Here is a 47,619-nt window from a genome sequence, read left to right as displayed (position 1 = left end):
TTAGGCAGGTAGATTTCCCCAATTTTAAAAAACTCAATCAACCCTTTCAACCCTGCATAATGAGTCCACTTATCAGTTGTAATCAGTATTTTGTCTATCTTTGTGATTCCCTGTGATAACAAGAAGGGCTGGTAAACCCACTTTCCCACACCCGCGTCAGCGCCTCCGCAATCAACAAATATCTTTTTATTGTCAGGTGTTTTAACAAAAACCGAATCACCAAGGCCCACGTCAAGGAAAGTAACTGTAAGTTTACCGTTTGACTGCAATATCTTGTAGGAAAAAAACACAAAAATCAGCAAAAAGGCTAAACCAAATAATTTATATAGGTTTCTTTTAAACTTGAAGACTGCTATTAAAATAATGTAGTAGCTAATTATGAATACTAATGAAGGGGCGCCTGTATATACATTCGCAAAAGGGCATTTTGCAAAAAATGCAGTCATACTTAAAAGAACATTTGCGGACAAATGGCAGGCCCAAGTTGTTACTGGAAGCGCAAAAGGAAAAAACATATACGCAAAAAACTGGATAAAACACAACCAAAGGATTATACCAACGTACGGCACTACTACTAAATTAGATAACAGCCCGATCCCAGAAACTTTATAAAAATATTTGGCTAAAAGGGGAGCAGTTGCAAGTTGTGCGGAAAGCGTTACAAAAAACAGAAGTAAAATATATCTTAGTATCTTCGGTAGAGAGAATTTAAAGCTATCTGCAAGTTTAGGCGCGATATACACCAACCCCAGGCAGGCCGCAAACGATAATTGCATACTGGCTCCAAAAAGCGCCTGAGGGTCAAAAATAAGAATAATCAGCGCAGATAATGCAAATGCGTGATACAGAGCCCTTTCGCGCGACAATAGGTAGCACAAAATAATTGCAAGCGCGAGAACCGTAGCCCTGACTACCGGCGGATTTGCCCCCGTAGCAAAACAATAAACAACAATCGGGACAATCAAAAATACATTTCTCAGTTTGTTTGAAATAGGCAGTAACTTGAAAGCAAAAAAGAAAACAGCCACTACATAAACAACATTCATCCCTGAAACAACCAGGACATGCATAAGGCCGGAATCAATAAACTCGGCGCTTACTTCAGGAGGAATTTCACTCTTTTCTCCCACAAACATTGCTTCCAGCACGCCCCCTTCGGGAGTCTCTGCCGGCAGATTTTTTCTTATAGAATCAATCATCTTTGCGCGGATAGAGTCAATCATCCTGTAGAATAACGGTGTTTTTCCCTTTTTAATTATTTCGTATTTATTGACAGAGATTATCCCGGAATATCCTTTTCTCATCAAGTAATTGCCATAGTCAAACTGGCCCGGGTTTCTTGGTTGCGGTAAAGGCAGTATTTTGCCTGTAATTTTTAAAACATCAAACTGTGAAACACTATTTTTTGTATTGTAACACCTGGCGAGTAAAATTGTCTTTCGGCCTGAAATCAGAGTACTGACAGGAAATTCGATTCTGTTTGTTTTTACTTCCAGAGGGGCTTCCACTTTAACAACGAGTTCAGCTTCCTGGTTAATGCGCTGCGAAATGCTATTAACCTTGCTTAAAAAATACCCGCGCTGGTCAAGCACAATAAGGGCAACTATATAGGCCAGCACAAGCCATATAAATCCTTCATTATAAAATCTTCTGCCAATTTTATGCATTATCTTTTAGCGGGTTTCCCAGGAATTTTCACCAAGCACAGATTTAAGTTCGGCAAATAGTTTATCGGTAAGATTTACACAAAGAGGGGTTTCTATTATTACTTCTTTGTGAGCGTGTGAAATTATTTTAAAAAATACCTTAGTGTGGCCTTTGGATTTTTCCAGGAATGATTTTAGCTGGCCGACAAATGCATCATCTACTCCGGCGGCGGTAAATTTAAGGTAAATTTCCTTTATCTCTTCAGTCACTTTTACTTCGTATTTTTCCAATGAAACTATATCATCAGCAAGCAGGGTAGGCTTTTCATCGCGGGTGCTTATTTTTCCTTTAACTACCACCAGCGCTTGATTTAAAATATATTTGTTTAGCGAAACATGACTTTTTGGGAATACCAGCACTTCCACTTCTCCATCGAAATTTTCCAGGCTGAAACGCGCCATCTGTTCGCCTGTCTTCTTGACAGCTAGGCGCTTAATGCTCGTTATCATCCCTGCAAGCCTAATAGGCACATTATTATCCTGGGGCAGGGCGTTAATTTTATGTGTTGATGCTGTCTCAATGAGATGTTTATACTGCCCGAGCGGGTGCCCGGAGAAATAGAAACCAAGAACTTCCCTTTCAAAACCCAAGACTACATGGTCTGCCCAGGGAGAAAGCTCCTTATTGCTGTCTTGTTTAATCTCAAAAAGCACTTCCTGGCCTTGAGCTAATTTGTTTTTTTCATTTGTTAAAAGCTCCAGCTGGTCCATTGCTTTTGAACGCACATAAGAAGGCAGAGAAACCTTTTCTTTTAAGCCTGTAAAATCAAAAGCGCCCGCTTTTATGAGAGATTCAATAACCTTTTTGCTCACCTGGCGCGTGCCCATTCTCAAACAAAAATCCTGCAACGACTTGAAGGGCCCGTTCTTGCGCCTATCTTCAATAATTTCTTTTGCCGCCGCTTCTCCGACATTTTTTATTGCCAGCAGTCCAAAACGGATTTTATTGCCCTCAATTCCAAATATAGTGCCGGATTTCTGCACGTCCGGTGTAAGAACCTCGATACCTGACGCCTTCGCTTCCTGCACGTACATCACCAGGCGGGTTCCTTCCTCTTTTGCAAGAGATCCCCTGCCGATTTCGCTTGTAAGCAGTGCGCAGGTATATTCGATAGTATAATTTGCTTTTAAATAAGCGGTCCTATAGGCAAGCATACCGTAAGCAGCCGCGTGAGATTTATTGAACCCATAACCCCCGAAGTGGACTATCAAATCAAAAATCTTTTTTGCTATTTTTTTATCTACATTGTTCTTCTTTGCTCCTTCTAAAAATTCATGTTCCTGTTTGTCCATCTCATCCTGGATTTTCTTACCCATGGCTTTGCGCAACACATCCGCCTGGCCTGCGCTGAAACCCGCAAGTTTCTGGGCAATTTGCATAACCTGTTCCTGGTAAACAATAACACCATAAGTGTCTTTTAATATGGATTCCAGAATGGGATGGTCATACTTAATTTTTGTTTTTTGATGTTTTCTGGAAACAAAATCATCTATCATTCCGGAACCCATGGGGCCCGGGCGGTATAAGGCAACAAGCGCAATAATATCTTCAAAAGTAGTAGGTTTGAGTTTTCTTAAAAGGTCTTTCATGCCGGGAGATTCCAGCTGAAATACGCCGGAAGTATCGGCGGCCTGAAGTAGTTTAAAAGTTTTTTCGTCGTCAAGCTTAATAGTTTTTCTGTCAAAGTTCTTGTTTTTATATTCATGAATCAGTTTTTCCGCTTCATCCAGCACAGTCAGGGTGCGCAGGCCCAAAAAGTCCATTTTCAGCAGGCCTAGTTTTATTAAGGCATCATCGTTATATTGGGTGGTTATTACTTCCTGCTCGCCAATTAATTTACGCGTTGCTTTGGTGAGCGGGGCAAATTTTGTTATTTCATCTTTGGCTATCACTATACCTGCGGCGTGCACGCCCTTATGGCGTTTAACGCCTTCAAGTTTCATAGAGATATCTATAACGCGCTTTATTCTTTCGTCAGTTTTATAAATATCTTTTATTTCTTTTACATTGTTTATTGCCTGATAAAGAGTGGTGCCCGGCGGGATAAGTTTTGCAATTCTGTCGCCGTCAGTGGGCGCAAAACCCATAACTCGGGCAACATCGCGCACAACAAGCCGCGCCTGCATGGTACCGAAAGTAATAATCTGCGCAACGTTTCTTTCGCCGTACTTATTTCTTACATATTCGATGACCCTGTCCCGGCCCTGGTCTGCAAAATCGATATCCAGATCCGGCATGGTTTTTCTGTCCGGGTTAAGAAATCTCTCAAAAAGCAGGCCGTATTTAAGCGGGCAGATATCGGTAATTTCAAGTGAATAAGATACAATTGAACCGGCGCCGGAACCTCTTCCCGGGCCAACGGGTATTTTGCAATCTTTGGCGTATTGAACGAAATCATTTACAATCAGAAAGTATTGGGCAAAACCCATTTTATTTATTACGGAAAGTTCAAAATCCAGGCGGCCCTGTATCTCCGGAGTGATTTTTTCATAACGTTTCTTCAGGCCTGCTTCACAAAGTTTTTTTAAATAAGATTCAGGAGTTTCCCCTCCCGGAACCTCAAAATGAGGAAGATAGGTCTGGTTAAAATTTAACGTAAGGCTGCATTTTTCGGCAACTCTGAGCGTATTTTTAGTTGCGTCGGGAATATGGCTGAACAACTTTATCATTTCTTCCGGTGTTTTATAATAAAATTGGTCGGTAGAAAAACGCAGGCGGTTGGGGTCGTCAATTTTCTTGCCTGTATCTATGCATAAAAGGACTTCGTGAGCGAAAGCGTCTTCCTTGCGCAGGTAATGGCAGTCGTTAGTGGCAACGACCGGTGTATTTGTTCTCTTTGCTATTTCAAGCAATTTTGGAATAAGCGCCTGCTGCTCAGGCATTCCATTATCCATAAGCTCTATGTAAAAATTATCTGCACCAAAAATATTTTGATAATCGCCAACCACTTTTAGCGCCTGTTCATTTTTATTTATTTGCAGAGCTTGCCCCAATTCTCCCTGCATGCAGGCAGACAACGCAATAAGCCCCTGGCTGTATTTAGTTAGAACTTCCCTGTCAACCCGGGGTTTGTAATAAAAACCTTCCAGATAACCCAGGGTTACTATATGCATAAGGTTTTCATAACCTTTCAGGTCTTTAGCCAGCAATACAAGATGATAAGTTCTCCCGCTGCCTGCCTGGTTTGGTTTATCAACCTGCTTAATAAACCTTGATTTGTCAGTTACGTAAACTTCACACCCGATTATAGGCTTAATTCCTGCATTTATACAAGTAGAATAGAATTCGATAGCTCCGGACATGGTGCCATGGTCAGTGATAGCCAATGCAGGCATTTTATAATTGGCAATAAACTTTATCATTTCGGAAGGGCCGCCCTTGTCATCAACTATGCGGCAGGCGCCGTCGAGAAGCGAATATTCAGTATGATTGTGAAGATGTACAAATTCCGCGTGAGACATTGAACCTCGGGGGCCGTCTATTTTTTAATGATTCAGAAATGCCAGTATTACTGTGCCAAAATAAAACCCTACAAAAACCCAACCCTGCCACCTGGCAAGTTTCCCTCTTGCGAGGCTGATAGTAGCAAAAACTGTCAAGATAGTCATATAAATAAATGAAGGAGTAATTATCCCATGAACAATTCCTGAACCTTTATATAATGCCACCAATCCTATTGTCCCCAAAAGCAAGCTGTTATGATTAACCTTAGAACCAATAAAATTGCTTATTGATATTTCAGCGAGCTCTCCGTTTCTAAGCACCGTTATGTATGCCGTTATTTTTTCCGGCATTTCAGAGGCAATTGGCCCGAGCAAAATTGCGATAATAACCGGGCTTATCCCCACAACATGCGCAAACTCAATCATGGAATCTACAAATGGCTCGGAACAAAGGAAAATAATTATACCCCCGACAAGCAAGAATATAATACTCTTCAAAAGATTAACATTTTCATACTCGCCTTCGGCTTTTTTCTGTGCTTCTTTATAAAATTTTATGGCGATAGTGGCAATGTGATACATATAGATAAAAAATAAACCTACGAGTATGATACTGTCTTTTAAATCATAGCTATTGCCCCCTTCAATCGCAAGAGCAAAAGCAATAACGGCTGTAATTAAAAGGTATAGAGCGTCAACTTTGGTATTTTCGGAAAGATGAATTATTTTGACCGGCTTTTTGCTAAGCTTTGATGTAGCAAGGAGAATTACCATGCCATAACCCAATGTAACAAGCAGAGAGCAGGCTCCGACAGCTGAGCCAATAGCCATTGCATATTGGCCTTTTAACGAAGCCCAAATAACAAAGAGGTATTCCGGCAAAGTAGTAATCAGAGCGAGAACTATGCTTCCGGTGAAATTTACACCGAATTTCTCAGCAAACATCTCGGCGCCATAGCTTAAAAGCGCTGCTGCAGCGGTAATCAGCAAAAGCAAACCAATAAAAGTCAGTATTATAACCATACTCCCCTCATATTCCCAAATCGGTCGGCGCCCTTCCGATCAAGCGCAGCAATTCAAGAGTTTCTTCAACCTGTTTTGCTGCCTCCTTGTTTGTGCCGGCACGATCCGGGTAAATTTCATAATATTTTCTGTATTTTTGCGGAGTCAGGTTTATCATCAATGAATTTCCGCCGGACATCAATCCCAATTTTGCTCCATTTTCTTTATCCAGCGTTTCCATTGCCGTGGTAACCAGTATTTTTGCTTCAGGATTCAGTATTCTTGCGCGGGCAATTGCTGTTAAGACAATATCCATTGTAGGCAATTTAGCATCTGCAAGCGGCGTCTGGGGATGCGGTATAAATGGTCCGAACGAAAACATATCAGTACCAGGAGAGTTAGTAAGTTCTATATCATTTATCAAATCTGCTTCTTCCTGTCCCGGAAGGCCGACAAGAAAACCCGTAAAAATCAGGTATCCCATATCCCTCAAGTTCTTTATCAACTCAATTCTTTTATCATAATCACTTTCAGGTTTTAGTTTTTTGAATAACTCCGGATTACTTGTTTCAAACCTTAAAAGAACTCCCCTGGCGCCTTCTTTGTAAAGCTTTTGATAGGTTTCCCGGATTCGTTCACCAAGGCTTAAAATTAAAAGAATGGGCGATTTTGACATTATCCGTTTTACGATTTCAACAAGTTTTTCGTCCGTATATAAATCATCCTCGCCTGACTGTAAAACAAGCGCTTTAAAACCAAGTTTATTGATTGCATTTTCAGCAGTTTCTACTATTTCATCAACGCTCATCCTGTAACGTTCAATTTTTGCATTGTCTTTTCTCAACCCGCAGTAAGCGCAGTTATTTTTGCAGTAATTTGAGAATTCTATTATTCCGTGAACACAGCATGCGTTGCCCAGGTGTTTATGGCGCACTGCATTGGCTTTATCAAACAAGCTTTTTGTATTTTTTGCCAGTTTTGCATCTATTTCCTGTAATTCAAAGAAAAGTTCCTTCCAGGATTCCAATACCGGCAGGGCTTCCCTTTCGGACATGCGCTGTATTACAAAACCGCCCTGGGCATAGATATATTCGCCCAGTTTGAGGTCATAGAACTCATTTCTGGCTTTTCTTTTTTCGCCGAAATATTCCACAGTGACTGTTTTATCGTTTATTTCTACTACTTTTCCGGGAATTGCATAACACATTGTTTCACACCTGTTTAAAAATAAAGGTCGCGCTCGCCTTTTAGTATTTTTTCCAGCTTCTCTTTTACTTCATCACGCATACCTCTATTTTCTATTTTTTCCAAGTAATGTTTTATAACCTTATTGCCTAATTTATAAGTCCCGTTAGTTTTGGCGAAGTCTTCAAGATACTCGGCGAATGTAAGCAAACCGTTGGGGCGGCAGAATTTATGTATTTCGCCCGGTTTGGATAACTCCATAAAATGTTCGCCGGTCCTGCCCAGGCGGTAACAGGCCGTGCAAAAACTGGGCAATAATTTATCTTTCAAAATATTTTTTATAACTTCTTTTAAAGGGCGTTCATCAGAAATCTCAAACTGGCCGTTAAGTTTTCCTTTCCCATAACCGCCTACAACAGTAACTGACGCGGCGGAAGCCTGAGAAATGCCTATCTGGAAAGCTTTCTTCCTGATTTGCGCGCTTTCCCGGGTGCTGATTATCATTCCTGTATAAGGGACAGCTAATCTTAGGATTGCAATTAGTTTCAAGAAATCATTATCAGATACTTTATATTCCGGCTTATAGGTTACACCCGGCGCCGGCCTGAACCTGGGCACAGAAATTGTGTGCGGGCCTACTCCATATTGTTTATCAAGGTACTTTGAGTGAGAAATTAATCCTAAAACTTCAAAACGCCAGTCATATAAACCAAATAGAACACCCAGCCCTACGTCGTCAATTCCGGCCTTGAACGCTCTTGTATGCGCGGTTACCTGCCTGTCATAATCAGCTTTCGGGCCCTGGTGAAGCTTATTAAATGTTTCGCGGCGGTAGGTTTCCTGAAAAAGCTGATAGGTGCCTATTTTTGCTTCCTTTAATCTGCGGTAATTTTCTACGGTTGTTGCCGCAATGTTCACATTTATCCGGCGGATATTTCCTTTGGGCGTTTTTACTGAATATATTTTTTCAATGGCTTTAACTACGTAATCAATCGTGTTGTTATCCGGATCTTCGCCCAGCTCAAGCAGAACCCTTTTATGCCCGGTATTTATTAAGTGTTTTACCTGCTCGCCAATTTCATCGAATGATAATCTTTTACGCTTAAATTCCTTATTTTCTTTATGGAAATTGCAGTATTGGCAGTCATTAACGCAATAATCTGAAATATAAAGAGGCGCAAAGAAAACCAGCCTTTCCCCGTAAATTTCATTTTTAATATTGGAAGCAACTTTGAATAACTCTTTAATTAGCCTTCGGTCTTTAAGATTAACAAGATAGCCGGCATCATCAAGCGTTAATCCGTTTTTCTGAGAAGCTTTTTTGAGGATTTTGCGTATCTTGCTCGAAGATGGTTTTTGGGTTTTATTTAATATCCCATTAATCAACGATTCATCGATTATCTTTTGACTCATTTTTCACCTGAAATGCTGTCTATGTAAACATCTTTACCGAATAAAATATCTATATTTTTGCTCTTGCATTGAGGGCACCCTTGCAACCCGATGTTATGGGTTGTTATTTCCCCGCCGCACCGGCTGCATTTTGCGGATAAGTTTTCAACGATAATCTCTAATTCAGCGTTTTCGGCTATCGTTCCCGGGAAAATATGGTCAATAAAGCTGTGCCTTAATAAATCTTCCAGGATACCGCTGGCTTCGCCGTTTTTAATAACAATTTTCGTTATTTTTTTAAGCGAGTTCCTGGCGGCTTCAGCTTTTATTTTTTCAAAAAGATCTCTTGCTATACCGGTTTCATGCATTGGATTTTTACTCTGACTTTCTATAGGATGGTTTGGACGACTTACTCGGCTACTTTTTCTTTGACTTTTTCAACCTTTTTAAATCTTTAATATCTTTATTTCGTCCAAAATATTCCTTCAATCTGATCAAATCCTTTTTCGAAACAAAACATACCTGTGTCCCCTTAAAAGTTCCGATTTCTTTATGAGAATAGGCCTCTTCAAAAGACAGCCCTTTTTGAGTATTAAAAATATCTATCCTATTCGGCTCCTGACCGATAAAAAATATCTCTTTATCTCCTAATAATGTTTCCCTGCCAATTTCAATCCCGCAGAATTCCTTTATTGCTTTTACGCATTTTTCAGCGTTAGCTTCTGTTTTCCTAATCCAAAAATCAATATCCTGGGTTTCTCTGGGTATTTTTGTGTGAAATATAGTGGAATAGGCACCGATAACAAGGTAATCAACCTTGTTTTTATTAAGAAGCTCTATAAATTCTCTATAATCGTTCTCAACCTGCTTTTCTTGTACCATACGAAGACCTGTTTATCTCTTCAGAATCCTTAGATTCAAAAAAATTCTTTCTCCTCTTTCTTATCTTTGCTAATATAACTAGAGCAGTTTCAAAATCTTTCGCTATATTTAAAGATTCAACTTCTTCGTGCGTGCCTGTCCCAAAAAACATTTTCTGCCCATTTTTATTGATTGTTTTTATTTTCATGTTTACTGCATCCGTAAAGAAATAATTAGTACTAGAGGCACGAAACATCCCGTAGCTACAGGTGAATTGAGTAATATTTTACAAAATATAAAGCGGGTTTTCAATGAAACGTATTACAAAATTGTTACCATGGGCAAATTCCTGGTTATTTTCTGAAGGGTTACTTTATGCCGTATTCATCGAAAAGATGAACGGCACGGCGGCATTTGGGGCAGGATAACTTGAATAAATCGGCACGGGAAGTGCCCTTAATATCCGGGTTTGGGATATTGTTTTGGCTGACGCCTAATTGCTGCTGAAGGTTTGTTAATAAAACATAGTTGCCATAAGCCATAGGCCCGAGTTTTTTGGCAGTCCAAAGCAGCTGGTCAACCGGAGCGATTATTTCACCGCATTTCTGGCATATAAGCAGTTCTTTTTCAACTTCTGAAAAGAGCGTTTTCCTGTCAAAAACCGAAAGGTCATATTCCGTATTTGAAAGTTTCACCCCTTCCTGGGTAGTGCAAAGCCTTTCGCATTGCGCGCAAAAAATACAGAGGTCATAATGCCAGATAACTTTGCGTTTATTGTTTTCATTTAGCACTTCAATAGCGTTTGCCGGGCACACTTCCGCGCAGGCGCCGCAACCGATACAGCCTTTTTCGTTTGGGATAGGTTTTCCCCTGAAGCGTTTTTCGGGAGTATGGGGTTCGTAAGGAAACCGATTGGTATAGGGACCCTTAAAAACCGCCTTAATTGCTTCCCCTAATTCTCTTAATTTTGGGTATTTCATTTTGTTTTATCTTCTTCGTATTTATCGCAAACAGTTTTTTCCCATTGTTTTACCCCGGAAAGATGTGCTGCGCGGGAAATTGCATGAGCTGAAACCGGTGCAGTTAAAAGTAAAAACACAGCGCAAAATAACGCTTTTATTCCTACATCGTTGAATCCGTGTATTACAAAAACACCAACCATAATGCCGCAAGTGCCGAACGTCACGCATTTTATTGATGCATGAAGCCTGTTATAAAGGTCCGGCAGTCGCACCAGCCCCAGGCAGCCGATAAAATCAAACAATATTCCTATTCCTATAAACACATAACCTATTATTTCAATCATCGAAGCTTTTCCCCTCTAAGAATTTTGCTAAAGCTATAGTGGCAATGAAAGACTGAAGAGCCCAGGCGATAGCTATTTCAATAAAAAATGTCCTTTTTGTGAATACGGTCATAATTCCGCAAAAACCGATCACCAGAACACCCAAAATATCTATTGCAACAACACGGTCCGCCGGAGTAGGGCCTTTATAAATTCTCCAGAGACACATAAAACATGAAGGCAACAACAGATTGATAGCCCGCAAGAACCCTGATAATTCCATGGTGAAATTAAAATATATATAAGCACCCAAAACTAGTAAACCTATAAACCATTTAAAAAATCTCATTACTTCCTTCTTTACACCCAATGCTATTCGAATATTTTTTCTAATATTGGTTCGTACTTTCCTATTATAATTTTAGTAGCTTCTTCTATATCCTGAGTAACCACGTTCATCCAATGCACATAAAGAAATCCATTTTCGCTGTCCACATCAATTGTGAACGTTCCTGGTGTTAGTGTTATTGTGTTTGCCAGGTATGTAAGCGCCGCATCGCTTTTGAGTTTGGTTCTAATTTTTACTATCCCGGGATTTATCGGTAAATTCGGATGAAGAATCCTGTATGCGCCGTCGATATTGCCTTTTATCATCTCCCAGAAAAAAATTAAAAGGTAGTAAACTGCCCAAATATACCTTCTGGGTTGTTTCAATTTCCAGGGATTGCGAATAAACAAATCGCCCACAGCCCAGGCAATGAATAAACTAACCAACAAACCTACAAGAACAAATTGCCAATTAAGCGACCAGGTTAGCGCCAGCCACCACGCAAATGCAAGAATGAATGAAAGTATTCTGCTTTTCATATTTTTATCCCGTTAAGCAAGACACTAACCGCCGGGTCAAACACAAATGACCTTATAGCAGGCACGAGCAATAAACCAAAACCAATACACATTAAAGACAGTATGATCATTGACAAGCACATTAACCAGGGAACTTCTTTCAATTCTTTCCACTGTTCTTTTAGCTCGCCAAAAAAAGCGTATTTTTGCACTTTTAAAAAACTTGACAAGGTCAGCAGGCTTACAACAACCGCAATGAACCCCAGCCAGAATTTTCCCGCCTGAATACAGGCGAAAATTATTATAAATTTTGACCAAAATCCGTTGAAGGGAGGAATCCCCGCGATTGACATAGAGGCTATTAAACTCGTACTGCCCGTTATAGGCATCTTGCCGGAAAGCCCGCCCAATTGTTTCAAATCACGCGTGCCTGTTGAATATTCTACTGCGCCTGCATTTAAAAACAGCAGGCTTTTAAAAACACTATGATTTACCAGGTGAAACAAACCGCCCAGAATACCAAGCGGTGTCCCTAACCCTATACCTAATAATATATAGCCTATCTGGCTTATGGAATGATATGCCAGCAGCCGTTTGAAATCCCACTGGTAAAAAGCGAGCAGTACCCCTACAACCATTGAAATACATCCAAGAACAATTATAACTTCTTTTAATTGAGCATTCATTCCTATTACGTTAAACAGAACCCTGATAAGGGCATATACTCCCAATGATTTAATCAGCACTCCAGAAAGAAGCGCTGAAATCGGCGATGGCGCCGAAGAATGGGCGTCCGGCAGCCAGGCGTGAAAAGGCACAATAGCCGCTTTAGTCCCAAACCCGACAATAAAAAGAACCACAATAAAATTAATAAGTTTAGGATTCGGCTTTGCAGAAAGCACCCGGGCAATATCAGCCATATTTAGAGTTGAGGCGTATGCGTAAAGCAGGCCTATTCCTAATAGAACCATGAGCAAACCGACACTGCTCAAAACCGCATATTTAAACGACGCTTCAAGCTGTTCCGGCTCAACTACATATGACACAAGTATATAAGATGCTATTCCGCCTATTTCTATCCAGACAAAAAGATTAAAAATATCCCCGGTAAGCAGCGCAGCGTTCATACTTGCGTGCATAACCAGAAATAACGCAAAATAAATCCATTTTGAAGTATATTTTTCTATATAAGGGATGGAATAAATCGCAGCCATGAGAACAACCACGTTAACAACGGCAAGGAAAAGAAGGCTCAAACCGTCACCGACAAGAGTTATGCCCAATGGCGGCGCCCAGCCGCCGATATTATAAGTAAAAACTTCTTTTGCCAACAATAATTTAATTGACAATATACTAAGAATTGCGGGAATAAACCATCCCATAAAATAGCTGATATGTTTTGAATATTTCCCAGCAAGAAATATTATAAATGCGCCGCAAAGAGGCAAAATAATAAAAAGCGTTAACATTTTGTTGACGTTATCCTTTTAAACGGTTCACTTTTCTTATATCATAAGTACCGTATTTTTCGTAAATGCGCATTGCAATTAACACAAGTACAAATGTTATAGCAAGCCCTATAACGACATTTGTAAGAATTATTGTCTGCACAACCGGGTCAACCATAATCTCCGGGCGGGGCTCTTTCAGCGAAGAAAATATCGGCACAGTCCCGCTATTTTTATAACCTATAAGAATGAAAAAAAGGTTCACTGCATATTCCATTATCGCAAGCCCTATTATTATTTTAATCAGGTTCCTTTTTATCAGTATCGCATAAAGCCCGAGGCAAAATAATACCAAACATAAAAAATATTCCGTCACAGTTTCCTCCCAGTGTTCTTATCTCCGCCGCCCGGTTTATAAACTATTAAGGCTAAAAATATCGCGCAAAATCCTGACGCAACAGTAAGAGATATTGCCAGGTTCATCAAAGGCATTATGCCGGAACTAAAAAGCGAAAAAGGCTGCCCTATGTAATCAACTCCGGGTTTCCGGAAAAAATTATATAAGAAGGCTCCCTTAGTGAAACCAATTATCCCCAGCAATAAAAATGAAAACGCCCCCAGCCCGATACAAAGCTTTATGGCTCTTTCAGTTATTCTTTTGAAAGCGACATCTTTACCAAAAGCAAGCATTATATGGATAATTGAGAGCGCAACTATTATACCGCCGGCAAAACATCCGCCGTGTACCAGGTGTCCGTTCATAATGAAATACATGCCGAACATCAATATTAGCACTACGGTGTACCGGGTTATGGTTTTTACAATAAGGGTCATTCCCTGGGCGGGTTTCTTTATCATTTTTTATCCTTATTTACGTATATTTTCTTCCTGGCAATAACAACAACGCCTATAGCTGCGGTAAAAGCAATTACAATTTGCGCAAGCATATCAAACGACCGGTAATCGAGCATTATTGCAGATACGATGTTAGGAACTCCTGTCTGCCTGAACCCGTCTTTTAAATACAAAAAGCTGAGTTTCATGGCCGGGTTCCCGAATTTTGGAATTTCCAAAATAGCCAGGCTGGCAAAAACAAGAAAAAGCCCCATAAGTATAACGCTTATAGAAGTGGCAATGAATCTTCTTTCTCTTACATTTACCGTATCTTTTATACCGACAGCGCGTATAAGAATAACCAGCGATAAAATTTCAACGACAAGCTGCAGTATTGCAAGGTCAGGCGATTGAAGAAGGAGAAATACAATAGCAAGCCCGAGCCCAACAGCGCCGATTGAAACAACAGCGCCCAGCAAATCCGATGTGCCTATGGCAATAGCTGCTGCGATAATCATAAATACAAGTAAAACCTGAATCTGTATCATAAGTGATTCCTAATGCCCGGTTATTATAAAAAATAAAACTATTATTCCTAAAACACTCCAGGCAAGGTATATATGCATATTGCCCGTATGAATTTCAGAAAAAACCCGGGCAATTGCTATCACGACACTTTTACCTACATCATATATGTCAAAAACCTTCTTTTGGGCCAAAGCATATATTTTCTTTAAAATAGTAATATCTTGTATTGTCTGGTAGAAATCCACTCCGGTAACTCTTACTTCTTCCGGCAGGCTTTCACCCCCGATAAAAGCTTTCTCCCGCCTTATTTTTGAACCAAGCGCATTGCTTAATAAGTAAATTAATCCGCCGGCAATCAGGCAGCTAATGATTAGCAGGCTCGCAAGCCCCGGCTGCCAGAGTCCCGGCAGTCCGGCCGTTACTCCGGGGATATTTAACGCTGCCAGGGCAGGAAAAATGAAATACTTTAACGGAAAACCAAAAGCGAAGACGCCGAACACTGCGCAAAGCAGCGCTAAAACTGCCTGCGGTATCCACATTTGCCAGGAAACGTCTCCCGTGCCTGTCTGAGCAGTTTGGGGTTTTTGAGCGAAAAATATTGCATGAATAAGTTTCATAAAACTGGCTAGTGTAAGCGCTGAACCAAACATGGCCGCTACGAGAATCAGCACAACAGCTAAACGCCCGCCTGAAATCATAAGTTTTTCTATAAGCCCCTGGTAAATCATCCATTTGGAAACAAATCCGTTAAACGGAGGAACACCGGAAATTGACAGGGACGCAATAACAAAAGTTATAAATGTTATCGGCATGCTTCCGCGCGAGGCAAGCCCGCCAAGTTTATCCAAATCGGTGGTGCCTGTTTTCTGTTCAACCGAACCGCCGCACAAAAATAAGCAGGATTTGTAAATTGCATGGTTCAACATATGAAATATTCCGCCTGCTATTCCTATGGGATTCCCTGTTCCTATTCCCAATACCATATAACCAACCTGCGAGACCGCGTGGTAGGAAAGAAGTCTTTTCAGGTCATGCTGAATCATAGCCATAAAAACTGCGGCGATAATCGTAAATACCCCGATGAGCATCAACAACATAGAAAGCCCCGGGGTTAAGGTAAAAACATTTAATGAAATCCTTGCCAGTAAATAAATGCCCAGCAATTTATCCAAAGACGCAGGTAAAAATGCTATAACCGGCGATGGCGAAACTTCAGCCATATCAGGAATCCAGGTATGAAACGGCATCGCCCCCGCTTTAGCAAAAGCGGCAAATGCAAGGCACAAGAAAGCTATAATTGATAGTTTAGAGTTTAAAGTTGAGAGATGTATTTTATCTATCTGCATCGTGCCGGAAAGGAAAAATATTATTGCTATGCCAAGAATCATAAAACAATCGGTACCGCCGATGATTATAAAAGTTTTTTTAGCAGCAGCATTCCCTGAAGGATAGGTCTGTATGAGCATATATAACGTAAATCCTAAAAATCCCCAAAAAACAAGTAAAAGAATAAAATTATTTGAAAGAATAGCGCCGAAGGATGCGCTTAAAGACCCCAGGATGCAGGCATAATAGATATTCATCCTGGAACCTGCTTTGAAATACTTCAATGAATAAAGAACAACTAAAAATCCAAAAACCCCGATTGCCAAAACAATGAATTTATTTAAGTTGTCTATTTTGAAAAGCTCATAACTCAAAAACTGGTAATTGGCTATAGGCATCAAGAAAACCATATAAGCCAAAAGCAGGCATACTGCCGATGCTGTTACAGCTATTGTTTTAACAAAAAAATCATTTTTCCTGGGCAAAAGCAGGCAAAGGGCGCCGGATAAAAATGATATAAGCAGTAAGTTAGCTATTAATTCCATATTCCTTCTTTAATTGCTGGGTTTTTTCCTGGCTTAATCTTATCAAATCTTTTCCCGAAAGAATTCTTTTATCTGTTTTTTTATCAATAACAACACATCTCTCCGTACAACAATAACAGGGATCAACAGCGCCGAGCGTTATTGCAGCATCTGAGATAGTTCCGCGCGTTGCGGCTATCTGGTTTGTAGCTACATTCATATATGAAGGAGCCCTTATTTTATGCCTGACAGGCCGGTTTGAACCGTCGCCGCGCACATAGTGAAAAACTTCCCCGCGGGGCGCTTCATGGCGGCCTATTCCCTCGCCGGCAGGAATTGTTTGTATTTTCATGTCAAAATTACCTTCAGGTTCTTTTTTCAAACCTTCAAGACAGCCTTTAATAATCTTGATCGATTCATACATTTCTAAAATCCTTACAACCATTTTATCAAAAACATCTCCATTCTGCCTGGTGATAACTTTCCAGTTAACCATGCCATAAGCGGCATAAGGGCTGTCCCGACGAATATCAATATCTATACCGCTGGCTCTGGCTATAGGCCCCACTGCGCAATAATTTATCGCTTCCTGTTTTGTAAGCGTGCCGACGCCTTTCGCGCGGGCTTGAATTACAGGGTCGTCCATAACAGCGCCCTTGAAAAGGTCTATGGCAGGAATCAAATCGTCGCACATTTTCATAATTCTTGGAATGTCTGCATTAATTATATCAAGCCTCACTCCGCCAATTTTAAACATTGCGTAATGCTGCCTGTTTCCCGTTATAAATTCAAATAAATCAAGCAGTGGTTCCCTGTACTTCCAAACCCACATCCAGACAGTATTGTAGCCGATAAAATGGCCCGCAAGCCCCAGCCACAGTAGATGGGAGTGCAACCGTTCCATTTCTCCTATGATTGACCTGATATATTTTATTCTGTCGTTTACTTTTATATCTGCAAGGTCTTCAACAGCATTTACATAAGCAAACGGATGCGATGTCGAGCATATTCCACAGATTCTTTCTACCGCAAAAGCGACCTGGTCAAAATGTTTGCTCTCGGCTAGCTTTTCTATACCGCGATGGTTATACCCCAGTTCAATATCAAGTTTTGTTACGTTTTCCCCTTCAACATAAAGCTTGAATAACTCCGGCTCTTCCTGGAGAGGGTGATAGGGCCCTATCGGTATAACAGTCTGTTTCTTTTTTTCTTCCGTCATAAAATCCTTATTCCGTCTGCCTGAGCGGATATTTGCCGTCCGGCCAGGATGAATCCAACAGTAATTTTTTTAAGTTTGGGTGATTTCTGAAATTAATACCCAGCATTTCGCACATTTCTCTTTCAATCCATTCAGCTCCTACGAAAAGAGGCGTGATAGAATCTATTTCCGGTTTCTCTTTTTCATTTAAGAATACCCGTAAAGTAACCACTTCGCCGGTTTTGTCATAAGAGAAATGATAAAGAATTTCAAAACCGCTGCGAATATGAATACCCGTAGCAGTAATAAAACGAAAACCCATCCCATGAAATAATATTTTTGTCAGTTTTACAATACTTCCTGCATCTACGTCAAAATAATGCCTTTTTGCATTTTTTTCGAAGTATTTTACAGTTTCACTGCCAAATTTTTCTTTAACTTTTTCCGCAATACTTTCCATATTATTTGCTTTTCAGCGCCTTTATTAGTTTTACTATCCCCGCTATCATGGCTTCCGGTTTGGGCGGGCAACCCGTCACATACGCATCAACAGGAATTATTTCATCAAGCGGTTTAACAAAATTATATGAATGCCTGAACATATTCCCTCCGCAGGCGCAGGAACCTATGGCAATAACAACACCCGGCTTGGGCATCTGTTCATAGACGTATTTTATTTTTTTTGCCGTCTTCACGTTGGGCACGCCGGTAACCAGCATGGCATCCGCGTGCCTGATGCTTCCTACAAGAGTCATTCCGAATCTTTCAATATCAAACCTAGGTGTAAGGCAATCCAGGATTTCTATGTCGCAATTATTGCACGGGCTGCAGGCCGCGTGAAACACGTTTATAGATTTCGTAAGCGCATTTAAAGTTAATTTGCTCATTTTATCCTATAACCCCAATAAAACCAAGACTATTGCAAGCAATGCTATGCCGGTAACCCAGGTCCAGAAAAACTTCACAGCCTGGTTGATTTTTATCCTGGGGTTAGTATTTTTAATAAGAATAATTATTACAAGAACCGCTATATACCTTAAAACATTGCCAAAAAATGTGGCAGCGGGCATGAATAAGGCTACAAGAAAACTTGGGATCACAAAAAGCATCATCCATTTCGTAAGCTTGAAAATTCCCAGAGGCAGCCCCGAATACTCTATGGCCGGCCCGGCAATTATTTCCTGTTCTGCATCAGGAATATCAAACGGCGCCGCGCAAAGCTTTGCCTGGACACATAAAATTCCGGATATAAAAGCTACAATACCTGCGGCAGAGCCTAAAAACACCCCGTTTGCGAGCTGATAGGCTACAATATCGCCAATTCTTATACTACCTGCTTTTATTACAGGCACTAGAATTGATAATATAAATGGCATTTCATAAGATAGAATCAATTTCATTTCGCGGCTCGCGCCGATTGAAGCCATGGGATTATTTGAAGCAAACCCGCCTATGATCACGGCAATTGAGGGTATAGAAAGCAGATAAACCACCGCTATCAAATCCCCCACAAAAGTGCTTTGCGGCGACATAATATTATTCCAGACAATCGTAGAAACCAGCGTAATGGCAGCCAGCCCGAAAAAGGGCGCCGATAAAAATGTAAGAGCAGAAGTTTCCGCAGGCACATTTATTTCTTTCCCGAGCAATTTAACAAAATCGTAAACCGGCTGGAAAAGCGGCGGGCCTTTTCTCCATTGTACCCTGGCGCTTACTTTTCTGTCTACATAACTTGCAAACATCCCCATTATGCCTGCAAATAAAAAACCCGGGAAAATTAAAATGTTATATAATGCTCTCACGGCACACCTGCTTTTGCGTCCTTATTCCAGGACAATCCTTTTACAGCAAAATAATCATTTATGACAAATATATTCTTTTCCCTGGATTCTTCTACTTCTATATATTGAAGCGCCTTTGAAGGGCAGGTTTCAACGCAAAGCGGCGGCTCGCCGTTGGCTCTGCCGGCACAATAATCACATCCTGATGATTTGTACGGCAATATTTCGGGATAAATCGTTCCGAATGGGCACGCAATACTGCAAGTCTTGCAGGAAGTGCATTTCATCATATAACGCTGTAAAATACCTTTCTCGTCCTTATCAAGCGCTTCCTGCGGGCATGAGTTCACACAGAACTTTTCTTCGCATCTGCGACAAACCAGATACTGCGCAGCTTTGGCAAAAAGTTTTTCTACTCCGTTATTTATTATTTCTTCTTTCAACAGGCCTTCAGTATGATGATAGAAATAACTGCATAAGGCGGAACATTCTTTTCCATCAGTCCTGCACTTGTAGCAAATTTCTATATCTAACAATATTCTTTTCATCATTTATGCCCAAATTTCCGGTTCGTCTTTTAACTGCTCGTAAGTAAATACCGGGCCGTCTTTACAACAATAATGGGGGCCTACCCCGCAATGCCCGCATTTACCAAGCCCGCAGCTCATATTTCTTTCCATCGACAGATAAATGTTTTCAGGTTTGTACCCCTGCTGAAAAAGTTTTAAAGTCGTGAATTTCATCATTATCGGCGGCCCGCAAACTATTAACGCGCTATTTTGCTTATCTACCGAAGTTTTATCAAGCAGGCAAGTAACGAGCCCTACGGTTTCATTCCAACTGGCATTATCCGGGCATTTGTCAACGCTTCTTTGTATTTTAAGGCCTTTTATTTTTTTCCAGGCCGGGAAAAGGTATTTATAAACAACATCATCCGGCGTTTTTGTGCCATAGCAGAGAGTTATTTTTTTGAACTTATTTATCTGGGCAACTAAAGTGAGCAAAAGCGACCTAAGCGGAGCCAGCCCTACGCCGCCGCCCATTATCAATACTTCCTTACTATAGAACTTCTCTACCGGGTAACCTTTTCCATAGGGGCCCCGCAGACCTACAACATCCCCGGGCTGAAGTTTGTGTATTTTTTCGGTATTTGTACCTACCTTCATTATTGTGACTTCCATTGTGTCTTTAACAAAAGGAGAAGATGATGGCGTAAATGCGGATTCCCCGGAACCAGGAATATTTAAAATAATAAACTGGCCTGTTGAAAAAGCCAGAGGCTGTTTGGGCCTTAATACAAAAGTTTTAATTAACGACGTTTCGTCAATTACTTTTTCTACTGTGGCTTCTATCGGTAGATAAGGGTTCATTTCATTAATTCGTTGATTACGTTTCTGATATCTATTTTGCAGGGGCTTACGACAAAACACCTGCCGCAGCCTGTACAGCCGTATAAATCAAAATTTTCTTTGCGGTAATTTAATTTGCACTGGTATCTGTTTCTGAAACGTTCATAAACTTTAGGCCTCGAGTTTCCTCCGCCGGCAGTGCGGCCGTGCGTGGTATAATGACAGGCGTCCCATAAACGCAGTTTCTCGAATAATTCATGGCCTTCTTTTGATTGTTCGTTTAGGTAAAAACAATAACAGCTCGGGCAGATATTGTTACAGCCGGTGCATTGCACGCAGGTTTTGCAGTAATCTTTCCAGGATTCCGAAAGAAACTTTGTTTTTGTCAGGTTATGGAAATCGGCGTTCTTAATTTTTGCATAATTTTTATTTACTTCATCAAGCTTTTTGAACGACTGCTCGCGCATAGCTGTTCTTTGACCCAGCTGTTCATCGGAAGGATCTTTAAAAAAAGCCAGGGCCTGCTCCATTATTTTTTCACCTGCTTCAGAACCAGTTTCTACAATATAACCTTCTTCGATAGTTGAAAAATTCAAGTCATAGGTTTGTTTTTGATCTTTGTCCGGGTATGGCTTGCCGTCGCCTATAAAAGAACAGAAACACATATGCTGGGGATCAGGGCAGTCGCTTCCGAACAAAAGAGTGTTTTGTCTGTTTCTCTCGTAGAATGGGTCAACTACTACCCCGCTTAAAAATACGTTATCAAGCACTTTTATAGCGTTTAAATCACAGGATTTTACGCCAAAAATTATATTGGGTTTTTGCGAAGCAGCATCCAGCTCTGATGCGGAAGCTTCCTCATTGTGGGTAAAAAGAAACATCTTTATAGGCGAGCTGGATCTGATTACATCTATGTTTAGGGTTTCCGGAGTTTCATTTTTCGAAAATATTTTATAGGCCAGGTCTTTGGTAAGATAGAAAATATTGTTGTCTACCGATAGGGTGTCAAGAAAACCGTTAATGTCGCTTTTTAATATGAATTGGAGTTTCATTTTTATCTGGATTTTTTAATTGTGAGATATCCCGCAAATTGGTAACTATTTAACAAAATTTCAACAAAAAAGTCAAATAGACGCATCATATTCTTAGAGGCATGAATTACTTTTGCGGCAAGTTTAATTTTAGGGCTTAAGAAATCTTTATATCGTTCACTAATTTCCGAAATGATTGTTTTATTGTCCGCGGATATGTTTAAAACTATACAAATTTTCTTTTCCCAAGCATATTCTGAATTTCGCAAAACAGGAACCCTTCAAATGTTCTTAACCCACCAGCGCCTTGCTTTCAATTCCAACACAAGTTTCTTGTCTTCAAGTTTAAGCATGGTTTCGTCCACGCATTTGGTAATATATAAGACACTGCTTTTACGCAGATCGACGAATTTCTGGTCAGATACTTTTTTATTTTCGCAATCAACAATAATCTTAAGATTGGGGCGTGTCGGCAGTCCGGGATTTGAGCTTATAACTCTCGCAACCTGTTCATCATTTAAACGCACATAACTGCCTATAGGATAAAGAGAGATTTTTTCAATAAATAATTTCACCATATTCATATCAAAGTCAGCGTCAGCCATATCAATCATTTTTTTCAGCGCTTCGTGCGGAAGTATTGCTTCACGCCAGCTTCTCGGATGAGTCAAGGCTTCGTACACGTCGCAAATGCTGACTATTTTTGCAATAACATTTGTCTGCTCGCCCGACAAGCCTTTCGGGTACCCTGAACCGTCTTTTCGTTCGTGCACCTGCGTAATTACGGCATCCAGAAAAGTTTTTGTTTGGGGCGACATATCGACATTTTCCAGCAATTCCCTGGAATAATTGGGATGTTTTTTAATTTCGTTAAAATCATGCTGAGAAACTTTTGAGGATTTTGAAACAACACTCACAATTTTTATCATGCCTGTATCATGCAGCAGTGCGCTTAAAGCTATTTTTTCAAGATCATCCGATGAATAGCCAAGCGCAATTGCAAGAGCTGTAGACAAAATACAGGTATTTACGCTATGGCTATATAGGTAGAGGTTGGGTGTTGTGCGAGTGCACAAAATAATAAGCTCTTCGTTGTTTGCAATTAACAGGGCCGTTGTTTTGCGGGCGATATTCAATAACAGATTGATGTCCTGTTTGGTTTTTTCAATATTAGCGAAGAGTTTTTTTACAGTATCAATCGCTTCATCATAGGCTTTTTCTGCGGAAGCAAGCTGATGAATTTCTTTAATTAAATCTTTTGGCGCTTCTGCGTCTTCGTGAATCTCTTCGGAAAACGTGGGCGGGTACTCCGGGAGCCCTTCGGGCTGTTGCTGCGGCATGCCTGGCTTCTTCTTTAATATGTCTGATAAACGCATACTTAAATATATAAAATTCCCCAGGTTATGTCAAACTTATTTACGGTTTTGTAATTTGGCAGGCCATAATAAAATTTGATTTAGTTTAAGAATTAATGTACAATGATTTAAATATTTATAATTAGGCAAATCCTTGTCCAAATTAAAAGGAAACAAAAAAAATGTGCGGAATAGTCGGCTATATAGGAAATAAATCTGTTGATTCAGTCCTGCTGGTTGGGCTGGAAAGACTGGAGTATAGAGGTTACGATTCAGCCGGCATTGCCACAATAAATGACGGCGAACTTGCTGTATGCAAAAGAAAGGGCAAATTGAAAATACTGAACGATTGCCTGAAGGAAGCGGGGCTTGGGGGCAATGTTGGTATCGGCCATACCCGCTGGGCCACGCACGGTGAACCCTCCGAAAATAATGCGCACCCGCACACCGACTGCAAAAAAGAAATAGCTGTTGTTCATAACGGTATAATAGAAAACTATCAGGCTTTGAAAGAAAGACTTATTGCCAAGGGGCATATTTTTGAATCCGAAACCGACACAGAAGTAATACCCCACCTTATAGAAGAATACCTCGGAGAAGGGCTTGAGGACGCAGTCAGGAAAACAATACTTGAATTAAAAGGGTCTTATGCTATCTGCGTAATCAGCGAAAAAGAACCTGATAAAATTATTGTCGCAAAAGCCGGCAGCCCCATCATAGTAGGCCTGGGGGAAAAAGAAAATTTCATTGCATCTGACGTTACCGCAGTGCTGCCGCATACAAAAAATGTAATCATTCTCAACGACGGCGAGCTTGCCGTTGTAACCCAAAACGATGTAACTGTAACCAACCAAAAAGGAGTAATCTTAAAAAAAGAAATTGAAAACATCAGCATGAAAGCGGAATCCCTGGACAAAGGCGATTATAAGTTTTTCATGCTTAAAGAAATTTATGAGCAGCCCAAATTAATAAAAACCATACTGAACCAAAGGATAAAAAACGGAAATTCAATTATTTTTGAGGATATGAACCTCAGCAATAATTATCTCGCAAAAGTTAAAAGAATAATTATCCAGGCGTGCGGAACATCCTGGCATGCGGCTCTTGTGGCAAAGTACTGGCTGGAAAAATATGCCCATATTCATACCGAAGTTGATGTTTCCAGCGAGTTCAGGTACAGAAACCCTATAGCTGAAGGCGATACATTGATGCTTGCAATTTCCCAGTCAGGAGAGACAGCCGATACGCTTGCCGGCATCCGGGAAGGCAAAAGCAAATTCATTAAAGTATTATCAATCGTAAACGTGACAAAAAGCACGATAGCTCGCGAATCCGACGGGATAATACCCATTATGGCGGGCCCGGAAATAGGAGTGGCTTCAACAAAAGCTTACACAACCCAGCTTGTAGCGTTGTACCTTTTTGCGCTTTATCTGGGTAAACTCAATTATTCTATACCTGAAGAAGAAATAATTTCAAAACTTGACGGTTTGAAAAAAATACCGGAAATTTTGAACTCAGTCCTAAAAAACCAAGATACGATATTAAAATGCGCGGATGAATATTATACAAGAAAAAATTTCATCTTCCTTGGAAGAGGCATTAATTTTCCAAATGCGCTGGAAGGCGCCCTTAAATTAAAAGAAATCTCTTACATACATTCAACCGGGCACCCTGCCGGAGAGTTTAAGCACGGGCCGATTGCTTTAATAAATGAAACTACTCCGGTTGTATGCCTGACGCCGAAAGATGAATTATACTCAAAAATGGCAAGCAACATAGAAGAAGTAAACGCAAGGAAAGGAAGCATAATTTCCATTGCGACGCAGGGAGATACAAAAATCGCAGGTATTTCCAAACACGTTATTTTTGTTCCTGAATGCCAGCAGGATATTTCCCCCATTGTCACCGTGCTGCCCCTGCAATTACTTGCTTATCATATCGCGGCCAAGCTCGGCTATGACGTTGACAAACCGAGAAATCTGGCTAAAAGCGTAACAGTGGAGTAGGGGTGCATAACCTGGGGTATTAAGGAGGGCAAATGCCTAATGCAAGAAGAGAGATGACGCAGGACGTAATGCTTATTTTAAACAAGGAAGAAACAGGCAAGAGCATGTATGTTTTAAGAGTGGTCAGCTGGAACAAACAAAAACCCAAACTTGAAAAGAGAGCTTTCTGGAAAAAGGAAGGCGAAGACGAAATGAAAATGAGCAAAATAGTCGGGCTTAATGCCGAGGATATAAATATTATCCTGGAAAAAAAGGATGATATACTGAAAATATTGGCCAATAAATAAGCAAAAATTATTTGATTTACAAACAATAAAATGCTAAACTTTACTTCCAGGACAAGGTAGTTTCTATCCGGCCTTTCTTTTTAGGGCAAAATTTAAACATTAACTTTCCAAACTAAACAATCATTTTATGGCAAAAAACATCCAGACATGTTTTATAGCTTTAGAAGACGGAACCTTTTTTGAAGGCAGGTCTTTTGGAGCCTCCGGTGAAAAAACCGGTGAAATCGTATTCAATACCAGCATGACCGGTTACCAGGAAATATTGACCGACCCTTCCTATAAAGGCCAGATGGTCACAATGACTTACCCGCTTATAGGCAATTATGGCATCAATAAGGAAGACTTCGAATCAGCAAAACCCTGGGTTGAAGGTTTCATAGTTAAAGAATACAGCAAAATAGTAAGCAATTGGAGAAGCCGGCAAAGCCTGGGCGATTTCCTTAAACAGCACGGCATAGTCGCCATAGAAAGCGTTGATACCAGAGCCCTGACGAAACATTTAAGAAATCAGGGAGCCATGAGAGCCTGCATATCAACCGAAAAACGCACCGCTAAACAACTTATTCAGAAAGCCAAAGATTCCCCCGGCCTTGAAAATATAGATCTTGTAAAAGAAGTAACCTGCCGTAAACCTTACCAATGGAATAAATCCGGCAAACATAAAGTTATTGTTATAGACTGCGGCGTAAAATATAATATTCTTAATGAATTATCAAAAAATGACTGCCAGGTTACCGTAGTACCCGCAAAAACATCTGCAAAACAAATACTTGAACAAAAGCCCGACGGCCTTATGTTATCCAACGGGCCCGGAGACCCCTCAGCAGTAACCTATGTCGTTCAAACCGTTAAAGAATTGATAGGAAAATTGCCCATATTCGGGATTTGTCTTGGGCACCAGATGCTGGGCCAGGCGCTTGGCGGTAAAACTTTCAAACTTAAATTCGGGCACCACGGCGGAAATCATCCTGTAAAAGACCTCAAAACAAATAAAGTACATATAACAGTCCAGAACCATGGATTCTGCGTTGATATTAATTCGCTGAACAAAAACGATATTGAAATAACTCATTTGAATTTAAATGACCAGACCAACGAAGGAATAAAACACAAAAAACTTCCTATATTCTCGGTGCAGTTTCATCCTGAAGCTTCTCCGGGCCCGCATGACGCAAGTTACCTGTTCGGAAATTTTGTTAAACTAATGAAGGAAAACAATGCCTAAAAGAACGGATATAGAAAAAATACTTATTATTGGTTCGGGCCCGATAGTTATAGGGCAGGCCTGCGAATTCGATTATTCAGGCACGCAAGCCTGCAGGGCTCTTAAAGCAGAAGGGTTTAAAATAGTCCTGGTTAACAGTAATCCTGCAACCATCATGACAGATCCCGAAATCGCCGACAGCACTTATGTGGAACCTGTAACAGCGGAAGTAGTAGAAAAAATCATTGAAAAAGAAAGGCCCGACGCGCTTCTTCCCACGCTTGGCGGGCAAACAGCGCTCAACGTAACTATAAAACTTGTTGAATCAGGAGTTTTAGAGAAATATAATGTTGAATTAATCGGAGCAAAAAGCAAAGCTATCAAAATGGCTGAAGACAGGGGATTATTCAAGGAAGCAATGACACGTATCGGCCTGGAACTTCCAAAAAGCGGCAATGCTCATAATATGCTTGAAGCTACTGAAACAGTAAAAGAAATCGGCTTTCCTATTATTATAAGGCCCAGCTTCACGTTAGGCGGAACAGGCAGCGGCGTCGCTTACAATATTGAAGAATTCAATGAACTGGCGCCCAGGGCACTTGAAAGCAGTATGATCAGCGAGATACTTATTGAAGAATCCGTAATCGGCTGGAAAGAATTCGAATTTGAAGTGATGAGAGACCTTAAAGATAACGTTGTTATTATATGTTCCATAGAAAACCTCGACCCTATGGGCGTTCATACGGGCGACAGTATTACCGTAGCGCCGGCGCAAACGCTAAGCGACAAGGAATACCAGTTAATGCGCGATGCCTCAATAAAAATCATCAGGGAAATCGGTGTTGAGACCGGCGGCTCCAATATACAGTTTGCGGTAAATCCCGACAACGGCAAGATGGTAATAATTGAAATGAACCCGAGAGTATCAAGAAGTTCCGCTCTGGCCTCAAAAGCAACAGGGTTCCCGATAGCAAAAATCGCTGCAAAACTCGCAGTCGGTTATACCCTGGATGAAATCCCCAACGATATTACCAGAGAAACTCCTGCCTGCTTTGAACCGAGCATTGATTACTGCGTAGTTAAAATACCAAGATTTACTTTTGAAAAGTTCCCTCGCGCTGATACTACTTTAACCACATCAATGAAGTCGGTAGGTGAAGTTATGGCCATAGGCAGGACTTTTAAAGAAGCCCTGCAGAAAGGCCTGCGCGCCCTTGAAACCGGAAAATCCGGGTTGGTTGATTTAGTTATAAAAGGTGTCAGCACTTTCAGCCAGGAAGAAATTGAAAATAAATTAAGAGTCCCGAACCCTGACAGGATATTTTACATAAAACTTGCTTTACAAAGGAATATGAGCGTTGATAAAATTTTTGAACTTACTAAAATTGACAGGTGGTTTCTTTTCAATATCAAGGAAATTGTTGAAATGGAAAATAATATAAAAAAATACAACAAAAAAAAGATAACTTCACAGCTTCTGCGCAGCGCAAAAGAATACGGATTTTCAGACAAACAGCTTGCAAAACTGCTTGGTAAGGATGAGCTTTCAATTTATAAACTCAGGAAAAAATTCGGCATACTGCCCACCTATAAAGTAGTAGATACCTGCGGCGCCGAATTTGAAGCTTATACGCCTTATTATTATTCCACATACGAAAGCGAAGACGAATGATTAAAGATTACTGCGGTATTTTTGGTATTTACAACCACAAAGACGCAGCCCAACTGACTTACCTGGGGCTCTATGCGCTGCAGCATAGAGGGCAGGAAAGCGCCGGCATAGTTGTCTCCGACGGCAAACAATTCAAATATCATAAAAAGATGGGCCTGGTCACCGATGTCTTCAAACAAGAAGACCTGGAAAACCTGGAAGGGCACCTGGCCATCGGCCATGTACGCTATTCAACCGCAGGATCCTCATCGCTTAAAAACGCCCAGCCCTTCGTAGTAGAACATTTTGCAGACCCTCTTGCCATAGCGCATAACGGGAACCTGGTAAACACCGTTGAACTAAGGTCCAAATTAGAAAAAAGCGGTTCTATTTTTCAGTCTACTATGGACACAGAAGTTATCGTCCATCTTATTGCAAAATCAAAAAAAGAAAAATGGGAAGACAAACTCTGTGATGCGCTCAGGGCTATTAAAGGCGCTTATTCGCTGGTCCTGCTTACCCGCGATACGCTCATTGCGGCCAGGGACCCTTTTGGTTTTAAACCTCTTTGCCTCGGGAAAAAAGATGACGCTTATGTAGTCGCTTCTGAAACCTGCGCTCTGGATCTTATTGAGGCAGAATATGTAAGAGACATAGAACCGGGTGAAATCCTTTTTATCAACGAAAACGGGCTTAAATCATTAAAACCTTTTAAAAAGGAAAAACATGCATTCTGTATTTTTGAATATATATATTTTTCCAGGCCCGATAGTTACATATTCGGAAAAAATGTTCACGTCACCCGTAAAAACCTGGGCCGGGCGCTGGCCAGAGAAGCAAAAATAAAAGCTGACCTGGTTATACCCGTGCCGGATTCTGGAATCTGCGCCGGGCTGGGTTATGCGGAAGAGTCCGGGATACCGCTTGATATTGCGATTGTAAGAAATCATTATGTGGGAAGGACCTTTATCCAGCCGTCCCAGTTTATCAGGGATGTCGGCGTAAAAATAAAACTGAATCCGGTTAAAGAAGTCATTAAAGGCAAAAAAATTATAATAGTTGAAGATTCAGTGGTGCGTGGCACTACCAGCCGGGTAAGGGTAAAAACTTTGCGCGAAGCCGGGGCAAAAGAGATACATATGTGCGTTAGCTGCCCCCCTCACAAATTCCCCTGCTTTTACGGAATTGATTTCCCGACCAAAAAAGAACTTATTGCGAATAATTATTCGATGGAAGAAATTGCAAAATTTATCGGCCTCGACAGTATACATTACTTAAGCCTGGAGGGCATGCTAAAATCCATGCCCCTGCCTAAAGAAGAATTCTGCACTGCCTGCTTTAACGGCAAATATTGCATAAAGGTAAAAGACGAAATATCCAAATTGGCTTTAGAGGAATAAAATCATGAAACAAACCAAATTCATTTTTGTAACCGGCGGGGTTGTGTCATCTTTAGGTAAAGGTATAACAGCTTCATCTTTAGGAACTGTACTGAAAAACTGCGGGCTTAAAGTCAACATGCTTAAAATCGACCCTTATTTGAATGTTGACCCGGGGACGATGAGCCCCTTTCAGCACGGCGAAGTATTTGTAACCGAAGACGGCGCGGAAACAGACCTGGATTTAGGCAATTATGAAAGATACCTGGATGTTAATTTCAGCCAGGAAAACAATATAACCAGCGGAGCCATATATGATACTATAATTACAAAAGAACGCCGAGGAGATTTTTTGGGAGCCACTGTCCAGGTTATTCCTCATGTAACGAATGAAATCATCGACAGAATATGGAAACTTTCCGAAAATAATAAATGTGATGTGGTTATTATTGAAATAGGAGGTACCACCGGAGACATTGAAGGCCTGCCATTTCTTGAAGCAGCAAGGCAGTTTGCCCTCCAGGTAGGCCGACAGCATGTTTGTTTCATACACGTCACTCTGATACCTTACATACGCGCCGCAGAAGAATTAAAAACCAAACCGACCCAGCAAAGCGTTGCAAAATTGAGAGAAATAGGAATCGAGCCTCATATTCTCATTTGCAGGACTGAAAAACCTTTAAACGACGAACTAAAAGCGAAGATTGCCCTATTTTGCAATGTTAGAAAAGACTGCGTCATAGAAGAAATGGACGTGGAAACAAGCATTTATGAAGTCCCTCTCACATTCAAAGCAGCGAACCTGGAAAGAATTATTTCCTATATACTTGGCCTTGAAATGAAGACCTGCGACCTCAGCGCCTGGGAAAAAATACTCGACACGATAAAAAATGCGCAGGACCAGGTCACTATTGCGATAGCGGGAAAATACACGAACCTTAAAGACGCCTATAAAAGCATCTGTGAATCTTTGGCCCATGCCGGAATTGCCAACAATACCAAAGTTAAAATAAAATATGTCAATGTAGAATGTAAAAATATCGAAGAAGAACTTAACGGAGTCAATGGCATACTTATTCCCGGAGGATTCGGGGACCGGGGCATTGAAGGCAAAATAAACGTAGTAAAATATGCCAGGGAAAATAAAGTGCCGTTTTTCGGCCTCTGCCTGGGCATGCAATGCGCCGTAATTGAATATGCCAGAAATGTATGCCATATGAAGGATGCAAACAGCACCGAATTCAATCCTAAAACGCGCCATCCGGTGATTCATTTACTGGCCGAACAAAAAGATGTTTCTCATAAGGGCGGAACTATGAGGCTGGGCGCCTATCCGTGCAAAATTGACAAAAAATCGCCTTTAGCGTATAAAGCATATAAAAAAGAACTTGTTTTTGAAAGGCACAGGCACCGTTATGAGTTCAATAATAAATACAGGACGGAATTAACAAAGAAAGGCCTTTCAATTGCAGGGCAGTACCAGAAAAAAAATCTCGTTGAAATAATAGAGCTTAAAGACCATCCGTGGTTTGTTGCAGTGCAATTCCACCCGGAATTTAAATCCCGGCCGACAAATGCGCACCCGCTTTTCAGAGATTTTGTAAAAGCGGCGCTGGAGCAGGCGAGATAGGGGATTGTGGGAAGCTAATACAACAACTGTTTTAAGCGGTAAATATTGCAAACCAGATAGTTTCCGACTCAAGAATTTGATGCGCATAAGCTATTAGAAAATGCTATAATCAGGAAAGCTTATTTAGGAGAACTCGCATGAAATTTATCAAATATTTATTCATTTTCAACCTGCTTAATTTTACGCTGGCGGCCGATAAATGTTATTCGGAAACTTATTTAATGGAAATCGACGGAATAATCAACCCGGTTGTGGCTGACTATATTTCAGACGGCTTTAAAACAATAAAAGAAAAGGATACAGTAATAATCAGAATGAATACCCCGGGCGGATTGATGGATTCTATGCAGCAGATAATCAAATCAATGCTCAATTCCCCCAATCCGGTTATCGTCTGGATAGGCCCTCCGGGCACCAGGGCGGCATCGGCAGGAGTATTTATTACTATGGCCAGCGATATTGCCTGTATGGCACCTGAAACAAATATCGGAGCAGCTCATCCTGTACAGATGGGAGGCGGCGCTATGCCTGGATCCGGTGAAAAAGATTCCAAACAGGATAAAGTAATGGAAGGTAAAATCACAAATGACGCCGCGGCCTACATGCGCTCAATTGCGGGCGAAAAGAAAAGAAACTGGAAGTGGGCAGAAGAATCCGTAACAAAGAGCCTTTCAATAACATCAAGGGAAGCACTGGATAAAAAAGTAATCGAATATATTTTCCCAAACTTGGATGAATTGCGTGAAAAACTTGATAGTAAAAAAATAAAAAAGCTCAACAAAGAATTCACTGTTCATACAAAGGGTGATATAAAAACTATCGCCATGAAACCCTTTAAGAAATTCCTTAATATGATTGCTCACCCGAATATTGCATTTATATTCCTTACTTTAGGCGTTTATGGCCTGATTTATGAATTTTCTTCTCCCGGAATCGGCCTGGGCGCAATTGTTGGAGGCATTTGCCTTATTCTTGCATTTTTCTCCATGCAATTACTGCCGGTAAATACAGCAGGACTGTTGATGCTTATCTTAGGATTAATTCTGATGGCTGTAGATGTGTTTAACCCGACAGTTATTTTAACTATAGGCGGATTAATATCATTTGTTATGGGCGGTTTGATGCTTTTTGATTTTCAGGGAAAATTTATTTCCATTTCTGTAAGTTTAGTACTGACTGTCGCACTGGCATCACTATTGTTTTTCATTTTTGTTGTAAGAGCAGTAGTAAAAGTCCGCAAAAGAAAAATAACTACCGGAAAAGAAGGGCTTATCGGAGATAAGGGCACGGCAAAAAACAATTTTTCCGGGCCGGATTCAAAAGGAATGGTATTTATTCAAGGTGAATTATGGAGCGCGCAATTAGTTGAAAATTCGGAGGTGAAAGAGGGCGATAGTATTGAAGTTGTGGATGTAGTAGGTAATCTATTAAAAATAAAAAAAGGGTAAAAGGAGGAAGAAATGTTTTCAGTAACGGGCATAACTATCATAACTATAGTAATTTTAGCGGTGATTTTTTTAATGAATGCGGTACGCGTAGTAAACGAGTATGAAAGAGGCGTAATTTTCAGATTAGGCAGATTGATCGGCGCAAAAGGCCCTGGTTTATTTTTCCTTATTCCCATTGTAGACAGGCTGGTAAAAATCAGCCTTAGAACAACCACTATGGATATCCCCACCCAGGAAGTTATTACAAAAGATAACGTTCCGGCTAAGGTAAATGCCGTTTGTTATTTCAGGGTTGTTGACCCGAATAAAGCTGTTGTGAGCATAGAGAATTATATTTACGGTACTAACCAAATTTCACAGACCACACTTAGAAGCGTGCTCGGCCAGGTGGACCTGGATACTCTTTTAGGCGAAAGGGAACAGATTAACCTTAAGTTGCAGCAGATTATTGACCAACAGACCGAACCGTGGGGCATAAAGGTAAGTGTAGTTGAAGTGAAAGATGTTCAGATTCCCGAACAGATGCAGAGAGCTATTGCCAGGCAGGCAGAAGCTGAAAGAGAAAGACGCGCAAAGGTTATTAATGCTGAAGGCGAATTTCAGGCATCAGAAAAACTTGCTATGGCTGCAGAAATTATCAGCAAAAACCCCGCTGCAATTCAGTTAAGATTTTTACAGACAGTTACTGAATTGGCTTCAGAAAAAAGCACAACCCTGGTACTGCCAATACCGATAGATCTATTAAAAGCCTTCACCGAAAAGAGATAAACGGATTGATTTGGCTTTTTATTTGAAAATATTATAAAATAATTTATAGGCATATTTTGGTTTTTTGGAGGTACTAGTGACTATCACAAAACAGAATGTTTTGGACTTAGTAGGAGAATTGCCTGCAAAAGTGGATATTGACGAATTAATTTATCGTCTTTATTTGAGAAAAAAAATAGAATCAGCAGAAGAAGATGTGCGCAAAAACCGGATGATTTCGCATGAAAATATCATTAAGGGGACTACTAAGTGGTTCAAGAAATAAAGTGGACGCGGCAATCTTATAAAGATTTAAGAAATATCTATGATTTTATAGCCCTGGATTCAATTAGATATGCTCAAGTACAAATCGAAAACATTATTCAATCTACATTAAAGCTTGCCAAATATCCGTTAATAGGCCGAAAAATACCGGAATTCCCACACTTGCCTTATCGTGAAATAATAGCTGATAATTACCGGATTATTTACCAAATAACAAAAGAAAAACATAAAATAATTATCATGACTATTATTCACGGCAGACGCTTGCTTCCTTTTAAATAAACGTAGCAATATAACAAAGATTTTTGCAACAAGTCAATACTTTCAATTATCATCTCCATTGACGGGAGAGGATTAAGGTGAGGGTGCTGATTTTCTTTACGAACCTTCATTTCAAATAATTCATATTTTTGGCAAGATTTGGAACGTTATTTAATCTTTTTCTGAGATTCTTTGGCTTTCAGGTAATTATGTCCGGAAACAATTGGGTGTTTCACGCATTTTTCCATCTGGTGCTTCCAATTTCAACCCGTGACAAAATGTCACGACTTCACTCCCTTCCTCTATCAACCTTTGCTTGAGTTTCCTCCAATATGCGCCGGAATCTGTACTACCAGTTAAAATATCACATACATCAACTATCGAAAACCACCACTCGTTATTATGAAGCGTTTTCCTAATCCTGCGCCCTTTAAATAAAGCTATTTTTGTTTCCATTTAATCCTCCTGATGCTACTTCATTTATTTTATAAAATTGATTACAGATAAGCCACAGTCTTTCCATATATACGCGGGTTCGGTTGATAGGAATAATTTTACATTTGGTAATTTTTCCTTTAATAGGGCAATTAATTGTATGTAAATCCTGGTTCTTATAGGACGGAAATACCTGTATTTCCCATCCGGACACACAACAAACTCATCAAGCAGAAGCTCCGGCGCAGTTTTCTCCAGCTTTTTCATTAATCCTTTGGTAAAACGCAGGCAGGACACCCCAATAGATTGAATTTTACCGGTATTCAGCATATCAGCTATTAATTCTACTGTTTTCCTGTAGTCTTCAAGCAAGGTTTTGGTGTTTATTATCGGTTCAAACCTCAACCCGACATTAATCCCAAACTCCTGACACTTTCTTGCAGCCTCTATCCTTCTCGCCAGCGATGCGGTCTTATTTTCCAGTCTTTCAACCACATTTTCCGGGCTAAGCGTAAATACAACGCTGAATTTTTCTTTATTTTTTAAGGTTCCCAAGAAATCCACATTATCTGTTTTTGTTCTTAGTTCAATTTGTATATCCGGAATGTCAGAAATAATTTCATCCAAATATTTTATTAACCCTGATTCCGGCTCAAAAACAAGGCTGTCTGCGTTTTCCCCCGCATTTAAATAGATTTTCCCTTCAACGTTTTTTCTTAATTCTGTGATTTCTTTTTGGAGTTCCGTGAAATTGGTATATACTTTTGGCTGGGCTTTCTTATTTATGTCCTGCAGGTAACAATAACTGCAGTTTAAGGGGCAGGAACTGGCAATTCGCAGTACATATTCGGGAATCCAATGATATCTTTGCCGTAATCGTACTTCTGGATAAACTTATTTTTCCGGAGCGTTGATTCGAAGTTCATAATCACCTTCACTGTTGAATTGAAATGAAACATCAACACCTTCGAAATTGGTACTATGCTTTATATTCCCTGCTTTAACTGCTTTTTTATATTTCTGCTCGCATTTGGTAATCTCGGGATAGCGTAAACTGTAAAGAAAATCTACAAGTTTTTCTCCTTTTTGGGAATTATTCAGTTTCTGGTTAGAATTGATTTCCATTATTTCAGGCAGGTTTAATATTTGTTCAACGCTGAGGGCATCGCGCCTTGAGATTTCACTTAGATACTTTTCAACTTTTATTTTGTTTGAGAAAGTAAGATGCATTAAAGAAGCCTTTTTGTAATATACTCTAAAACACTGTTTATATTTTTCAAAACATCATTATCCCAGAATCTTAACACTTTATATCCCTGGCTTTTAAACCAGGCGTCCTTTCTTTCCTTTTCTGCCTTGTCTAAAGGAGTCTGGGCGCCATTAAGTTCAATAATCATTTTTTCTTTTATGTTAGCAAAAGTTGCCGTATAATCGCCTATTCTTTCAAGCTTTAAAAACTTGGCCCCGTTATCGTCGTATCTTTGTAAATATTCCCACAATGTTTTTTCAGCAAGGGTTAATTCCCTCGCATACCTGAACCTGCCTCTTTTTTCATTGCTTATTGGTTTATCCATAAAATTATTAACTCCTCTCTAGGAACTCTCCTATTTCCCCTCCAGGCCTTAAGGCACAGGCCGCAAATCATTGTTTATATAAACTGATTACCTGGAAGCAGTTTCCATTGTTTCCCGCGCTAAACGACGCATATGCTCTATCATGTACAGGGGAATAGTAAGAACCTTATCATACAGTGAAAGTTTATCCATCGCAAATCGAATTCCGAACGGAACTTTCTTTTCTTCTAGAAACAATCTCAACGATTTTAACGATCCGGACTTGCCTGCCTTTACTTCAATAGGAATTATATGTGTATCTACTTCATAAACATAATCAACTTCAGCTGAACTGTTCCTTTTATCTCTTGCCCAGAAAAAAAGCTGCCTATTCAAATAGCGGTCTTCGTAGGCGCGCAGTTCCTGGCCTACAAACTGTTCGGCTGCTGAACCTGAATTTATTTGCATAATATCAGCATCAAGCAAAAGTTTTGCCTGTAATCCGCAGGCATTCTGCATAAGGCCAATATCCAGGTAATTTAGTTTGAATTTTTTATCATTCGCCTGCGCTCCCAGGGGAACTCCGGACGCGGCGGAAGCGGCTACTTGTTTTATTACTCCGGCCAAAGACAGAAGATTTACAGCGTTTTTTATATCTCTTGATTTGCTTTCAATATCAATCTTTGAAAATTTAATTCTTTCACCAACCAGCCTGGGAGCTTTATCAAACACCTTCTGTAAGTATTTTTGTTCGGAAAATTTCGCGTATTTGCCGAAATCGCTTCTATAGGTCTGAATAAGCGCATTCTGGATTCTGCTTGCCTGCGTAAAATCTTTAGTGTCAAAATAAGCCTTAACAGCCGCCGGCATCCCTCCGACAATAAAATATTCGCGTATCAGCTTCATCAACGCTTGGTGAATGCTATTTTCTATTTCACTACTGATATGCAAGTCTTTTAAGTAGGATCTAAGCTGATCGTTGCCCGATGCAGTTAAAAATTCTGCAAATGATAACGGTTCGAGATATATAAACTGGACTCTTCCTACAGGGATTCTAATATCTTCCGTTTCCAATGCAAATTCCACAAGCGACCCGGCGCCTATAACGGAAATATAGTTTTTATTCTCTTTGAAATATCTCAAAGACATTATCGCATTCGGGCATTCCTGTATTTCATCAAAAAAAAGCAAGGTATTTTCATCTATAACTACACCTAACACTATTTTAAGTTTATTTATGATGTCATCAGGTTCAAGGGTATTAAAACAATCTTTGAGTTCAGGATGGAGGTCAAAATTAATAACTACCGTGTTTTTAAATGCTTTTTTTCCAAATGCTTCAACGGTATAACTTTTCCCAACCTGTCGGGCGCCTCTCATTAACAAAGGAAGCTTTTCTTTTTGTTCTTTCCATTGATATAGCTCTTTTTCAATATCTCTAATCATTTTTATCCCCTAAATAACCACAATGGTCTTAATACAAGGGTATTATATACATTTTTTGGTCAAAATACAAGGATGTACTATTTTATTCCTTTACACGCCTTTAGGCACAGGCCGCAAATCATGGTGCCGATGAATTGTATTTTTTCGAATTTTCTTAATTGGATACGGCATTTATCCGAATCAAATGTTTTTGGACTGTCGCCTATTGCTCCTGCGGGACAAACTTCCGCGCATAATTTACAAGTCCCGCAATCTTCTTGCAGCGGTTTATCAGCTTCAAGGGGCATATCGGTGAGCAGGGTTATGTATCTAACTTGTGAACCATACAACGGCGACACGGTCAGATTATTTTTTCCCCGCCAGCCCAAACCCGCCAGCTCGGCGATTTCCCTGTGAGAAACGGTACCCTTCATCTTTTCCCAGTCTATCACCTGCGAAGAAGGAACCGGCAGAGCCTGGAATCCTTCTCTTTGAATTAATTCTGCAACTTTTAGAATAGTACCATCAAGCAAAACATTTGCTCTTTGATAATGGAAATAATATAACGGGCTGGGTTTATCAATAAGCGAATCAAGAACTTTTTGGCTCAATCTGTACCCAAGCACTAATGCCCGGTCTAAATCCTTTACAATATCCTGAGAAAGAATAAAGCGGCTTTTTATGCCCGCAGCGTCGGCGACGCCAAATAACGAAATACCTTCATTTAATACAAATTCTTTAAGCGCTTCTTTTGTTAACATTTTTCCCCGGCTGTTGCTTTATATTTTTGTAAATTAACCAATAGTATGGCAATATCCGAAGAAGTTACGCCGGAAATCCTTGCCGCCTGCCCGATGGACTGCGGTTTTATCTGTTTGAATTTTGTCTGAGCTTCCCTGAGCAGGCCGCGGATACTTTCATAATCAAAATCTGCCGGTATCTTTTTATTTTCAAGTTTCTTAAATTTCTCAACTTCCTGTAACTGCCTCCGGATATAGCCGGCGTATTTTATTTCTATTTCCACCTGGTTTCTTATTTTTGCTTCAGTCCAGGGAAGCAATTCTTCCGGGTTTCCCCGCTCTACTGCAGGGACAGCTTCTTCGTATGTTTTTCCCCTTCTTAATAATTGCGCTCTGGAAACATCCGCGCCCGGAACTTTTATTTTTTCGAATGATTCCACTCTATTTTTGACCTGATCGCGGTACTTGCAGAATTTACTATAGTTTTCGTTTGAAATCAGCCCGAATTTTTTGCCGTAATCCATCAAACGCAAATCAGCATTGTCGCTTCGCAATATAAGGCGGAATTCCGCCCTGGAAGTAAACATTCTGTATGGGTCCAAAACTCCTTTTGTAACCAGGTCGTCAATGAGAACACCCAGATATGCTTCATCCCTGCGTAAAATAAACGGCTCTTCATTACGTATTTTTAAAACAGCATTTATGCCTGCCATTAAACCCTGTCCTGCGGCCTCTTCATAGCCCGTAGTCCCGTTAATCTGGCCGGCAAAATAAAGCCCGGGAACTAATTTAGTTTCTAATGTCGGATTTAATTGGAGAGGCTGGCAGAAATCATATTCTATCGCATAGCCGTAACGCATAATCTGTGCATTTTCACAGCCATCTAATGAATGTACAATTTGATCCTGGACATCTTCAGGAAGACTGGTTGATATTCCGTTGCAATAAACCCAATTTGTGCCGTAACCTTCCGGCTCCAGGAAAACCTGATGCCTGTCTTTATCAGAAAACCTAACAACCTTGTCTTCAATCGACGGGCAATAGCGCGGGCCGACGCTTTTAATAACTCCGGAGTAAAGCGGAGACCGGTCCAGGTTGGCTCTTATGGCTTTATGTGTATTCTCGTTTGTGTAAGTTATCCAGCAGGGAAGCTGTTCCTGTGGAATTGTTGTAGTGAAATGAGAAAAAGGAACCGGCGGGTTATCCCCATCCTGTCTTCCTGTTTTTGAATAATCAATGGTGCCCGAATTTATTCTGGGCGGTGTACCTGTTTTAAGCCTGCCTACTTCAAAACCAAGTTCTCTCAACGATTCGGAGAGATGCTCCGCCGAAGGTTCATTTATCCTGCCTGAGGAAAAATGTTTCAGACCGACATGTATAACACCCTTCAGGAAAGTGCCTGTCGTTAAAATAACAGCCTTTGAAAAATATTTTTCCCCTGATTTTTCCTGAACTCCGATGATTTGATTTTTGTCCGTGAGAATTTTTACCGCCTCGCCTTGCATTAAGATAAGGTTTTTTTGGTTTTCAAGCACTTTCTTTGCTTCGCTACTATATAATGCCCGGTCGCATTGCGCCCTGGGTGATTGGACCGCAGGGCCTTTTGACATGTTGAGCATGCGGAACTGCAAAGCAGTCTTGTCGGTCATTTTTGCCATTTCCCCGCCAAGAGCGTCAATCTCGCGCACCATCTGGCCCTTTGCAAGCCCGCCGATAGCCGGGTTACAGGACATCTGCGCTATTGAATCAAGGTTCATTGTCAGCAACAGGGTTGAACAGCCCATTCGCGCGCTGGACAGCGCCGCTTCAACACCTGCGTGCCCCGCGCCGATAACAATAATATCGAATTTGTCAGGATAGCTGAACATACGAAAATTATATAAGATTTTTGCCCAAAAAGCGACATCTTGTCCGCTGGACGTGTAATTTGATTTTTTATAAAGTTTTTATTATAAATATACCAATGACTTCATTTGATCTAATTCTTTAGAAGTTTTATTATCTGGTAGGTGAATGGTTTGTAGCTTTCTTTGCTGCCGGTTGCAGTTATAAGTTTTTCGTCTATTTCCAGTTCTGTCCCGGTAGGGTTAATCTTATATTTCTGCAATTCTGATACATACTTTTGAGCAAAAGTTATTCTTTTGTCGCCAAGTTTCATCTCTGTACCTGCTAAAGCAATCATACCGCTGCCTTCAACAGCTACCACTTTATCCTTGCCCATAGCAGAGCTTATAACAGCTGTGATTTTATTCTTGTTAGAAGCATATTTTTCTGATAATTTATCACCCAAAACTATAACAGCATCGTAAGAATCATCGGTCAAATCATCTACTGAAACATTGGCCTCCAGCTTGCCTTTTTCTTTATCATTTTCAATTAAATCTATAGTTTTACCGTTCATCCCGCAGTAGGATACGCTTACACCATAAAACAGGGATGCCATCTTTACAGTTTCATACAACTCGTTTGGCAATGTATCAGAAAGAACTATCGCAATTACTTTTTTGCCTGTTAAAGTATATCTCATAGAAAAAAACAGAGGAACCGTGCTTTTACCCCGGAGAACTTCCAAAGAAATATATTTTTCTTTATTTTTCAAAGCTGCCAGAATATTTTCCTTAAAATCTGCCGAGGTTTTTACCGGCTTTTCATCAACCTTGTTAATGACATCGCCTGCCTGAAGTTCAGATTCTATTGCCAGGGGGCCCATTATTTTTGAAACCCAGATTCCGTCGTAAACTGGCAGGCTGTATTTAAGATAAATCGGCACTGTAATGTCCTTAAAAGCGAAACCAAAATCTTCATATACATTTTGCTTTAATTCAATTTCCGTAAGAGGGCTTTCAACAGTTTGAAGGGTAATGGAAGTTTTATTAAAACTCAGCAAACTTGTTGTCTGGGTCAGCAATTCCAAGGTTACTTTTTCGTTTATCGGAAAGGTTGCAATCTCCCACTGATAATCATTGGCCTGCCTCTCTTCCGTTGCCGATACTTCCTTGTTATTCATAGAAATAATTACATCGCCTGTTTTAATACCGGCTTTTTCAGCCGGTGCCTTTTTATAGACTGTTTCAACCAGAAGGCCTTTCTTAATATTAAACGCCTGTGAAAACTCATTTGTAATAGGGTAAAAATCCATCCCCAGGTAACTGTATTTTACGGCTTTTTCAGTATTAATCCTGTTATTGATGTACTTTGCAATATTTATAGGTATGGCAAACCCGATACCTTCGGAAATATTCTTGGATGTTGAAGCGTAATTGATTCCTATTACTTCCCCTTTCATATTTATCATGGGGCCGCCGCTGTTTCCCGGGTTGATTGCGGCGTCAGTTTGTATAACATTTACCGGAAATTCCCACCCGGGGCCTGCTGAAAACGGCCTGCCTACATGGCTGATAACGCCCGCTGTAGCTGTTTCTTCAAGCCCGAACGGAGAACCCAGTACAACTATTTTCTCCCCAAGCTTGATTTTATCCGAATCGCCCAGTTTTAATACTGTCAGTTTCCTATCCGGGATAATCTTTAACACCGCTACGTCAACCCGCGCGTCATAACCTATCACCTGTGCGGGATACTGATAATTATTCTCAACCAAAACTGCTACTCTTTCCTTGACTGCAGTAAACGGGTCGTCAATATCTTCCCTATCATCCCAAAGTTTTGATACTACGTGGGCATTGGTTAAAATGTAACCGTCTTTATCAATAATAAATCCGCTTCCTATGCCTGTTTCCGTATAAACGGTTACTACGCCGGGCATAAGTTTTTTTGAAAATGTTACAATTTCGTCAGCAATAGCCGCACTGTAAAACAATATAATTAATATTATTGAATTTATTACTTTATTCATTTGCTATCATCCTGCCTCTTCGCGCCTAACTCAGGTTTTATTATCCTTGTCATTGTCTTATTGCCGCGGTATACCTGCACAATGATGTACTTTGTGTTTTTATCTTTAAGTTTACCGAGAATATTCTGCCAGGAACTGACAGCGGATACTTCGGCTAACTGTATATGCGTAATTACATCTGACCTTTCGAGTTTTGCATAAGAAGCCGGCGTACCCTGTTCTACGTCGACTATCAATAACCCTTTATCTGTGAAAAGGTTCAGGGAATTATAAAGCGCGTCATTGACTTCTTCAACGGTTATGCCCAGCCAGGAACTTCTGGGCTGTTTTAATTCAGGATATTTCACAGGTTCAACCTGAAAAGTTTTTTCTTCTTTATTTCTGATTACCCTAAAATTCATCTTACCGCCGGGCATGTTCGACCTTATAAGATCCGAGAACAGCCTTGCGCCCTTGGCTTCGGCAGGGATAGTCCTTCCATTTATTTCTATGATTACATCTTTGGGCAGTAACCCGCCTTTTAGGGCCGGACTGTCCTTATAAGTTTTGGTAATAAGGATACCCTTGAAAGGAATACCCAGGCCCTCCGATTGGGTTTTTGAAAGATTATCAAACTCAATTCCGGCCCATGAAATTTCAGAGTCACCCTGTTTTTTAATTATTCGGCCTATAATTTCAGTTAAAGACTCAATTTCCAGGCATTGTTTTTCGGCGCGCATCATATCCAGTTCATCTCTCAATTTATCTTTTTTAATGTCAGTCAAGGAAAGGTTAAACCAATAAGCAGGAGCAACAATACCGGCTATTTCGCCTGACATATTCAAAAGCACTGCACCGTCAATATTTATATTAGGCACGCTCATTATCTGATTTGATAAACCAAACGGCAGGATAGCGGCAACCATCCCTGTATTTATTGCTTTTTCAAACTGGTAATCCTTGCCCAGTGAACCGATAGTAATTATTGACTGGCCGGTTTTCAAGGGAACTTTCGCAAACCTGATATCTGTTGTAACTTTAGGCGGTACAAGCTTGCTATCTATTTTTAGCAAGGTTATTCGCGCAACTTTATCACTACCAACCAATTTCGCCGGGTATTCCTCCAGGCCGACATAAACCCTTATATTCGTTGTTATTTCTGAGGATAAGTAAGAAGTGAGCACATAACCGCCGCTATTGATAATAAGGCCTGTTTTTTTAAAGGAATCCCTGGCAGGCTTATCCGCGATATTAGCGCTTACATCCGCTTCTATTGAAACTATATACGGCTTAATAGTTTCAAATAAAACCGTAATTTTTTGTTCATCAGAAGCTTTAATAGTACTTGGCAATACGGATAAGGTTACAAACAAAGCCAATAAATGCTTTTTAAACATGACATAATTTTAACTATTTTTGACCGAAATTGCAAAAGCATTTTAAAATATTGTATAATAACCCATCGTTAGGTTTTGAAGATTTCTTGGGTCGCTGGCTCAATGGTAGAGCAACGGACTCTTAATCCGTCGGTTACAGGTTCAACTCCTGTGCGACCCAAAAAATATTTATGATGCGGTTGAGTTAACCTTAAGCGCAGGCATTAAAGCAAACGTGGATTTTATTTTTGGTTTGCCGGAGGAGGCGATGGAGGACAAGAAAGATTCTGAGTATGAAAAAAATGGGATCAGGACTGAATCCAGGGGAATTTACTTTTAAAATCAAAACTGCCGAGTAAAACTAAAAAAATAAAATATATCGAAACAGCGGCAGGGATAGAAATAAGTAAACTCTGGTTTCTAATAAGAAAAACCAAAGCTCCCATCGCCAAAGCGGCCAGTACTGGCTTACGGCTTATTTTAAAAATATTTATTTTCCCCAGGCTTCCCGCCAAAAAGTACATACACAGCGCAAAAACCACTAGTTCGACAGTCAAATGGACCGCGCTTACCGCAATATAGCTGAATTTGGGTATTAAGAGATAATTTAAAACGATACAAACAACGCAGCAAATGAAATTAATAAAAGCATTATATTTCTGTTTGTCGCAGACTATCAGAAGATAGGTAAGGATGTAGTTCATAAACATAAATATTTCCGCCACTATTAAAATCCGGAAAACAGGTATAGAATTACTGAATTGCAGGCCATATAGAAACAAAATTATTTTATCTGCAAGAATCAAAACACCGATCGAAACAGGGATGATTATTATCAGCAGAACTTCAAGAGCCCTGTGGCTGTTTTCCAAAAGTTTTTTCGGATCAGTTACAAAAAGCCGGGAAAACCCCGGCAATAAAGCGCCCATAATACTTATAGGTATAAACCTCAAAGATTCTATCAATTTAAATGAGGCGCTGAACCAGCCGACAACCATATCTCCCTGCATTTTTGATAACATTACAACTCCAACCCTGAAATAAATTATGGCAAAAATAGCCGCTAGGTTAAAAAGAAAAAGTTCTTTCATTACTGACCAGCAAAATTTCAGGTCAAACTCCAGTTTGGGTACAAAGAAATTTATGCTCAGAACCGCAAAATTAAGCAAAATACTTATAACTGAAAATGCAAAATACGCTATAGCAAGCCCTATTAAACCTTTACCGGCCAATAACGCATACAAACCTGCAACTAACGGGGCTACTCGGGTAAATATAATCAAACCTGCTGAATACTGCATCTTTTCAAAAGCATAGAAAACTATCGTAAAAGTATCAGAAAACATTGTTATAACAGTCGAGGCGCCTATCAGATACACTATCATTTTAGTTTCCGGAGGATAACCCAGGGCGTTTATAACTATAACTATCAGGAACCACGCAATCACTGAAATAATCAGCCTGAGAAGCCCCAGATTGCTGGTGTATTTGCCCGCAAGTTCCTTATTTTTGGACACTTCTCTGATTGTATATACGTTAAAACCAAGGTCAATCAGGTTAGCAAATAAAACTCCGAAGGAAATTGCAAAAGCAAGTTTCCCGTACTCTGCAACTCCCAGGATTCTTGTTATCCAGACGTTGATAACAAAAGCGCCGGCCCTGCTGATAGCTTCCGAACCCATTAAAAATGAAGAATTTTTTATAATTTTGCCCATATTTTTTTTACGGCGGTTAATTTACTTCGTCCAATTTATAGCCGGTTGTGAACCCGGAATATTTAGACAAGTAATTGATCATAAGGTAAGGATTTTTTGCGTGGATTTTTTCAAATAAATGGCCCTTATTGTCGAGAAGTTCCCGCTGGTCTTTCGGCAGGCCCTTTTCAAGCAAATTCTCTGTTTTTATCATATCCAATGAGGCAGTCTCAATGGCACAAATGTTGCTGGAACCTAAAATCCCGATGTCCGGCACAATGGGTGGCGAGCTAAAACCCCAGCAATCGCAATAAATCGTTATATTAGTCAGGAAATTTATATACGTCATATTCTCCGGGTTTAACTTTTTCAAAAACTTGCTGGTCACAACCGCCATACCTTTGGCAAAGTTATTAAAGTTGCGGTTGTTCATCTTCAACGCGCCTCTCGGGCATTCTATGATACAATGCTGGCAGTAAGTACAGTTATGCGTGAAAATTTCTATCTCCTTCTTTCCCTTCTTTTTATTTTCCGCGCTCTGCAGGCCGATTGCATCCCTTTGGCAAACCTTGGCGCATTTTAAACAATAATTACACTTATTTTTATCATAAACTATCGCGCCTTCCAGGTGGTGTAATTTTCTCCTGGACGGGTTATCTACCATGCCCATGCCGATATTTTTTATTGCGCCGCCGAAACCGCAATCTCCGTGCCCCTTTAAATGTGACAGATTTATCAGGAATTCGCTGTCCAGGGCTTCGCCCGAAAAGAAAATCTTATCAATGGATTTGAATCCTATTTTTTCCCAATATCCGTATTTCCAGGTTTCTCCGAAAGTAGAAACCGCCGGACAGCCTACAATTTCCCTTAAATAGCCTCTTCCAATACCGTTTTTAGCATTATCGTCGATAATTTTTACTTCTTTTGCGCCCTCAGCCATTATTTCTTCTACCAAAGCTTTAATGAAAACCGGGTGTATTGTTGTAAAATTCAATCCCCAGCCAAAATGCATTTTTATTCCAACTTTTTTGCCTTTAATTTTCCCGGCAAAATTCATTTTTCTTACCAGGCGTTTCAATTTCGCTGGAAGAGACTTCGCTTGTTCCATTTTCTCTAATTGAGCATCAGCAAAATATACAACTGATTTATTTTCCGTCATTTTTTCCTTTGAGTTGAAGGTTATATATAACATCTCTGGCTTTTTCTACAAGAGCTTTGTATTTTTCTTCACCGTTATTCACTCTTTTACGCAGTTTAATTTTACTATTTTTTGTCATTTCATTTTTTACAGCATTTCATATTTTACCAGATTTTTACCGGTTTTTTTAATTGAATACATTACTGCATCAGCCTTTTCAAAAAGCAAATCTGCCGTGCATTTAGTGCTGGAGCATGTAACCACGCCGATACTGAACGATATAGGCCAGCTGTTTTCAGAAATTGTTTTATTTATTTTAATCTGAACCCGGGACATTATACTTTTTACCACGCTTTGGTCTGTCTCCGGGAAAAGAATTGCAAACTCATCGCCGCCCATCCTGGCAACCAGGTCTACCGGCCGGATTGATTCTTTCATGGCCAGCGCGATTGAACTGAGTACTATGTCTCCCATATTATGCCCATAGTTGTCATTTATGTTTTTAAAATTGTCTATGTCCATGTAAGCCAGGCTTAAAGAATGTTTGTAGCGCTCCATGCGTTCTATTTCCTTGGAAATTATTTCCACAAAATACCTGCCGTTTGCGATATCCGTAAGATGGTCGGTTCTTGCTAATTCATGTTCTAAAAAATATGCTTTTCTTAAGGCAGACAGCGCGTATGATGTAATTAAAAAGAAAACCAGGATTCCGGAACTGTTAAAAAAAGGAATATAAGGCATTGAATAAGGATGGTAGAGTATATAGTCAGCCATAAAAAACGCGGACGCTCCCAGGATCGCAACCGCAATACTGGCCCAACGGTGGACATACCAGGAAACCAGAAATATCGGTAGAATATAGAATACAGAGATGTTTATTTCTTCGCCGGTTTTGTAATCGATTAAACCGATTATTGCAACGAGGGAGATGCTGCCAATTGTAATTAGGGCTTTTGGGATTATGCCTACTTTCTTTCTTGGTTTTATGAGTGATTTTTTGTTCAAATAGGGTACTTTGGAAATTTTATACATGGTTTACACAGAACAATATATCATTTTTAGGAAGTAAAATAAAGCCCGGCACACCATTTCTAAATTTCTCTTGACAAATCTAATAAAACAGGCTATATACATAAGGTATGTGTGGTTAATTTTCCCTGTTTGCCTTATAGATTTTGAAGACCAAAAAAAAGGAGAGTCATTTCTATGGAACGTAATTATTTCAATTTTTCAAACAACAATTGCTTGTCCTATCTCGCCGCCAGGGTTAAATTCATCCTCCTGATTTTATTTTTTGCAGTAGATTTTTCTTATGCTGTAACTTTCAGCACAAAAACAATAAAATCCAGCGGCGGCGACTATACTTCCCTGACTGCATGGGAAGCCGGGGAGCAGGCTGATTTAGTCGCTCTTGACAGGGTAGCTGTCGC

The 47,619-nt window shown here is 40.2% G+C and carries 48 protein-coding genes and 1 tRNA gene; 12 read left to right on the top strand and 37 right to left on the bottom strand.

Features of this window, described 5'->3' with window-relative positions:
* The 25 genes from KKH91_02365 to KKH91_02245 form a co-directional block, all read right to left on the bottom strand.
* Nucleotides 1–1,667: ComEC/Rec2 family competence protein (locus tag KKH91_02365; protein ID MBU0951662.1), on the bottom strand; the 1,667-nt coding region annotated here is incomplete at its 3' end.
* 6 nt (nt 1,668–1,673) lie between these two features.
* Nucleotides 1,674–5,168: a DNA polymerase III subunit alpha gene (locus KKH91_02360; protein MBU0951661.1), complete on the bottom strand. Its 3,495-nt coding sequence runs from the start codon at nt 5,166–5,168 to the stop codon at nt 1,674–1,676.
* Nucleotides 5,169–5,192: 24 nt separating this feature from the next.
* Complete coding sequence (locus tag KKH91_02355; GenBank protein ID MBU0951660.1) at nt 5,193–6,173, bottom strand: hypothetical protein; 981 nt, start codon at nt 6,171–6,173, stop codon at nt 5,193–5,195.
* Nucleotides 6,174–6,180: 7 nt separating this feature from the next.
* The gene (gene hydE / locus KKH91_02350; GenBank protein MBU0951659.1) at nt 6,181–7,359 is read right to left on the bottom strand and encodes a [FeFe] hydrogenase H-cluster radical SAM maturase HydE; all 1,179 of its coding nucleotides are present in this window, start codon (nt 7,357–7,359) and stop codon (nt 6,181–6,183) included.
* Nucleotides 7,360–7,373: 14 nt separating this feature from the next.
* Nucleotides 7,374–8,750, bottom strand: a complete 1,377-nt coding sequence (hydG, locus tag KKH91_02345) for a [FeFe] hydrogenase H-cluster radical SAM maturase HydG (protein ID MBU0951658.1) — start codon at nt 8,748–8,750, stop codon at nt 7,374–7,376.
* Nucleotides 8,747–9,097 carry a hydrogenase maturation nickel metallochaperone HypA gene (locus KKH91_02340; GenBank protein MBU0951657.1) on the bottom strand — a complete coding sequence of 117 codons (351 nt, stop codon included), beginning with the start codon at nt 9,095–9,097 and terminating at the stop codon, nt 8,747–8,749. The genes hydG and KKH91_02340 overlap by 4 nt, the downstream gene beginning before the upstream one ends.
* Nucleotides 9,098–9,146: 49 nt before the next feature.
* Nucleotides 9,147–9,611 (bottom strand): nucleotidyltransferase, encoded by a 465-nt coding sequence (locus tag KKH91_02335; protein MBU0951656.1) that lies wholly within the window; start codon nt 9,609–9,611, stop codon nt 9,147–9,149.
* A complete protein-coding gene (locus KKH91_02330) occupies nt 9,589–9,798 on the bottom strand; it encodes a hypothetical protein (protein ID MBU0951655.1) in 210 nt (69 codons plus the stop codon). Before KKH91_02330 ends, KKH91_02335 begins: the two co-directional genes overlap by 23 nt.
* Before the next feature lie 160 nt (nt 9,799–9,958).
* Complete coding sequence (locus KKH91_02325) at nt 9,959–10,570, bottom strand: 4Fe-4S dicluster domain-containing protein (protein MBU0951654.1); 612 nt, start codon at nt 10,568–10,570, stop codon at nt 9,959–9,961.
* Nucleotides 10,567–10,896 carry a monovalent cation/H(+) antiporter subunit G gene (gene mnhG / locus KKH91_02320; GenBank protein MBU0951653.1) on the bottom strand — a complete coding sequence of 110 codons (330 nt, stop codon included), beginning with the start codon at nt 10,894–10,896 and terminating at the stop codon, nt 10,567–10,569. The genes KKH91_02325 and mnhG overlap by 4 nt, the downstream gene beginning before the upstream one ends.
* A complete protein-coding gene (locus tag KKH91_02315) occupies nt 10,889–11,224 on the bottom strand; it encodes a multiple resistance and pH regulation protein F (GenBank protein MBU0951652.1) in 336 nt (111 codons plus the stop codon). The genes mnhG and KKH91_02315 overlap by 8 nt, the downstream gene beginning before the upstream one ends.
* Before the next feature lie 23 nt (nt 11,225–11,247).
* Complete coding sequence (locus KKH91_02310; protein MBU0951651.1) at nt 11,248–11,742, bottom strand: Na+/H+ antiporter subunit E; 495 nt, start codon at nt 11,740–11,742, stop codon at nt 11,248–11,250.
* Nucleotides 11,739–13,190, bottom strand: coding sequence for an NADH/ubiquinone/plastoquinone (complex I) (locus KKH91_02305; GenBank protein MBU0951650.1), 1,452 nt, complete (start codon nt 13,188–13,190; stop codon nt 11,739–11,741). The genes KKH91_02310 and KKH91_02305 overlap by 4 nt, the downstream gene beginning before the upstream one ends.
* Nucleotides 13,191–13,200: 10 nt before the next feature.
* Nucleotides 13,201–13,545, bottom strand: a complete 345-nt coding sequence (locus KKH91_02300) for a sodium:proton antiporter (GenBank protein MBU0951649.1) — start codon at nt 13,543–13,545, stop codon at nt 13,201–13,203.
* The gene (locus tag KKH91_02295) at nt 13,542–14,027 is read right to left on the bottom strand and encodes a hypothetical protein (protein ID MBU0951648.1); all 486 of its coding nucleotides are present in this window, start codon (nt 14,025–14,027) and stop codon (nt 13,542–13,544) included. The genes KKH91_02300 and KKH91_02295 overlap by 4 nt, the downstream gene beginning before the upstream one ends.
* The gene (locus KKH91_02290; protein MBU0951647.1) at nt 14,024–14,551 is read right to left on the bottom strand and encodes a DUF4040 domain-containing protein; all 528 of its coding nucleotides are present in this window, start codon (nt 14,549–14,551) and stop codon (nt 14,024–14,026) included. The genes KKH91_02295 and KKH91_02290 overlap by 4 nt, the downstream gene beginning before the upstream one ends.
* 9 nt (nt 14,552–14,560) lie before the next feature.
* Nucleotides 14,561–16,402 carry a hypothetical protein gene (locus tag KKH91_02285; protein ID MBU0951646.1) on the bottom strand — a complete coding sequence of 614 codons (1,842 nt, stop codon included), beginning with the start codon at nt 16,400–16,402 and terminating at the stop codon, nt 14,561–14,563.
* Entirely contained in the window at nt 16,386–17,600 is a 1,215-nt protein-coding gene (locus KKH91_02280) for a nickel-dependent hydrogenase large subunit (GenBank protein ID MBU0951645.1), read from the bottom strand. Before KKH91_02280 ends, KKH91_02285 begins: the two co-directional genes overlap by 17 nt.
* A 7-nt stretch (nt 17,601–17,607) precedes the next feature.
* On the bottom strand, nt 17,608–18,039 hold the full coding sequence (locus tag KKH91_02275) for an NADH-quinone oxidoreductase subunit C (GenBank protein MBU0951644.1): 432 nt from the start codon (nt 18,037–18,039) through the stop codon (nt 17,608–17,610).
* Nucleotide 18,040: 1 nt separating this feature from the next.
* Nucleotides 18,041–18,466, bottom strand: a complete 426-nt coding sequence (gene nuoB, locus KKH91_02270; GenBank protein MBU0951643.1) for an NADH-quinone oxidoreductase subunit NuoB — start codon at nt 18,464–18,466, stop codon at nt 18,041–18,043.
* A 6-nt stretch (nt 18,467–18,472) separates the two neighbouring features.
* A complete protein-coding gene (locus KKH91_02265) occupies nt 18,473–19,381 on the bottom strand; it encodes an NADH-quinone oxidoreductase subunit H (GenBank protein ID MBU0951642.1) in 909 nt (302 codons plus the stop codon).
* Nucleotides 19,378–19,911 (bottom strand): 4Fe-4S binding protein, encoded by a 534-nt coding sequence (locus tag KKH91_02260; GenBank protein MBU0951641.1) that lies wholly within the window; start codon nt 19,909–19,911, stop codon nt 19,378–19,380. The genes KKH91_02265 and KKH91_02260 overlap by 4 nt, the downstream gene beginning before the upstream one ends.
* On the bottom strand, nt 19,912–20,739 hold the full coding sequence (locus tag KKH91_02255) for an FAD/NAD(P)-binding protein (protein MBU0951640.1): 828 nt from the start codon (nt 20,737–20,739) through the stop codon (nt 19,912–19,914). It abuts the gene before it with no gap.
* Nucleotides 20,727–21,761: a 4Fe-4S dicluster domain-containing protein gene (locus KKH91_02250; GenBank protein ID MBU0951639.1), complete on the bottom strand. Its 1,035-nt coding sequence runs from the start codon at nt 21,759–21,761 to the stop codon at nt 20,727–20,729. The genes KKH91_02255 and KKH91_02250 overlap by 13 nt, the downstream gene beginning before the upstream one ends.
* A 260-nt stretch (nt 21,762–22,021) precedes the next feature.
* Nucleotides 22,022–23,080, bottom strand: coding sequence for an HD domain-containing protein (locus tag KKH91_02245; protein ID MBU0951638.1), 1,059 nt, complete (start codon nt 23,078–23,080; stop codon nt 22,022–22,024).
* Nucleotides 23,081–23,277: 197 nt separating this feature from the next.
* On the opposite strand from KKH91_02245, the gene glmS reads away from it, so the two are divergent.
* From glmS to KKH91_02195, 10 genes are all read left to right on the top strand, one after another.
* Nucleotides 23,278–25,104, top strand: coding sequence for a glutamine--fructose-6-phosphate transaminase (isomerizing) (gene glmS / locus KKH91_02240; protein ID MBU0951637.1), 1,827 nt, complete (start codon nt 23,278–23,280; stop codon nt 25,102–25,104).
* 32 nt (nt 25,105–25,136) lie between these two features.
* Nucleotides 25,137–25,391, top strand: coding sequence for a hypothetical protein (locus KKH91_02235; protein ID MBU0951636.1), 255 nt, complete (start codon nt 25,137–25,139; stop codon nt 25,389–25,391).
* 127 nt (nt 25,392–25,518) lie between these two features.
* On the top strand, nt 25,519–26,616 hold the full coding sequence (carA, locus tag KKH91_02230) for a glutamine-hydrolyzing carbamoyl-phosphate synthase small subunit (protein MBU0951635.1): 1,098 nt from the start codon (nt 25,519–25,521) through the stop codon (nt 26,614–26,616).
* Nucleotides 26,609–28,267, top strand: a complete 1,659-nt coding sequence (gene carB, locus KKH91_02225; protein ID MBU0951634.1) for a carbamoyl-phosphate synthase large subunit — start codon at nt 26,609–26,611, stop codon at nt 28,265–28,267. Before carA ends, carB begins: the two co-directional genes overlap by 8 nt.
* Nucleotides 28,264–29,646, top strand: a complete 1,383-nt coding sequence (locus KKH91_02220; protein MBU0951633.1) for an amidophosphoribosyltransferase — start codon at nt 28,264–28,266, stop codon at nt 29,644–29,646. Before carB ends, KKH91_02220 begins: the two co-directional genes overlap by 4 nt.
* 4 nt (nt 29,647–29,650) lie before the next feature.
* The gene (locus tag KKH91_02215) at nt 29,651–31,255 is read left to right on the top strand and encodes a CTP synthase (GenBank protein ID MBU0951632.1); all 1,605 of its coding nucleotides are present in this window, start codon (nt 29,651–29,653) and stop codon (nt 31,253–31,255) included.
* Between the two features lie 137 nt (nt 31,256–31,392).
* Complete coding sequence (locus KKH91_02210) at nt 31,393–32,703, top strand: nodulation protein NfeD (GenBank protein ID MBU0951631.1); 1,311 nt, start codon at nt 31,393–31,395, stop codon at nt 32,701–32,703.
* A 12-nt stretch (nt 32,704–32,715) separates the two neighbouring features.
* Nucleotides 32,716–33,471 (top strand): slipin family protein, encoded by a 756-nt coding sequence (locus tag KKH91_02205; protein ID MBU0951630.1) that lies wholly within the window; start codon nt 32,716–32,718, stop codon nt 33,469–33,471.
* 76 nt (nt 33,472–33,547) lie between these two features.
* Nucleotides 33,548–33,736: a hypothetical protein gene (locus tag KKH91_02200; protein MBU0951629.1), complete on the top strand. Its 189-nt coding sequence runs from the start codon at nt 33,548–33,550 to the stop codon at nt 33,734–33,736.
* On the top strand, nt 33,721–34,017 hold the full coding sequence (locus tag KKH91_02195; protein MBU0951628.1) for a type II toxin-antitoxin system RelE/ParE family toxin: 297 nt from the start codon (nt 33,721–33,723) through the stop codon (nt 34,015–34,017). The genes KKH91_02200 and KKH91_02195 overlap by 16 nt, the downstream gene beginning before the upstream one ends.
* Before the next feature lie 186 nt (nt 34,018–34,203).
* Here the strand turns inward: KKH91_02195 and KKH91_02190 are convergent, their stop codons facing one another.
* The 9 genes from KKH91_02190 to KKH91_02150 all read right to left on the bottom strand — a co-directional run bounded on the left by KKH91_02190 (nt 34,204) and on the right by KKH91_02150 (nt 43,378).
* The gene (locus KKH91_02190; GenBank protein MBU0951627.1) at nt 34,204–34,452 is read right to left on the bottom strand and encodes an ATPase; all 249 of its coding nucleotides are present in this window, start codon (nt 34,450–34,452) and stop codon (nt 34,204–34,206) included.
* 24 nt (nt 34,453–34,476) lie between these two features.
* Entirely contained in the window at nt 34,477–35,058 is a 582-nt protein-coding gene (locus tag KKH91_02185) for a hypothetical protein (GenBank protein ID MBU0951626.1), read from the bottom strand.
* Between the two features lie 267 nt (nt 35,059–35,325).
* Complete coding sequence (locus tag KKH91_02180) at nt 35,326–35,661, bottom strand: hypothetical protein (protein ID MBU0951625.1); 336 nt, start codon at nt 35,659–35,661, stop codon at nt 35,326–35,328.
* Nucleotides 35,661–36,005, bottom strand: a complete 345-nt coding sequence (locus KKH91_02175; protein ID MBU0951624.1) for a DUF559 domain-containing protein — start codon at nt 36,003–36,005, stop codon at nt 35,661–35,663. The genes KKH91_02180 and KKH91_02175 overlap by 1 nt, the downstream gene beginning before the upstream one ends.
* An 87-nt stretch (nt 36,006–36,092) precedes the next feature.
* Nucleotides 36,093–37,430, bottom strand: a complete 1,338-nt coding sequence (locus KKH91_02170) for an ATP-binding protein (protein MBU0951623.1) — start codon at nt 37,428–37,430, stop codon at nt 36,093–36,095.
* 77 nt (nt 37,431–37,507) lie between these two features.
* Complete coding sequence (locus KKH91_02165) at nt 37,508–38,170, bottom strand: hypothetical protein (protein ID MBU0951622.1); 663 nt, start codon at nt 38,168–38,170, stop codon at nt 37,508–37,510.
* Entirely contained in the window at nt 38,164–40,017 is a 1,854-nt protein-coding gene (gene mnmG / locus KKH91_02160; GenBank protein MBU0951621.1) for a tRNA uridine-5-carboxymethylaminomethyl(34) synthesis enzyme MnmG, read from the bottom strand. Before mnmG ends, KKH91_02165 begins: the two co-directional genes overlap by 7 nt.
* 110 nt (nt 40,018–40,127) lie before the next feature.
* Nucleotides 40,128–42,002, bottom strand: coding sequence for a trypsin-like peptidase domain-containing protein (locus tag KKH91_02155; GenBank protein ID MBU0951620.1), 1,875 nt, complete (start codon nt 42,000–42,002; stop codon nt 40,128–40,130).
* Nucleotides 41,999–43,378 (bottom strand): PDZ domain-containing protein, encoded by a 1,380-nt coding sequence (locus KKH91_02150; protein ID MBU0951619.1) that lies wholly within the window; start codon nt 43,376–43,378, stop codon nt 41,999–42,001. The genes KKH91_02155 and KKH91_02150 overlap by 4 nt, the downstream gene beginning before the upstream one ends.
* Before the next feature lie 88 nt (nt 43,379–43,466).
* On the opposite strand from KKH91_02150, the gene KKH91_02145 reads away from it, so the two are divergent.
* Nucleotides 43,467–43,538, top strand: a tRNA-Lys gene (locus tag KKH91_02145).
* A 127-nt stretch (nt 43,539–43,665) separates the two neighbouring features.
* Here the strand turns inward: KKH91_02145 and KKH91_02140 are convergent.
* From KKH91_02140 to KKH91_02130, 3 genes are all read right to left on the bottom strand, one after another.
* On the bottom strand, nt 43,666–45,072 hold the full coding sequence (locus KKH91_02140; GenBank protein ID MBU0951618.1) for a flippase: 1,407 nt from the start codon (nt 45,070–45,072) through the stop codon (nt 43,666–43,668).
* A 16-nt stretch (nt 45,073–45,088) separates the two neighbouring features.
* Nucleotides 45,089–46,210 carry a DUF362 domain-containing protein gene (locus KKH91_02135; protein ID MBU0951617.1) on the bottom strand — a complete coding sequence of 374 codons (1,122 nt, stop codon included), beginning with the start codon at nt 46,208–46,210 and terminating at the stop codon, nt 45,089–45,091.
* A 126-nt stretch (nt 46,211–46,336) separates the two neighbouring features.
* Nucleotides 46,337–47,221, bottom strand: a complete 885-nt coding sequence (locus KKH91_02130; GenBank protein MBU0951616.1) for a diguanylate cyclase — start codon at nt 47,219–47,221, stop codon at nt 46,337–46,339.
* A gap of 174 nt (nt 47,222–47,395) precedes the next feature.
* Here KKH91_02130 and KKH91_02125 point away from each other — a divergent pair.
* Nucleotides 47,396–47,619 (top strand): hypothetical protein (locus tag KKH91_02125; protein MBU0951615.1); only part of this gene is annotated, 224 nt, incomplete at its 3' end.

This window comes from Elusimicrobiota bacterium, assembly GCA_018816525.1.
GTDB lineage: Bacteria > Elusimicrobiota > Endomicrobiia > CG1-02-37-114 > XYA2-FULL-39-19 > OXYB2-FULL-48-7.
Note: the sequence above shows the minus strand (reverse complement) of the source record. Positions and strands in the feature narration are given on the sequence as shown.

What these genes read in the sequence shown, in the direction of transcription:
- carA (MBU0951635.1), top strand. Translation starts at nt 25,519, where the DNA reads ATGGCAAAAAACATCCAGACATGTTTTATAGCTTTAGAAGACGGAACC.
- glmS (MBU0951637.1), top strand. Translation starts at nt 23,278, where the DNA reads ATGTGCGGAATAGTCGGCTATATAGGAAATAAATCTGTTGATTCAGTC.
- KKH91_02130 (MBU0951616.1), bottom strand. Translation starts at nt 47,221, where the DNA reads ATGTATAAAATTTCCAAAGTACCCTATTTGAACAAAAAATCACTCATA.
- KKH91_02245 (MBU0951638.1), bottom strand. Translation starts at nt 23,080, where the DNA reads ATGCCGCAGCAACAGCCCGAAGGGCTCCCGGAGTACCCGCCCACGTTT.
- KKH91_02150 (MBU0951619.1), bottom strand. Translation starts at nt 43,378, where the DNA reads ATGTTTAAAAAGCATTTATTGGCTTTGTTTGTAACCTTATCCGTATTG.
- KKH91_02175 (MBU0951624.1), bottom strand. Translation starts at nt 36,005, where the DNA reads ATGGATAAACCAATAAGCAATGAAAAAAGAGGCAGGTTCAGGTATGCG.
- KKH91_02215 (MBU0951632.1), top strand. Translation starts at nt 29,651, where the DNA reads ATGAAACAAACCAAATTCATTTTTGTAACCGGCGGGGTTGTGTCATCT.
- KKH91_02155 (MBU0951620.1), bottom strand. Translation starts at nt 42,002, where the DNA reads ATGAATAAAGTAATAAATTCAATAATATTAATTATATTGTTTTACAGT.
- KKH91_02290 (MBU0951647.1), bottom strand. Translation starts at nt 14,551, where the DNA reads ATGATACAGATTCAGGTTTTACTTGTATTTATGATTATCGCAGCAGCT.
- KKH91_02310 (MBU0951651.1), bottom strand. Translation starts at nt 11,742, where the DNA reads ATGAAAAGCAGAATACTTTCATTCATTCTTGCATTTGCGTGGTGGCTG.
- KKH91_02360 (MBU0951661.1), bottom strand. Translation starts at nt 5,168, where the DNA reads ATGTCTCACGCGGAATTTGTACATCTTCACAATCATACTGAATATTCG.
- KKH91_02210 (MBU0951631.1), top strand. Translation starts at nt 31,393, where the DNA reads ATGAAATTTATCAAATATTTATTCATTTTCAACCTGCTTAATTTTACG.
- KKH91_02220 (MBU0951633.1), top strand. Translation starts at nt 28,264, where the DNA reads ATGATTAAAGATTACTGCGGTATTTTTGGTATTTACAACCACAAAGAC.
- KKH91_02295 (MBU0951648.1), bottom strand. Translation starts at nt 14,027, where the DNA reads ATGATAAAGAAACCCGCCCAGGGAATGACCCTTATTGTAAAAACCATA.
- KKH91_02355 (MBU0951660.1), bottom strand. Translation starts at nt 6,173, where the DNA reads ATGGTTATAATACTGACTTTTATTGGTTTGCTTTTGCTGATTACCGCT.
- hydE (MBU0951659.1), bottom strand. Translation starts at nt 7,359, where the DNA reads ATGTGTTATGCAATTCCCGGAAAAGTAGTAGAAATAAACGATAAAACA.
- KKH91_02140 (MBU0951618.1), bottom strand. Translation starts at nt 45,072, where the DNA reads ATGGGCAAAATTATAAAAAATTCTTCATTTTTAATGGGTTCGGAAGCT.
- KKH91_02340 (MBU0951657.1), bottom strand. Translation starts at nt 9,097, where the DNA reads ATGCATGAAACCGGTATAGCAAGAGATCTTTTTGAAAAAATAAAAGCT.
- KKH91_02135 (MBU0951617.1), bottom strand. Translation starts at nt 46,210, where the DNA reads ATGACGGAAAATAAATCAGTTGTATATTTTGCTGATGCTCAATTAGAG.
- mnhG (MBU0951653.1), bottom strand. Translation starts at nt 10,896, where the DNA reads ATGATTGAAATAATAGGTTATGTGTTTATAGGAATAGGAATATTGTTT.
- KKH91_02285 (MBU0951646.1), bottom strand. Translation starts at nt 16,402, where the DNA reads ATGGAATTAATAGCTAACTTACTGCTTATATCATTTTTATCCGGCGCC.
- KKH91_02335 (MBU0951656.1), bottom strand. Translation starts at nt 9,611, where the DNA reads ATGGTACAAGAAAAGCAGGTTGAGAACGATTATAGAGAATTTATAGAG.
- KKH91_02250 (MBU0951639.1), bottom strand. Translation starts at nt 21,761, where the DNA reads ATGAAACTCCAATTCATATTAAAAAGCGACATTAACGGTTTTCTTGAC.
- KKH91_02280 (MBU0951645.1), bottom strand. Translation starts at nt 17,600, where the DNA reads ATGACGGAAGAAAAAAAGAAACAGACTGTTATACCGATAGGGCCCTAT.
- nuoB (MBU0951643.1), bottom strand. Translation starts at nt 18,466, where the DNA reads ATGAGCAAATTAACTTTAAATGCGCTTACGAAATCTATAAACGTGTTT.
- hydG (MBU0951658.1), bottom strand. Translation starts at nt 8,750, where the DNA reads ATGAGTCAAAAGATAATCGATGAATCGTTGATTAATGGGATATTAAAT.
- KKH91_02180 (MBU0951625.1), bottom strand. Translation starts at nt 35,661, where the DNA reads ATGCATCTTACTTTCTCAAACAAAATAAAAGTTGAAAAGTATCTAAGT.
- KKH91_02190 (MBU0951627.1), bottom strand. Translation starts at nt 34,452, where the DNA reads ATGGAAACAAAAATAGCTTTATTTAAAGGGCGCAGGATTAGGAAAACG.
- KKH91_02325 (MBU0951654.1), bottom strand. Translation starts at nt 10,570, where the DNA reads ATGAAATACCCAAAATTAAGAGAATTAGGGGAAGCAATTAAGGCGGTT.
- KKH91_02260 (MBU0951641.1), bottom strand. Translation starts at nt 19,911, where the DNA reads ATGATGAAAAGAATATTGTTAGATATAGAAATTTGCTACAAGTGCAGG.
- KKH91_02275 (MBU0951644.1), bottom strand. Translation starts at nt 18,039, where the DNA reads ATGGAAAGTATTGCGGAAAAAGTTAAAGAAAAATTTGGCAGTGAAACT.
- KKH91_02235 (MBU0951636.1), top strand. Translation starts at nt 25,137, where the DNA reads ATGCCTAATGCAAGAAGAGAGATGACGCAGGACGTAATGCTTATTTTA.
- KKH91_02170 (MBU0951623.1), bottom strand. Translation starts at nt 37,430, where the DNA reads ATGATTAGAGATATTGAAAAAGAGCTATATCAATGGAAAGAACAAAAA.
- carB (MBU0951634.1), top strand. Translation starts at nt 26,609, where the DNA reads ATGCCTAAAAGAACGGATATAGAAAAAATACTTATTATTGGTTCGGGC.
- KKH91_02315 (MBU0951652.1), bottom strand. Translation starts at nt 11,224, where the DNA reads ATGAGATTTTTTAAATGGTTTATAGGTTTACTAGTTTTGGGTGCTTAT.
- mnmG (MBU0951621.1), bottom strand. Translation starts at nt 40,017, where the DNA reads ATGTTCAGCTATCCTGACAAATTCGATATTATTGTTATCGGCGCGGGG.
- KKH91_02165 (MBU0951622.1), bottom strand. Translation starts at nt 38,170, where the DNA reads ATGTTAACAAAAGAAGCGCTTAAAGAATTTGTATTAAATGAAGGTATT.
- KKH91_02330 (MBU0951655.1), bottom strand. Translation starts at nt 9,798, where the DNA reads ATGAAAATAAAAACAATCAATAAAAATGGGCAGAAAATGTTTTTTGGG.
- KKH91_02205 (MBU0951630.1), top strand. Translation starts at nt 32,716, where the DNA reads ATGTTTTCAGTAACGGGCATAACTATCATAACTATAGTAATTTTAGCG.
- KKH91_02305 (MBU0951650.1), bottom strand. Translation starts at nt 13,190, where the DNA reads ATGTTAACGCTTTTTATTATTTTGCCTCTTTGCGGCGCATTTATAATA.